The sequence below is a fragment of the Akkermansiaceae bacterium genome, from assembly GCA_017798145.1.
Lineage (GTDB): Bacteria > Verrucomicrobiota > Verrucomicrobiia > Verrucomicrobiales > Akkermansiaceae > Luteolibacter.
Map to the genome: position 1 here is coordinate 1,670,468 of CP059069.1, position 57,671 is coordinate 1,728,138.

At 61.2% G+C, this 57,671-nt stretch carries 46 protein-coding genes and 1 tRNA gene (2 of these 47 running past the window's edge); 15 read left to right on the forward strand and 32 right to left on the reverse strand.

Going from position 1 to position 57,671, the window contains the following annotated elements:
- On the forward strand, positions 1 to 3,576 hold the 3' portion of the coding sequence (locus tag HZ994_06985; GenBank protein ID QTN32083.1) for a DUF1080 domain-containing protein. 180 nt of this gene lie to the left of the window's left edge; the window shows 3,576 of its 3,756 coding nt (coding positions 181-3,756); the start codon falls outside the window, past its left edge; it ends in the stop codon at positions 3,574 to 3,576.
- Between the two features lie 141 nt (positions 3,577 to 3,717).
- Here HZ994_06985 and HZ994_06990 read toward each other — a convergent pair whose 3' ends face one another.
- The 8 genes from HZ994_06990 to HZ994_07025 all read right to left on the reverse strand — a co-directional run bounded on the left by HZ994_06990 (position 3,718) and on the right by HZ994_07025 (position 16,787).
- A complete protein-coding gene (locus HZ994_06990) occupies positions 3,718 to 5,184 on the reverse strand; it encodes a sulfatase (GenBank protein QTN32084.1) in 1,467 nt (488 codons plus the stop codon).
- Positions 5,185 to 5,191: 7 nt separating this feature from the next.
- Positions 5,192 to 6,202: a ThuA domain-containing protein gene (locus tag HZ994_06995; GenBank protein QTN32085.1), complete on the reverse strand. Its 1,011-nt coding sequence runs from the start codon at positions 6,200 to 6,202 to the stop codon at positions 5,192 to 5,194.
- Positions 6,199 to 9,246, reverse strand: a complete 3,048-nt coding sequence (locus tag HZ994_07000; protein ID QTN32086.1) for a c-type cytochrome — start codon at positions 9,244 to 9,246, stop codon at positions 6,199 to 6,201. Before HZ994_07000 ends, HZ994_06995 begins: the two co-directional genes overlap by 4 nt.
- A 125-nt stretch (positions 9,247 to 9,371) precedes the next feature.
- Positions 9,372 to 11,480 (reverse strand): c-type cytochrome, encoded by a 2,109-nt coding sequence (locus HZ994_07005; protein QTN32087.1) that lies wholly within the window; start codon positions 11,478 to 11,480, stop codon positions 9,372 to 9,374.
- Positions 11,481 to 11,660: 180 nt separating this feature from the next.
- Positions 11,661 to 12,407, reverse strand: a complete 747-nt coding sequence (locus tag HZ994_07010) for a DUF1080 domain-containing protein (GenBank protein ID QTN32088.1) — start codon at positions 12,405 to 12,407, stop codon at positions 11,661 to 11,663.
- A 243-nt stretch (positions 12,408 to 12,650) separates the two neighbouring features.
- Complete coding sequence (locus HZ994_07015; protein ID QTN32089.1) at positions 12,651 to 14,099, reverse strand: sulfatase; 1,449 nt, start codon at positions 14,097 to 14,099, stop codon at positions 12,651 to 12,653.
- A gap of 127 nt (positions 14,100 to 14,226) precedes the next feature.
- Positions 14,227 to 15,693: a sulfatase-like hydrolase/transferase gene (locus HZ994_07020; protein ID QTN32090.1), complete on the reverse strand. Its 1,467-nt coding sequence runs from the start codon at positions 15,691 to 15,693 to the stop codon at positions 14,227 to 14,229.
- Positions 15,694 to 15,875: 182 nt separating this feature from the next.
- The gene (locus HZ994_07025; GenBank protein QTN32091.1) at positions 15,876 to 16,787 is read right to left on the reverse strand and encodes a PmoA family protein; all 912 of its coding nucleotides are present in this window, start codon (positions 16,785 to 16,787) and stop codon (positions 15,876 to 15,878) included.
- A 344-nt stretch (positions 16,788 to 17,131) separates the two neighbouring features.
- Between HZ994_07025 and HZ994_07030 the strand changes: the two genes are divergently transcribed.
- Both HZ994_07030 and HZ994_07035 read left to right on the forward strand, forming a co-directional pair.
- Positions 17,132 to 17,299 carry a hypothetical protein gene (locus HZ994_07030; protein QTN32092.1) on the forward strand — a complete coding sequence of 56 codons (168 nt, stop codon included), beginning with the start codon at positions 17,132 to 17,134 and terminating at the stop codon, positions 17,297 to 17,299.
- Positions 17,300 to 17,323: 24 nt separating this feature from the next.
- Positions 17,324 to 17,494, forward strand: coding sequence for a hypothetical protein (locus HZ994_07035; GenBank protein ID QTN32093.1), 171 nt, complete (start codon positions 17,324 to 17,326; stop codon positions 17,492 to 17,494).
- Positions 17,495 to 17,503: 9 nt separating this feature from the next.
- Here the strand turns inward: HZ994_07035 and HZ994_07040 are convergent, their stop codons facing one another.
- A complete protein-coding gene (locus tag HZ994_07040) occupies positions 17,504 to 17,797 on the reverse strand; it encodes a hypothetical protein (protein QTN30771.1) in 294 nt (97 codons plus the stop codon).
- On the opposite strand from HZ994_07040, the gene HZ994_07045 reads away from it, so the two are divergent.
- Entirely contained in the window at positions 17,711 to 18,169 is a 459-nt protein-coding gene (locus tag HZ994_07045) for a hypothetical protein (protein QTN32094.1), read from the forward strand. The genes HZ994_07040 and HZ994_07045 overlap by 87 nt on opposite strands.
- Positions 18,170 to 18,694: 525 nt before the next feature.
- On the opposite strand, the gene HZ994_07050 is transcribed toward HZ994_07045, so the two are convergent.
- Positions 18,695 to 18,771 (reverse strand) — tRNA-Pro (locus HZ994_07050).
- Between the two features lie 349 nt (positions 18,772 to 19,120).
- On the opposite strand from HZ994_07050, the gene HZ994_07055 reads away from it, so the two are divergent.
- On the forward strand, positions 19,121 to 22,438 hold the full coding sequence (locus tag HZ994_07055) for a choice-of-anchor J domain-containing protein (GenBank protein ID QTN32095.1): 3,318 nt from the start codon (positions 19,121 to 19,123) through the stop codon (positions 22,436 to 22,438).
- 208 nt (positions 22,439 to 22,646) lie between these two features.
- Here the strand turns inward: HZ994_07055 and HZ994_07060 are convergent, their stop codons facing one another.
- On the reverse strand, positions 22,647 to 23,504 hold the full coding sequence (locus tag HZ994_07060) for a PEP-CTERM sorting domain-containing protein (protein ID QTN32096.1): 858 nt from the start codon (positions 23,502 to 23,504) through the stop codon (positions 22,647 to 22,649).
- 221 nt (positions 23,505 to 23,725) lie between these two features.
- A complete protein-coding gene (gene queD, locus HZ994_07065) occupies positions 23,726 to 24,091 on the reverse strand; it encodes a 6-carboxytetrahydropterin synthase QueD (protein ID QTN32097.1) in 366 nt (121 codons plus the stop codon).
- A 208-nt stretch (positions 24,092 to 24,299) separates the two neighbouring features.
- Between queD and HZ994_07070 the strand changes: the two genes are divergently transcribed.
- Entirely contained in the window at positions 24,300 to 25,250 is a 951-nt protein-coding gene (locus HZ994_07070) for a formylglycine-generating enzyme family protein (protein QTN34337.1), read from the forward strand.
- 19 nt (positions 25,251 to 25,269) lie between these two features.
- On the opposite strand, the gene HZ994_07075 is transcribed toward HZ994_07070, so the two are convergent.
- From HZ994_07075 to HZ994_07095, 5 genes are all read right to left on the reverse strand, one after another.
- A complete protein-coding gene (locus HZ994_07075; protein ID QTN32098.1) occupies positions 25,270 to 25,854 on the reverse strand; it encodes a riboflavin synthase in 585 nt (194 codons plus the stop codon).
- A gap of 145 nt (positions 25,855 to 25,999) precedes the next feature.
- Positions 26,000 to 27,949 carry an enoyl-CoA hydratase/isomerase family protein gene (locus HZ994_07080; protein QTN32099.1) on the reverse strand — a complete coding sequence of 650 codons (1,950 nt, stop codon included), beginning with the start codon at positions 27,947 to 27,949 and terminating at the stop codon, positions 26,000 to 26,002.
- 49 nt (positions 27,950 to 27,998) lie between these two features.
- Complete coding sequence (locus HZ994_07085) at positions 27,999 to 29,249, reverse strand: thiolase family protein (GenBank protein QTN32100.1); 1,251 nt, start codon at positions 29,247 to 29,249, stop codon at positions 27,999 to 28,001.
- Positions 29,250 to 29,451: 202 nt separating this feature from the next.
- Positions 29,452 to 30,903 carry an AMP-binding protein gene (locus HZ994_07090; GenBank protein ID QTN32101.1) on the reverse strand — a complete coding sequence of 484 codons (1,452 nt, stop codon included), beginning with the start codon at positions 30,901 to 30,903 and terminating at the stop codon, positions 29,452 to 29,454.
- On the reverse strand, positions 30,860 to 31,867 hold the full coding sequence (locus tag HZ994_07095) for a patatin-like phospholipase family protein (protein QTN32102.1): 1,008 nt from the start codon (positions 31,865 to 31,867) through the stop codon (positions 30,860 to 30,862). The genes HZ994_07090 and HZ994_07095 overlap by 44 nt, the downstream gene beginning before the upstream one ends.
- Positions 31,868 to 31,989: 122 nt before the next feature.
- Here HZ994_07095 and HZ994_07100 point away from each other — a divergent pair, with 122 nt between their 5' ends.
- The gene (locus HZ994_07100; protein QTN32103.1) at positions 31,990 to 32,868 is read left to right on the forward strand and encodes a helix-hairpin-helix domain-containing protein; all 879 of its coding nucleotides are present in this window, start codon (positions 31,990 to 31,992) and stop codon (positions 32,866 to 32,868) included.
- 7 nt (positions 32,869 to 32,875) lie between these two features.
- Here the strand turns inward: HZ994_07100 and HZ994_07105 are convergent, their stop codons facing one another.
- Both HZ994_07105 and HZ994_07110 read right to left on the reverse strand, forming a co-directional pair.
- The gene (locus HZ994_07105; GenBank protein QTN32104.1) at positions 32,876 to 33,367 is read right to left on the reverse strand and encodes a hypothetical protein; all 492 of its coding nucleotides are present in this window, start codon (positions 33,365 to 33,367) and stop codon (positions 32,876 to 32,878) included.
- Between the two features lie 12 nt (positions 33,368 to 33,379).
- Positions 33,380 to 34,303 carry a ThuA domain-containing protein gene (locus HZ994_07110; GenBank protein ID QTN32105.1) on the reverse strand — a complete coding sequence of 308 codons (924 nt, stop codon included), beginning with the start codon at positions 34,301 to 34,303 and terminating at the stop codon, positions 33,380 to 33,382.
- Between the two features lie 362 nt (positions 34,304 to 34,665).
- Between HZ994_07110 and HZ994_07115 the strand changes: the two genes are divergently transcribed.
- A complete protein-coding gene (locus tag HZ994_07115; protein ID QTN32106.1) occupies positions 34,666 to 35,052 on the forward strand; it encodes a hypothetical protein in 387 nt (128 codons plus the stop codon).
- Between the two features lie 208 nt (positions 35,053 to 35,260).
- Here the strand turns inward: HZ994_07115 and HZ994_07120 are convergent, their stop codons facing one another.
- A complete protein-coding gene (locus tag HZ994_07120) occupies positions 35,261 to 36,646 on the reverse strand; it encodes a sulfatase-like hydrolase/transferase (protein QTN32107.1) in 1,386 nt (461 codons plus the stop codon).
- A 242-nt stretch (positions 36,647 to 36,888) separates the two neighbouring features.
- Positions 36,889 to 38,211, reverse strand: a complete 1,323-nt coding sequence (locus HZ994_07125) for an ammonium transporter (protein ID QTN32108.1) — start codon at positions 38,209 to 38,211, stop codon at positions 36,889 to 36,891.
- Between the two features lie 207 nt (positions 38,212 to 38,418).
- On the opposite strand from HZ994_07125, the gene HZ994_07130 reads away from it, so the two are divergent.
- Both HZ994_07130 and HZ994_07135 read left to right on the forward strand, forming a co-directional pair.
- Positions 38,419 to 39,303: a D-alanyl-D-alanine carboxypeptidase gene (locus tag HZ994_07130; protein QTN32109.1), complete on the forward strand. Its 885-nt coding sequence runs from the start codon at positions 38,419 to 38,421 to the stop codon at positions 39,301 to 39,303.
- Positions 39,304 to 39,320: 17 nt separating this feature from the next.
- Complete coding sequence (locus tag HZ994_07135) at positions 39,321 to 40,451, forward strand: 8-amino-7-oxononanoate synthase (protein QTN32110.1); 1,131 nt, start codon at positions 39,321 to 39,323, stop codon at positions 40,449 to 40,451.
- Between the two features lie 28 nt (positions 40,452 to 40,479).
- Here the strand turns inward: HZ994_07135 and HZ994_07140 are convergent, their stop codons facing one another.
- Genes HZ994_07140 through HZ994_07155 form a run of 4 tightly spaced genes read right to left on the reverse strand, consistent with a single transcriptional unit; the run spans position 40,480 to position 44,223 of the window.
- Positions 40,480 to 41,103 carry a phosphopantothenoylcysteine decarboxylase gene (locus HZ994_07140; GenBank protein QTN32111.1) on the reverse strand — a complete coding sequence of 208 codons (624 nt, stop codon included), beginning with the start codon at positions 41,101 to 41,103 and terminating at the stop codon, positions 40,480 to 40,482.
- Positions 41,104 to 41,118: 15 nt separating this feature from the next.
- Positions 41,119 to 42,642, reverse strand: a complete 1,524-nt coding sequence (locus HZ994_07145) for an SEL1-like repeat protein (protein ID QTN32112.1) — start codon at positions 42,640 to 42,642, stop codon at positions 41,119 to 41,121.
- 44 nt (positions 42,643 to 42,686) lie between these two features.
- On the reverse strand, positions 42,687 to 43,424 hold the full coding sequence (locus HZ994_07150) for a M14 family metallocarboxypeptidase (protein QTN32113.1): 738 nt from the start codon (positions 43,422 to 43,424) through the stop codon (positions 42,687 to 42,689).
- 13 nt (positions 43,425 to 43,437) lie between these two features.
- Entirely contained in the window at positions 43,438 to 44,223 is a 786-nt protein-coding gene (locus tag HZ994_07155) for a dienelactone hydrolase family protein (GenBank protein ID QTN32114.1), read from the reverse strand.
- Positions 44,224 to 44,423: 200 nt separating this feature from the next.
- On the opposite strand from HZ994_07155, the gene HZ994_07160 reads away from it, so the two are divergent.
- Complete coding sequence (locus tag HZ994_07160; protein ID QTN32115.1) at positions 44,424 to 44,915, forward strand: PEP-CTERM sorting domain-containing protein; 492 nt, start codon at positions 44,424 to 44,426, stop codon at positions 44,913 to 44,915.
- 63 nt (positions 44,916 to 44,978) lie between these two features.
- Here HZ994_07160 and HZ994_07165 read toward each other — a convergent pair whose 3' ends face one another.
- The 4 genes from HZ994_07165 to hisD are packed head-to-tail and all read right to left on the reverse strand — an operon-like array spanning position 44,979 to position 48,354.
- Complete coding sequence (locus HZ994_07165; protein ID QTN32116.1) at positions 44,979 to 45,710, reverse strand: hypothetical protein; 732 nt, start codon at positions 45,708 to 45,710, stop codon at positions 44,979 to 44,981.
- Between the two features lie 12 nt (positions 45,711 to 45,722).
- Positions 45,723 to 46,466 carry a TPM domain-containing protein gene (locus tag HZ994_07170; protein ID QTN32117.1) on the reverse strand — a complete coding sequence of 248 codons (744 nt, stop codon included), beginning with the start codon at positions 46,464 to 46,466 and terminating at the stop codon, positions 45,723 to 45,725.
- Positions 46,463 to 47,068 carry a hypothetical protein gene (locus tag HZ994_07175; protein QTN32118.1) on the reverse strand — a complete coding sequence of 202 codons (606 nt, stop codon included), beginning with the start codon at positions 47,066 to 47,068 and terminating at the stop codon, positions 46,463 to 46,465. Before HZ994_07175 ends, HZ994_07170 begins: the two co-directional genes overlap by 4 nt.
- On the reverse strand, positions 47,065 to 48,354 hold the full coding sequence (gene hisD, locus HZ994_07180) for a histidinol dehydrogenase (protein QTN32119.1): 1,290 nt from the start codon (positions 48,352 to 48,354) through the stop codon (positions 47,065 to 47,067). The genes HZ994_07175 and hisD overlap by 4 nt, the downstream gene beginning before the upstream one ends.
- Positions 48,355 to 48,492: 138 nt before the next feature.
- Here hisD and HZ994_07185 point away from each other — a divergent pair, with 138 nt between their 5' ends.
- From HZ994_07185 to katG, 4 genes are all read left to right on the forward strand, one after another.
- The gene (locus HZ994_07185; GenBank protein QTN32120.1) at positions 48,493 to 51,378 is read left to right on the forward strand and encodes a DUF1553 domain-containing protein; all 2,886 of its coding nucleotides are present in this window, start codon (positions 48,493 to 48,495) and stop codon (positions 51,376 to 51,378) included.
- On the forward strand, positions 51,375 to 52,862 hold the full coding sequence (locus HZ994_07190; GenBank protein ID QTN32121.1) for a DUF1501 domain-containing protein: 1,488 nt from the start codon (positions 51,375 to 51,377) through the stop codon (positions 52,860 to 52,862). Before HZ994_07185 ends, HZ994_07190 begins: the two co-directional genes overlap by 4 nt.
- A 141-nt stretch (positions 52,863 to 53,003) precedes the next feature.
- The gene (locus tag HZ994_07195; protein ID QTN32122.1) at positions 53,004 to 53,426 is read left to right on the forward strand and encodes a transcriptional repressor; all 423 of its coding nucleotides are present in this window, start codon (positions 53,004 to 53,006) and stop codon (positions 53,424 to 53,426) included.
- 44 nt (positions 53,427 to 53,470) lie between these two features.
- The gene (katG, locus tag HZ994_07200; GenBank protein ID QTN32123.1) at positions 53,471 to 55,660 is read left to right on the forward strand and encodes a catalase/peroxidase HPI; all 2,190 of its coding nucleotides are present in this window, start codon (positions 53,471 to 53,473) and stop codon (positions 55,658 to 55,660) included.
- Positions 55,661 to 56,104: 444 nt separating this feature from the next.
- Here katG and HZ994_07205 read toward each other — a convergent pair whose 3' ends face one another.
- The 3 genes from HZ994_07205 to HZ994_07215 form a co-directional block, all read right to left on the reverse strand.
- Positions 56,105 to 56,446, reverse strand: coding sequence for a hypothetical protein (locus HZ994_07205; protein ID QTN32124.1), 342 nt, complete (start codon positions 56,444 to 56,446; stop codon positions 56,105 to 56,107).
- A 451-nt stretch (positions 56,447 to 56,897) separates the two neighbouring features.
- Complete coding sequence (locus HZ994_07210; GenBank protein ID QTN32125.1) at positions 56,898 to 57,227, reverse strand: hypothetical protein; 330 nt, start codon at positions 57,225 to 57,227, stop codon at positions 56,898 to 56,900.
- Positions 57,224 to 57,671: the end of an RHS repeat-associated core domain-containing protein gene (locus tag HZ994_07215; GenBank protein QTN32126.1), read on the reverse strand. Its footprint extends 1,349 nt past the window's final position; only the last 448 of its 1,797 coding nucleotides appear in the window; its start codon lies beyond the right edge, outside the window; its stop codon occupies positions 57,224 to 57,226. The genes HZ994_07210 and HZ994_07215 overlap by 4 nt, the downstream gene beginning before the upstream one ends.

The window sequence follows — 57,671 nt, forward strand, 5'->3', positions numbered from 1 at the left end:
GCCACATCCGGGCTTGGGACGACCTTCCTTTGCACCGATGAGGAATACGGCGACTTCGAGCTCGAGTTCGAGTGCAAGCTGATCGATCCGGACTTGAATTCCGGCGTCCAGATCCGCTCCCGGATCCGCTCCCTGCCCGGCAAGAACACGGGGCCGCTTGAAGGGCCGCAGGTGGATATTTCCGGGAAGAACGCGGAACGCGGCACCTTTTCGGGCAACATCTTCGGCCAAGGCTGGGGCGAATGGCTGACGCCCAAGGACAAGCGACGGAAACACACATTTTTCAAGGATGGCGAGTGGAACCGCTTTCGTGTCCTGGCGCAGGGCGATCAGGTCACCACCTGGATCAACGGGGAAGAAGTGATCAAGACGACGATTCCCGCGGAACGCCACAAGACCCATCCCAGCGGCTACATCGCCCTCCAACTCCACGGCATCCATGAGGGCACGGGGCCCTTCAAAATCGCATGGCGCAACCTGCGCGTCCGCAAGCTTTCCGGGGAAGATGCGGCGCCGTCGGAGAACAAGGCCGGGGCCAATGCAAGCCCCATGCCCTCAGCGGAGCGGTTGGTTCTCAACCACAAGGGGCCGAAGGTGGCGTTCCGCAGTCTGCCCGCATTCGAGGGGCATCAGCTTAGTTTCTTCGCCCAGGCACCTGAGATCAATTGCCCTGTCTCGGTCGTGGCCGAGCCGGGCGGTGCCGTCTTCGCACTCTGCGATGGCAATGCCGGCCTTGGGCGTCTGCCAAACCAGGGCACGGTGTGGCGTCTTGTCGATGAGAACGACGACGGCAAGGCCGACTTCGGCACCCGTTTCATCCCGGACATCGACACCCCGCGCGGCGGACACTTCATCGATGGGACCCTTTATCTCGCCCATCCTCCCTTCATTTCCTCTTTCCGCGATCTCGACGGGGATGGCGTCGCTGACGAGCACAAGGTCCTGGCCAGCGGATTCGCCCACGATCTGAAATGGAAACGGGGCGGCGACCACTCGACCAACGACCTGCGGGTCGGCCTCGACGGATGGATCTACGTCGCTGTGGGCGACTTCGGCGCGAGCGCCGTCGGTTCCGATGGCTCGGAAGCCCGCCTGATGACCGGGGGCGTGATCCGCATGCGCAAGGACGGCAGCGACCTCGAGGTTTACGCCCGCGGCACCCGCAACACCTACGACATCGCCATCAGCCCGAGGCTCGACATCCTGGCCCTCGACAACACCAACGACGGCGACGGATGGGACATGCGCCTGCATCATCTCACGCCGCTGGCGCACATGGGCTACCCGAACCTGTTCAAGAACTTCAGCGAGGAAACCATGCCTCCCCTCTTCGTCTATGGCGGCGGATCGGGCTGCGGTGCGCTTTATCTGGAAGAGCCCGGATTCCCCGACTGGTTCAACCGCCGTTTCCACACCATCAATTGGGGACGCGTCTATACCCACGAACTGACGCCCCATGAAGCGACTTTCGTCAACAAGGACCGGGTGACCCTCAGCATCAACAAGATGGTCGATCTCGATGTCGACGGCAGTTCGCGGCTCTACTTCGCCAACTTCGAGAACGGCGGCGCCCGCATCGAGCCCGGCGCCATCGTGGGCCACATTGTCCAGGCGAAACCCGATGGTTGGAATTACCGCCCCTTCCCCGATCTGGAGACGTCTTCCCCGGATGCGCTGGTTGGGTTCCTCGATGCGGGATCGAACGTGCTGCGGCAGCAGGCCCAGACGGTGCTGATCCGGAGCAAGGCTTCCGAGATCATGTCCTTGCTGAAGAAGGCGGCCGGAAACAACGCCCTGTCGCTCGAAGCGAGGATCGCCGCCCTGTTTGCGATCAATCTGCGGAACGAACCGGACAGCGCGAAGATCGTCAAAGGCTTCCTTTCCGATCCGGCACTTCGCGAGTATGCCCTGCGCGCCCTGCTGGACAGGAAGGATCGGGACGATCTCGATCTCGCCGAGGTCGTCACCAGTCTCCTCGACGGCGAGAATCCTCGGTTGCGGCTTCAGGCCGTGGTCGGTGTGCGGAAGCTCGGTCTGATTGACCTGACCGGAAAGCTTCTCGCCATCTCCTCCGAGGGGCCGAGGGAGCCGCTGAAAAACAACGTGGCCCATCGGCACGAGGCGATTCCACATACGGCGTATCGTGCCCTCGTCGAAATGGAGCCCGTGAGCGAACTTCACGCCGCCCTGGAGAATCCCGGATTGTGGAAACCGGCGCTCGCCGTGCTCCGCACGATTCACACGTCGGAGAATGTCTCGAAGCTCACCGCGCTGCTGGGACGTAACAAGGATCCCGGCCGGATCCTCGATCTCGTCTCAACGCTGATCCGCCTTTATCATCGCGAGAAGGAGTGGGATGGCGAAGCATGGTGGGGCACCCGTCCTTACAGCGCCGGCCCCTATTACCAAGGCGTCACCTGGGAGGAGTCGGAGAAGATTGCGTCCACCCTCCGCGGTGTGGTGGCGGGCATGGACAAGGAATCGCAAGGCGCGGTTCTCTACGAGGTCCGCCGGCACAATCTTGATCTCGCCCAACTCGATCTGCCTATCGCGATCGACCCCGTCGAGCAATTGCTCGAGCAACCCGACCACACTTTCGAACAACAAGCCGACCTCCTGTCCGTGGTGACGGATCCGGCGCGCCCGCGGTCCATGCGGATCGCGGCCTTTCGGGCGGCGCTCAACGTCACAGGCTTCATTTACGACGACTGGTGCCTGGCGAATCTGGAAGCACTCGCAGCCATCGAGGAGGACGAGGAACTCCAAGCCGCGCTGAGCCAGGAATTCGTCCAGAGTCCCTCGCACCGCGGCAAGCGGATGAACCGGATTCCGAAGACATGGTCGAAGGTCAGGAAAATGGGCAAGACACCAAGGGCGCTGTTCCTCGATATGGTCTGCGCCGTGGTTCAGAGCCCGCTGACCGATCCGCAGGATCGGCAGAAACTGGTAGCAGCGATGGCCCGTGAGGAACCTACGCTGGAATTTGTCCAAAGCATCGCCCGCAACCGTGCGATTGCTTTCGAAAGCGTGCTCCGGGGCAAATTCAAGGATCCATCGGTCGCCGCGCTTGCCAAGGAGACGCTCCGGTCGTTTCAGAACACTGAAGGCAAACTTGTGGGCGAACTCAGCGTCGAAGAGGTGACCAAGGCGATCCTCGCCATGGAGGGTGACGCCGGGGAAGGAAAGCGGCTCTTCACCACACAGAGCTGCATCGCCTGCCATTCGGTTCTCCCCGACGAACCCCAGAAAGGTCCCTACCTTGGATCCGTCGGCAATCTTTTTGACCGTGAGCAACTGATCACGCACATCCTCGATCCCGGAGCCGAGATCGCCCAGGGCTTCCAGACCTATCAGTTCACGCTCAAGGACGGCACGCTCGCCTCCGGCTTCGTCACTTCCCGCGACGACGCAACCATCAAACTCGGCAGCGTCACCGGCCTCAGCCAGACCCTGAAGGCGGCCGAGGTGGAGAAAGAGGAAGTCCTTCCGGCGAGCATGATGCCTCCCGGCTTGGCGGACACCCTCACCCTCCGGCAGTTCGCCTCCCTGATCGACTACCTGCAGACCTTGCACTGATCCCATTCATCAAACCGAGCTTGTCGCGACGAACCGGTTACATTAGCGCTTTCCTCCATCGCGGCAGGCTGTCATGACCGGCCGACAGCTTTCGGTTAGCATTCCGGCAATCGGTCTCGAACTTGGGAGACGCGAACCCGATCATTCGGAAGCGCCCCGTTTTTTCTCCTTCGTCTTCTTGCTCCCCCGCCGGTCCGCCATGGCGCTGGACAAGGGAGCCGCCGGATCGGAAGGAAGGGCAGCCCTCATTTCCCGGATCAACGGGGCATACTCGGGATTCTCGATCTGGTTCGTCCATTCATGGGGATCCTTGGTGGTGTCGTAGAACTCCTCCTCATCGGTCGCGTAGAGGGTGTAGCGGCCGCGCTCGGTTCGGATGCTCAGGTAGGACCGGTCCGTTTTGATCTTATCGCACAATCCGGTGATGGCGGTGCTTTTCCAAGGAGCCATCGGGTCCTTGAGCAGGGGGGCCAGCGAGCGTCCGTCAAGGTAGGCGGGGGGCTCGAGTCCGCAGAGTTCGGCCAGGGTGGGATAGATGTCCATCAGGGAAACGAACCGTTCGGACACGCCCCCGCCTTCGGTGACTCCAGGTGCACGGAACATCAACAAGGTATGGGTTCCCTCTTCCCATAGGGTTGTTTTTTGCCAGTGAAGTTTTTCCCCCAGGTGGAAGCCGTGGTCGGTGAGGAAAACGACAATGGTGTTGTCCTTGTAAGGGCTTTTTTCGAGGGCGTCGAGGACGCGCCCGATCTGCGCGTCAGCATAGGTTGTCGTGGCCAGGTAGGCCTGCACCGCCTCCTTGTGTTTGCCGGACTCGATCACCTTTTGGGAAAAGCTCCCGGGCCCGTCGCTCACCGCCCTGGCCAGAGGCGGCAGGTCATCCAGGTCATCCGCCTTGAGTTCGGGAAGGACGATCTGGTCGAGGGGATACATGTCGAAATACTTTTGCGGGACATACCAGGGCATGTGGGGATTGAAGGTGCCGTATGCCAGGAAAAAGGGCTTCTCGTGCCGCTTTTCCAGAACCGCGATGGCCTTGTTGGCGCCGCCGGTGTCATTCATCTGCTCTTCGGTGAGATGGATGGGACCCCAATCCTTCTCGCCCCCGCTGAGTCCGGCGAGAGGGGCTCCGGGAGGAGCCGGATCCCTTTTGTGGCCGACATGTTCATTCCAGTGCTCCTTCTGGTCCCAGCCGTGGGTGATCTTGCCGTAACCGAAGGTGTCGTATCCGCCCTTCTTGAACAACCCGGCCAGCGACAGCACCGCATCCCGGTTCATTGCCTCGCTCTTGCTGATGGTCTGCGCGTTGTTGTAGACGCCCGATTTCCAGGGAGCCACGCCGGAGAAAAAGGCGGTGCGCGAGGGCGAGCACACGGGTGCCGCCGTGTAGGCATTCCTGAAGTTCACGCCGCTGTCCGCGAGCTTCCGCAAGTTGGGCGCGATCACTTTTCCCGTGTAACGGTCCGGATTCTCCAGCAACCACGAATTCATGTCGTCGGAAACCAGGAACAGGACATTCGGCTTCGCCTTGGCGGATCCGGCTGGTGGTAGTTCTTCAGCCTGAGCCGTAACAAGCAGCGCGGCGCATAAAATATATGTTGCTTTCATATGGGTTTCAATCGGCTGATTTCGGCATGATGGGGGATTCCCAGCCCGTGAGATCGGAGGGCTTGACCTTCTTCGCATGGCCTCCGAAGGAAAACTTGTTAGGCTGGTAGGGGCCGACGAAGGAGAAATCGAGGCCGGGTTTGATCTCCTTTCCCATGCCGACCGCCCAGAGGACGCCGTTGAGGATCATGCGGCGGTAGTTGTCGTCGAGAAAGTCCTGGGATGCGCCCTGGGTGCTGTGGAAGACGCGGTGCTTCGCGCCGTCCTTGGCGGCGTATTCGCGCGTCCAGACGCAGGGCATGGGTGGTTTCGATGCGTCCGCTTCCGCGGCGGGATCCATGGAAACGAGCGGCTGCGAGGTGGCGAGGACGGTGAAGTCCGGCGCGGCTTTTCCCACGTAGGCTCCGGCATGGGTGAACGCGGTCTCGCCGACCCCGGTCAGGATCACGTGGCCGCGCTGTTCGGGCACGGTGACGACGCGGGTGCCCTGGACATGGTTTTTCCCATAGTGCCCCACCCAGGTGTTGCCGAGCACCTGGTGGCCGAAACCGCCTTCATAACCGGCGGCTTTGGATTTGAAACCATATTTGGCGTATTCCGATTCCGCCGGGATCTTGAACGCGTGGGACGAGGTGCGCAGGCCGACGACGGGGCCGCCGCGTTCGAGGTAGCTCTCGATGTGCGCCATTTCCTCGTCGGGGAGATTGAGGAAGCGGGCGAAGATGAAGAAGAGATCCGCTTCCTCAAGCGCCGCGAGTCCGGAGACAGTGGAAGAGCCGGCCTTGATGAATCCCTCCTTGTCCACGCCGAAGACCACGGTGCATTTGAAGCCCATGCGTTTGGCGAGGATGCGGGCAAGGGCGGGACAGGCTTCCTCGGCGCGGTATTCGTGGTCGCTGGCGAGAAAAACGATGTGCTTGCCGGCACCCAGGCCGGCCTCGCCCTCATAGACGATGGAGGAGGCTCGGGCGGCGGTGGCGGCGACTGCCGCGGTGAGGAGGATGCGGATGAGTTTCATTTGGATGGTTCGAGCGGGTGGTCTCTGAGGAGTTCCTCGGGTTTCCAGAAAATGTCGCGATCCTTGGTGGCCTCGCGGACTTTTTTCACCGTGTCGGCGGAGACGGGTGCGGCCTTGTTGCCCCAGGAATTGCGGACGTAGGTGAGGACGGCGGCGATTTCCTTGTCGTTGAGGATGGAGCCGAACGCGGTCATTGGCGGCACGCCTTTCTCGGGATCATAAACCTTGCCGTTGACCTCGATTCTGCCGTGAAGGCCATGGAGGACGATCTTGGCCATGCGCTCCTCGCTGCCGGTGACCCATGGGGTGCCGACGAGAGGTGGGAAGGCGGGATCAAGGCCTTTGCCGTTGGGTTGGTGGCAGGTGGCGCAGTGAGCCTCCCGATGGAAAACCTCCGCACCGAGTTTGTAGGATTTCGCGTCCTTTCCCTCGAGGTGGCCGGGAACCTTCACCTTCACCTTCTTTTCCCGGGCGTCGGCAATCACACTGGGCATGGCGGCCTTGGTGGGATCGGCCGGGCCCCAGAACTGCTTCACCATGGCGGCGGCATTGCGTGCGTGGGGTTCGGGGGATTCGAGCATCGCGGTGAGAAGGTTTTCGTCGCGGATGTTGTGGCGTTGGTGCCACCAGAGCGCTTCCAGCAGGGGATGTGCGTCCTCCGCCTTCTTCGGATCGAACTGCTTCATCCAGCCGAGCATGGCCGGCTGGACCTCGGCCAGAGCGCGGGTGTCGAGTTCGATGCGGGCGCGTTCGCGGACACCATCGACGGGGTGTTTGAGCACCTCGAGCAGCGCGGGGATGGGCTGGCCGTGGATGGCGACGGGTTCCTGCAGCGGGCGATCCTTGTGGATCATGCGGAAAATGCGGCCGTGCTTCTTGTCTCGCTTGGGATCGCGGATGTTGTGCTGCATGTGCCCGATGATGACGTTCTGCCAGTCGGAAATATAGAGCGCGCCGTCGGAGCCGAACTTCGCGTCCGTGGGGCGGAAGTTCTTGTCGTCGCTACGTACGAAATCGGGGGTCGGCTCGCCCCAGATCTCGCCCTGCTTGAAGGTGTTCTTCCCGGAGGTGTGGCCGTCGCGTTTCAGTTCGTAGCGCTTGATGCCGAGATATCCGATCACGTTGCAGATCAGGAAATCCTGCTGCAGGTCGTCGGGGAAATTCGCGCTGGAAACGATGGTGCTTGAGGGCACGGGGCGCACCTCCTTGTTGAGCAGCGGGAACATGTTGAAGCCGTTGCCATCCGGGCGCACCTGGTAGGCGCGGCCGCCGGTGCCATCGGTGGCGAAGAGATAACCCCAGCGGTCGAAGCTGGTTCCGTGCGGATTCGGCCTGTTCCCGGCGATGAACTGGATCGTGTGGCGTTTCGGATCGAAGCGGTACATGCCGGAAGCGGTCGAAGCGAGCGAAGGTCCCCACGGATGCTCGTAATTGTGCTGGAGGAAAATGCCGCTCTGCCAGTAGAGGCCGCCGTCCGGGCCGATGGTGAAATTGTTCGCCGCGTGGTGGGTGTCGGCGGAGCCGGTGGCTTGCAGCAGCACGATGCGGACATCGGCCACATCATCGCCGTCGGTGTCCTTGAGGAAAAGGATGTCCGGTTGGGATGCCACGATCACGCCGCCGCCCCAGAAAGCGAAGGCGAGGGGGTTGTGGACTTTCGCGAACTCGATCGCCTTGTCCGCCACGCCGTCGCGGTTTTCGTCCGGCAGGATCAGCAGGCTGTCGTTCATTTCCGTGAGCGGCTCCCATTTCGGATAAGTGGCCCAGCAGGCGGCCCAGAGGCGGCCCTTGGCATCGACCTGCATCTGCACGGGGTTGGCGAAGGCGGGGAATTTCGATTCGTCGGCAAAAACATTGACCGCGAAACCTTCGGGGACATTGAGTTTCTTGAGACTTTCGGCGGCGCTTAGGTAATCGGTGCCGCCCTCCTTCTGCGGGTTCGAGCTCTTGCTGCGGCCGCCGACGTTGGAGATCACCGGAATGGGCTTCGGCACGTTCGAGTCATCGACCTTGTGGTCCTTTCCTTGGGCGACGGCGTGGATTTTTTTGTCGCGGTTGGCAGTCATCACATCGAGCATGGACATCTCGTGCTGGAGCACCTCGGCGTTGCTCTGGTTGTTCACGAACTTTAGGTCGGAACGACCGCCCCAGATATCGTTTTCATCGGTGGCCCGGAAGCGGTTGTGCCAGTGCCAGTTCTTGTCGAGCACCGCCTGGCGCAGCGGCTCCATGGCGGGCGTGGCGGCCACGGTTTTGCCGGTGACCGCCGCGGCGATGACCTCGCCGATCCGGCGATTGCCTTCGGGAAGCGGGTGAATGCCGTTGATGGTGAGCGGGGATTCCGCCTTTGCGTAGAGCGCCTGCGATGGGGTGAAGAGATCGACGAAGGCGACGCCCTTTGCTTCGGCGACCTGTTTGATCGCCTCCGTGTACAGGGCGAGGTTCGCGTTGTTCGCGGACCCGTCGGGAAGGAGCGGATCGCCAAGATTCTCATGCGCGATGGGTGAGAAGAGGACGATGCGCGGTTCCGACTCGCCGTTGAACTTCGCGGCCCGGTATTCGTCGATCATCGCGGCGAGGTCGCCCTTGAATTTCGGCAATCCCTCCGCTTTGCCGAAGGATTCGTTGTAGCCGAAGAAGGCGAAAACCACGTCCGCCTTGCAGTGGGCGAGGATAGCTTCCACCGATGGCACGCCTTTGCTGCGGGGGCGCGATGTTACGGTGTCCCCGCAAACAGCGAGGTTGCGGAAAATGATGTTTTTCCCCGCCAATTGGCTCTGGAGAATCGTCTCCACCCATCCGTCGTGCTGCATCCTGTCGGCGAGGCCGTTGCCAATGAGGCAGACGGTGTCACCTTCCTGAAGGGGGAGCTGGGCGGATAGCGGAACGGCGGTGTACAGGCTCATTGCCACGAGGCAATGAAGGAATCGGGTGGATCGGACGCTGGGGGTCATGGTCATGTTCGGTGTTTCTGAAGTTGTTGTTCGGGCGGGTTCCCTTCTATGCGCTCGTCCCATGCATGTTCTCGAGATTCCGCTCGTCATGCTGTCACTGGAAAGCAGAGGCTGTCACTGGAAAGCAGAGCCTCTCATTCCGCGTTAGCCGAGAAGTTAACCAAGCGCCCGAGCCATCCACCAGTCCCCAAAGCGGGGACGAAGCTGCCTGCTTCCTACCTTCCCCGGAGTTCCTCCTGTGTCCACGGCTCCTCCCGGTCGGCATGCTTTCCGCGGTAGACCTTGACCTCGTCCGCGGTGATGGAATCCGCCTTGTTGCCCCAGGCATTGCGGACATAGGTCAGGACGTCGGCCATCTGCACGTCATCAAGGAAGTGATGGGGCGGCATGACTTGCTGGACGTCCCCGATGGCTTTGCCGTTCACCTGGATCGGACCGACCAGCCCGTGCATCGCCACCGCGATCAACACGTCCGCATCGCCGTTCACCCAGTCACTCTTGACGAGACTGGGGGCGACATCCTCGAGACCCCTGCCGTCGGGCTGGTGGCAGGCCGCACAGTACTCGCCGAAGGTTACACGACCGGATAGGTAGGACTTCTTCAGATCCTTGTCCTTGGAGACCCAGCGGGGAGCCTTGTCCTTGTAAACGGAGGCGGAACGATCGGGATAGCCCCTCGTTGACAGATCCCCGGCGTAAGAGGCGACGAGGTCGGTCCCGTCCCCGGCCAAAGCCTTGGCCTTCGACGCGAACCTTTCGGGGAAACCCTTGGGCTGGCCGGTGGCCTCGCCGGCAAGGCGGAGCGCCGTCAGTTTCACGAACCAGTCGTCGTCCCCGAGCGCTCGTTCGATCACCCCGGGATCGAGTTTGCCAAGACCCGCCAGCGTCCACATCGCGTGCACCTTGCCTTGCGGGTTGCCGCTCGCGGCCAGTTTCTCGATTTCGGGAACCAGATCTTCACGGCCCGTCTCAACGATCCTTTTCTGGCTGTTCAGCCGCCACCAGAGGTAGGGGTGGGAAAGCCCCTCGACGAGGCCTGTCGGCGCCGCCTCCCGTTGATACGATTCGGGAACGACACGCCAGATGCGGCCCTTGCCGATGTGCTGGTCAAGCTCGCGCTCCTCGGACTGGCGCTGGAGATAGCGGGTCAGGAATCTCTTGTCCTGGATGATGCCCCGGTTGAGGTCGACGATGTAGAGGCAGCCATCCGGCCCGAACAAGCCGTTGACCGGCCGGAACCGCTCGTCGGTGCTGGCGATGAACTCGCGCTCGGTCCAGGTGTCATCGGGATAGAGGACATGCTCGTAGCCGGTGGTCCGCGGCATCGGCGCATCCGGCCGGAAAGCGCCGACCGTGTTGGTTCCGGGGTCGAAGCTGAAGATCGCCCCTTCCCACTCGCGGCCGAAGGCTCCGTTGCTGTGCACGGCCAGGCCGCTGACCGAGGTGACGCCGTTGATCCGGCCGTCCTCCTGGATCATGTCGGGCTCGTAGGCGCGGTTGAGCGCCGTGTTGACACGGATCGCCCGGACGTTCCGGGTCGGGGCCTTGGAGGAGCCGTAGAGGCTGTCGTAGATTTCCGAGTCGGTGAAAAACCAGACGCTGTTCGAGTTGTAGTAAAGCCGCCCGTAGGCGTCCGAGTCCATGCCCCACTGCCCGCGCGACTTGGTGGGCTCCGAGACGATCTTTCCGCCGCTCCACCGAAGGCGCCGTTCCGACTTGGAGTTGTACATCCAGTTGTCGATCGCATGATGCAGGCCGTTCTCGGCGTGCTCGATGTTCTTGGGTGCCGACGCGGCGTATTCGATCAGCGGAGTTTGCCTGTCGGCGACGAGGTCACCGTCGGTGTCCTCGCAGAACACCAACTTGCCGTTTCCCAGGGCCACGAGGGCGCCCCCTTGGACGATCGACAGGCTGCGCGGGTTGACCACCTTGTCGAGGAAAGTCGTGGCCTTGTCCATCCGGCCGTCCCCATCGGTGTCCTCGAGCACCTGGACCCGGCTAATAGGGTCGTTGGAGTTCGAACCCTCGGAGTCCATCATGTAGGATTGGAACTCGCAGACCCAGAGGCGGCCCTGGAGATCGAACTCGGCGAAGACCGGATCCTTGATCATCGGATGGGCGGCCACCAGCTCGATGCGGAAGCCCGGCGCGACCTTGAAGGATTTCGCCGACTCCTCCGGTTCGAGGAACGGTGCCGGATCGGGCGCCCACTTCCGCCAGTTGGTGGAGTCCATTGGATCCCCGCCCGTCTTCTCGGCGCCAGGGGCGGAGGATTGGAGCAGGACGCCGACGAGGATGGCGACACAGGAGGAGAGGAGTTTCATGGTTCTATTGTTGTTGGTTGCCAGGAATTTGCATTGGGGGTGAATGCCGCTGAAAGAGCCGGAGGCGGAGAAATGAGGGTTCATAAAGGGGTTTGGGGGTCTTTGGTGTTTCCCGTGGTGCTGGCTGCCAGGCCTCGGAAATAGCACGGATCTACAATGGCATTCCGGAGACTACGGGTATTACAACTCCTTGATTTTGATGCCACGAAAGAGCACGGTGCCGCTTTTACCCGAATGGATTTGCAAGCCAATGAAACCCTCCGGGTATTCATTGGTCGTGTAATTCGCACCAGCCACCCCGTTGATCCAGGTCTTATAAGTGTCTCCTTGCACCATAACGGTGACGCGATTCCAGTCGTCGGCCTTGACCGCATTGCGGATCGCTTTATGCGCCTCCAGGACAAGCGGATACTTCCAACCACCGGCCTTTTCGCCATAAATTCCGCCTGACCAGCCGCGACTCTGCGAAGGCCCTTCCATTTCTACCTGTGTGCCGTAGACGACAGTCTCATCCCGCTTTTTCCTCGTTTGCGCGCGAACCATGATGCCCGTGTTGCTTTCCACCTCCCATTTCATCTCGAGGGTGAGGATGAAATTACGGTAGTTTTTCTCCGTTGAAAGAAAGGCGTTGGGCTGCCCCGGCACACACTTGCCTACAATCATCCCTTCCGCCACCTCAAACGAGTGTGCGCCTCCGAGAACCTTCCAACCGGAGAGATCCTTGCCATTGCAGAGAGGTTTGAAACCAGTGCCCAAGTCCGGTTCAGAATCCGTGTTGAGCGGAAGGTTCCTGAGCGCTTCCATAGCCTTTTCCCCGTTCCTTTTGAATTTGCCTTCGATCCATTCCACTTGGTCGGGGGAAATTTCACCGGCCCGGATCGAGATGGAGGCCATGGTGATGAAGAGAAGACTGCTGACTGTTTTCATGGGGAAGGTTGGGTTGTTTGTTGTTTCGGAGCTACCAAAAGGAGCATGTTTCATATCATTTCGCTTAGGATCAAAGAATCGTGAAGATCCAGCTGACGAAGGGCACGGGATTGACTTTTCAAAATACCTCGGATTTTTGCCGGAAGCGGCGAATGCTCGCCACATTCCTTTGCTGATTTTACGTCAAATGGGAGCCTGTTCATTCATGGATGGGGGTTGGTCATACGCTTCGAACTGGGTTGGTTACCTCGCCTTCTTCCCTTTTCCTTTTCCTTTGCCGGCTTTGGCGCCTGGATCGTATTTCGGATTCGGCTCGGACGGAACAACGGCCTTGATGGACTGATGCCAGGCGAGGAGGTCGTCGAGAAGTTCGTCGCGCTTGGCGGTGTTTTGTGTGGCGAGATCGGTGCGCTCGCCGATGTCATTGGTCAGATTATAGAGTTCAACGGCGCGATTGGTGGCGAGTTTTTCACGGCCACCGTCGAGCTGCCATTCTTCGAGGAAAAGGTGCAGCTTCCAGTCGCCCTTGCGGATGACGCTCACCGGCCGCGTGCGGAATCCCGTCTTCACGTCGAGTTCGCGACCGCGAATCACCGGATCGTCGAGGTAGCCGGGAAAATGCCAGAAGATCGCTTCGCGCTTCAATTCGCCCTCGCCTCTCAGCAGCGGCAGCAGGCTTTCGCCATCGAGCGCCTTGCCCTCGGGCACGGACGCTCCGGCCGCGTCCAGGAAGGTGGGGAACAGATCCACGTTGATGACCGGCACGTCGCACTTGCTGCCGGGTCTTGTCACAGTGGGCCAGCGCACGATGAAGGGCTCGCGGATTCCGCCCTCGTAATAGCCGCCCTTGTTGCCGCGCAGGGGCTCCTGCGAGGACTGTTGCGTGCCACCGTTGTCGCTGGTGAAAACAACGATCGTGTTTTCCTCAAGGCCGAGTTCCTTGAGCTTCTCCATCAATAGGCCGACGCCATCATCGAGATCGAAGGTGCACGCGGCATACAGCGGATCGCGGTGCTGGTTCCCCGGCGTCTTCGCTTTGAAGCGCGCCAGCGTTTCCTCCCGTGCCTGCAGTCCTGTATGGATGGCGTAGTGGGAGAGATAAACGAGGAAGGGCTTGTCCTTGTTCTTCTCCATGAACTCCCCCGCAGCCTTCGTCAGCGAGTAGATGCCTTTCGGGTTGGGGGTGGTCTTCCCTACCCTGTCGCCTTTCCACCCGGTATGGGATTCGCTCACGACATCGAAGCCCTGCTCGTCAGGCCCGGCACCGTCCTTGCCACCGAGATGCCATTTGCCGAAAATGCCGGTCACATAGCCTGCGGCCTTCATGGCGTCGGCGAAGGTGATGTTATCCGCCGCAAGGCCGCTCTTGTTAGGCGCGGGAACGAGGCGCTGCGACTGTTTTGGTCCGCGATCGGTGCTGCTGACGGCATACACATGATGGCGCGGCGTGTAGTTTCCGGACAGCATGCAGGCGCGCGAAGGGGCGCAGTTCCCTGCCGCGGCGTATCCATCCGTGAAGACCATCCCTTCGTTCGCCAACCGGTCAATATTGGGCGTCTCCATGAAATCGCTGCCTTGATAACCGACATCCTTCCAGCCGAGATCATCGGCGAAAATGAGGATGATGTTCGGGCGGGGTGCCGCCATCGCGCCGGCGCAGAACAGGGCGGAGACAAGAAACAGATGACGCATGAGCTGGGTGGGTCGGATGGTTAATGACAAGGGCGATGAGGAACCGCCAGGTGTTTGCTTTGTGAGGGAGCCTCCGGAAAGAGCGCGTAGCCGGACCGGAAGACGGTGAAGCGGAGGTTACTGCTGCCTATTTATCGGCCTTTTTCTTAGGGGCTTTCTTGATGTCATTGGCATACTCCGGACGATTCTTCCATTCATCGAAGTAGGGCTTGTAGCGATCGTCATCCACCCATTTGTGGCGTTGGGCATAGGCATCAAGGGGCAGCACCCTGCCTTCCGGATAATCCCCGACTTCAACACTAGCATCAACGGTGGCATTCCATTCCAGATAACGCGCCTTCATCCGCTCGAAAACTTCCGGATGCGCTTTGGCAATGTTGGTCGCTTCTGCCGGATCTTCCTTCAGGTTAAACAGCTCAAATTCCTCACGGTTCAGCTTGCCGGTATGCAGCTTCATGTCGTTGTCAACCAATGCGCACTCACTTCCATGCCGGAAAAAGATCGGGGTCTCACGTTTTCCCTGCTTTCCATTGAACAGCGGATAAAGGCTGACGCCATCGATCGGCTTGAGAAAAACCGTATCAGGCAGGTTCAGGATCTCCCCTATGGTCGGAAAGATGTCCATCGTGCACGCCGGGTAATCGGTAACCCGTGGCTTGATCACCGCCGGCCATTCGACAATGCCCGGCACGCGGATCCCGCCTTCCCAGAGGCTGCCCTTGAATCCTTTCAGTCCGCCGACGGTATCAGGCTTGATATTTCCCAATCCGCCATTGTCGCTATTGAACCACACGATGGTGTTTTCCGCCACTCCCAGCTCACGCAGCCCTGCGCGCAGCACCCCCACCGCGCGGTCAAAGGCAACCAACTCACCGTAATGGTTCTTGCTCCTCTCATTCAGGTTTGCGAAGGCCGCCTTGTCCTCCTCGCTTGCGACAGATGGCGAATGAGGTGAGCCATCCCAAATCACCGCGAAGAAGGGCTTGTCGTCCTTCGCCGCATCTTTCATGAACTCCAGGGCTGCGTCCACAATGATGCCCGAACTATCCCCCTTGAGTTCAACAAACTGACCCTTGCGGCTCATGATCGGATTCAGGTCAAAATAGTTTGTCACAGACAGCCATTCATCAAAACCGAACGCCCCCGGATTGTGCTTGTCATCCCCGAACAACGGAACTCCGGGACCGATCGTTCCATTCAGGTGCCATTTGCCGAAATGTCCCGTGGCATAGCCATTGCCCTGAAGCGCCTGCGCCACCGTCATCTCCTGCAAGCGCAGAGCGCAACCATGCGCCTGTGCGCCCGTGCGATTCGCGTTTCGGCCGGTCAGCACACTCGCCCTTGTCGGCGAGCAGCTTGGCGAGCCCGCATAGAAGCGGTCGAAGCGCAGACCACCCGCGGCCATCGCGTCGAGATTGGGTGTCTTCAGCACCGGATGGTTGTAGTATCCCGTCTGTCCCCACCCCTGGTCGTCGGTCATGATCAGCACGATGTTCGGCTTGCCCGGTGTCTTGGTGTCCGCACTGAGGCCTGCCAGTCCCAGGTAAAGGCTGAAGGCAACAATTAGGATCGGAAAACGGGAGAGGTTCGGCATCTGCATATCAGCAAGTCATTTGGGAGTTGTTAGGAATCAAAGGTTTTCACTTCGCCCTTGGCTAATTTCATGCTTGGAACTTGGTCGCCTCGCTTCGAGGCTTACGAGAATTGCCAGGACTTTGCTTTTGCGGTGAGAGCCGTTGGGAGAGGGGCTTGCGGCATCCGCCCGGGGCGGGGCGGTTACTTGGCGAAGCTTTCGTAGGCGGTGCCCAGCTGGGATCGCTCCGGCGACGGCCCCTCGGTCACCCGGAACCGGTAGCGGAGGGTGATCGACTCGCCGTCGGCCAGCTTGATGGCCGGGAACTCGCCGAAGCGACCGTAGTCGCGGTAGGCGGACCAGCGTGAACCGTCGGGGTTATCCGGATGGCTCATGTGCTGGACGGTCCATGTCTTGCCATCGGCCTCGAAGGTCTGGGCGACCCAGGGGAGGCCGGGGTTCTTCTTGGGCGTGATGCCTTCCTCATGAAAGGTGTAGCGGGCGCTCTTGTTCCCGGCCACTTCCTGGCTCGGCCGGAAATGGATGCCGGCATGCTCCGGGTCACCCCCGAGTTCGACGGCGCCGTGGGCGGCGGTCAGCTTGCTGGTGAAGTCGATCAGGGCATACGCACCCTCGTCGGAGAAGTGCACGGTCAGGGTGCGGGACTCCTCTAGGACGGGATGGCCCTCGTTTCCGATCCAGTCGATGCGGCTCGTCATGCTCGCCGATTCAGCGGCACTCTTCTTCTCGGTGAACGAGACATGCTTCTGTGTGGTGTCGCGCACGTGCCAGAGGTCGTGGTTCCGGCCGTCGTGCCTGATCTTGTTCCAGCCGATGAAAATCCCGCGGTGGTGGGGATACTTTCCGCCGGGGCCTTTCGTGATCGGCTTTCCGCCGGGACCGAGGACATGGTGGAAGACCTTGGCGGTGTCGAACGTGACCTTGCCATCATCCCCGATCTCGTGGGCGTATTCGTAACGCAACACCGGTGCGCCGTCGGCAGCGAGTATGGTGAGGTGCTTCCCCGCTTCATCGACGAACGACGGCTCTGCGTGCGCGGCGACGAGCGGCAGGACGAAGACGAAGGAGCCAAGCAGAAGGGCACGTTTTTCCATCGAATTCCGATACTCCCGATATTCGCCCTTTCTGGCAAAAAATCTCACCCAAGCCCCGCGATCCGAGGACATAGGGCTTACTGGTTCGGTGGCATCGGTGTTCATCATGGGTCTTCCTTTCTACGCAGGTTTGTTAATGTGCTTGCCACCATGCCGGAACCCAAGGGCTACAGGCGGGGCGCCCGTTTGCGTCAGGGGAAAAGCCAAGCAGGCGCCCATTCCATGCGCCAGTCCCCAAAGCGGGGACAGCCGGAATCAGCCCCTTGGCCTTTTCTCCACGGGATTCGGGGAAGAAGCGGCTGATTTTTCGGTAACGTTTGGTGATTCGTAGCCTTTCCAAACAGGTGAGCAGTAGAGAGCCGGACCCCGGAACGACCCGGGGCTACGGGCAGCAGTTGCAGGAGATCGTCCAGCAACTGACCGCTTCCCAAACGAGAATCCACGCCTTCATTGCCTCGCTCATGCCGGGCAGCCGTGCCCGCTACCGGCCCGGGTCGAACTTCCTCGCCTAGGCGTTTTCCATCGCCCGCTTCCAGGTGCTCAGCCAGCACAAGCGCGACAGGCGCGACAAGAGGCTGGCGCTCTCCTCCCATCTCCTGAATCTGCTAACCGAGGAGGTGCCGACAGGCGAGAGTCACGATGACTGCATGAATGCACATGAAGGCTGCAAATCCAATCCCACAGAAAGCCATCGAACCGACGCCTGATCAGGTCATCTAACCAACGACATCGTGCTGCATCTCATCGGCAAATTCTCCCCAACCACCTATCCCCGAGGCTGTTGGAATAGCGCGACTGCTTCCAATACTACCTGCCTCAACACGGCGGATGAGGGGGTCGGAGAGGCCAGGCAATATCTGGAAACCTGGAGCCAGGACGGCGATCTCTGTTATTTTGAGTGCGGTGAAGAGGAATAGGCGGCTGTGTTGCTGCACCGCTTCGCAGCAGCGGGCGCTGCGATCCAATACCAGATCATGCATCAAATGAATGCCGAAGAGGTGCTCGCCCATGACGTGGCGCCACGGGGCGACGATCCGGAATGGATCGAGGAACTGCCCGCCGATATCACCGAGAACCTGATCATGACCCTCTACTACGGACACTTCATGTGCAATGTCTTTCACCAGGACTACATCTTCAAGAAAGGCACGGAAACCGAAGTCGTCAAAACAGTCATGGAGCAGCGACTGGAGGCGAAGGGTGCCAAGCTGCCGGCCGAACACAACATCAGCCACATCTTCAAGGCGGAGCCGGCTCTCAGGGAATTTTATTTGGAACTTGATCCCACACATATTTTCAATCCTGGCATCGGAAAGCGGCGCAAGCACGGTTACTCAACTCGATCGACTCCACTGGCCAAAGACCCCAAAAACTTTGGTTGACCCAAGTGATCGAGTGTGGTCGGGACGGCCGGATTGACTGCATTACGCCCAGTCCAAGCGGAATGCGGCTACCAGCAACCCTACGGGCTTTCAAACTTGCTTCCCATCTGGAAGCCAACAAAAAAGCCACCCGCCTGTGGGTGGCTTTAAATTGGTCGGGACGGCCAGATTGAGGTTTCTCCAAAACCTCCAAGCGAAGTGCATGGCCCTCCGGCAATGAGAGAGTATATTGCTCGCTAACAACTCGCCTTGCTTTCGAACTTCCGCCATAGCGGAATGGTTCTCACAGACCTTCCCGCCAAATAAAAAACCACCCCCAAGGGGCGGTTCCTTTAAAATGGTCGGGACGGCCAGATTGGCTCCACCCCGTTCCGCCCAAGCGGCGTGCGAAATGCTCCTCCGGATTTCGGTTGGGGCAACTCAGCCGCTGCAAGCGGCTCCTGCTTTCGAACTTTCCGCCGCGCGGAAGGATCTCACCGACCGTTCCGGAAAACCAAAAACCTCCCGCAAGGGGAGGTTTTTGGGTGGTCGGGACGGCCAGATTCGAACTGACGACATCCTGCTCCCAAAGCAGGCGCTCTACCAGGCTGAGCTACGTCCCGAGTGGTTGGGGGCGGGAAATTGATGCAACGAGCACCGGGACGCAAGGATATTTCACAGGCTCGCCGAGGAATTGTTCCCACAAGGCGGGAGACAGGGCGCCTCCGACACCCAAGCCCATGGAGCCCGGGGCGCATCATGCCTTGCCACCCATGGCAGGCAAAGCTGCAAATCGCCCCTCTTCCAGCAGGACTGCATTGAGGCTTCCCTGGCCTCTTGCACCCCCCATGCATCCCACGGATCCGTTTGGGCAGAAAAAAGATCGACGCACCGGATCCAGCAAGCTTGTATGGGAAATCTGGGTTAGCTCCTTCTTTCCCGGGGCGAAAAAACACACATTACGGAAAAATCATGGGTAATCGGAATAACAGCATATTGGCCCTGGCTTCGGCGCTGGGGTTGGGGCTTGGCGCGGGGAGCGCGACGGCGCAAACAACCATCGATGTCGGCGGAGCCGGCGTGATCGGCACCACCCCGCTGGCTGTGGACGGCGGCAGGGCAACCGTGCCCAACAACGGGGCGAACTGGCAGGCCGCAGGCGGGGCCGGCATCGTTTATTCCAGCCTCACGAGCCCGCAGTTCGTCGTGCCCGCCACCCATGTGGACGGCCAGATGCTGACCCTCAAATTCACGCACCGCTACAATTTCGAGGATGACTGGGACGGCGGCGTGGTTTTCGCAAACATCAACGGAGCCGGCGAAACGTATGTGGATGAGAACGCATTCTCCCAGAACGGCTATACGAAAAACAACCTGATCGGCTCGGTATGGACGGATGGCAGGTGGGCTTTCAACAGCGCGACCACCGGTTGGCTCGCCGGTAATTTGGTCGAAACCATCGCAACCATAGGGCCGGTCAACCGGGGGGACACCGTCTCAATCACTTTCAGGGGCGGCTGGGACGATGCCTACAACCAGCCGGAGGATCCTGCCAGCCCCTACGGCAGCCCCGGCCCGGCCTGGGAGATCGGCAGTTTCCATCTAAGCGATAGCTCCAGCACGGCATTCTCGGAAATCAATTTCACCACCGACGGCCCCTCGGATTTCAGCGTCGCCAGCGACGCCCGCCTCTCCGGCCCGTGGAGTTATCCGAGGATCACATCACGCTTCGAGATCACGGACGCCCCGTCTTCCGACAGTTACGTTCCGGACACCCAGCCGAGCGTGATCGACCTCAACGGCATCGATGTCGAGATCTCCCTGCTAGCGGGGACGCTTGTCGGAGGGGAGGTTTTCACGCTCTTCGACCTTACCGGAGGTTCGACCCTGGCGGGTTCGATCAACAGCATCAGCCTTCCCCCCATTGGGCAATGGGACACCAGCGCCCTCGCGACGGCAGGGACGATTACCTTCGTTTCCCCTCCCCCTGAGCTTACATGGAACATCGCAGGCGGTGGAGACTGGGATTTCGTCACACCGAATTGGATCGGGAGTTCGACCCTTTTCACCGACGGAGCCAACGTCACATTCAACAACCCGGCTGGCGGGGTCATCAAGGTCGTCAACCAGGGCACTGCACCGAACCGGATCACGGTGGATTCCGCCGGCACCTACAAGCTTGTTTCCGGGGTCGTCCCCACCGGTGTTGCGAATTCGATTTCCTCCGGGGCTTTGGTGAAAAACGGACCCGGAACACTTCAGATCGGAGATGACACGCTCAACCAGCAATTTGGCGGCACCCCGAACATCCATTCCAATAATTTCTCGAGTGTTACGATCAACTCGGGAACCCTGAAATACAATTCCATCCAAGCACTTGGAACCGGGACGCTGACCCTCGCCGGAGGCGTGACGGTGATCCAGGCGCGCGTCGAGGGGCGGATCTTCACGAACAACGAGGACATCAAGAACGATGTTGTGCTCAGCGGTGGGCTTGTGAACCTGCCGATGGCCTTCGGCAGCGAAAACAAGGGGATCTGGATCTCGAAGACCTGCACGGGCCCCGGGGGATTCAACGTCACGGGCGACAGCCGGTATCTGGGGCTTTCCAATGCCGGGAACAGCTTCGGAGGCGGGATCACCCTGACGACCACCGCCACCAACAACCCGGCGGTTGTGGACTTCAGCACCTACACCTCCCTGGGGACGGGAACCCTGACGATCACCGAAAACCTGATCACCAACACCTCCCCGCGCGGCGGCCTGACGAGCCGTGCCGACCTTCCCGGAAACGAAAGCTTTCCCAACGGTGTGACCAATCCGGTCATCACCGCCACGGGCAAGTTTTTCAACATCCATTGTGCGAATGCCGCACATAGCCTGCAACTCGGCGGAGTGATCTCGGGAGGGGGCACGGTGCGCAAGTGGAAGAACGCCAGCACTGTGATTCTCTCCGGGGCAAACACCTACACCGGCGGCACCCGGATCGATGCCGGGACCATCGCCCTTGGAGCGGACAACACGCTCCCCGACACGGCGCCTGTGATCCTCGGTGCGGGCACGCTCGATGCCGCCACATTCAGCGACAAGACGGGAACCCTGGATCCGACGGCGGCGGGCTTCATCAACCTGGGTGCCGGAGGGGCACTCGCCTTCGCGGACAGCAGCGAGGTCGATTGGACAGGTGGCACGATCGAGGTTTCGGGAACATTCGTATCCGGTTCCTCGCTGCGTTTCGGCACGGACTCCGGCGGCCTGTCCGCCAACCAGATCGCGCAGATCACCGTGCCGGGCATCAGCCCGCTGGCCCTCGATGATAACGGATACCTGATCCAATACGTGGAACCGAACTTCGCGAACTGGATCTCGGGTTTTCCGGGGGTCGGGTCCCTCACAGGCTTCCATGATGACGCGGACGGCGACGGCAACGCCAACGGCTTGGAAAACTTCTTCGGCACCGATCCGGGCGCTTTCACGCCGGGCATCATTCTCGGCACACCGGGCGGCGGCAGTTTCAGCTTCACCCACCCGCAGAATCCGTCGCCGGTCAGCGACATCACCGCCCCGGCCTACTCCTGGTCGAAAAATCTCGCAACTTTCCATGCGGATGGCGCGACAGACGGCGAGGGGACGACCGTGGATTTCTCTCCGCTGGCAGGCGGAGGCACGGCAACGGTGACGGCAACGGTGAGCGGGACGCCGACGGATAAGCTCTTCATACGTGTGGGAGTCGGACAGATCGTGTTCAACCCCATCCTGCTGGATGAGAATTTCGACGCCGACACCGCCCTGCCGGCCGGATGGGTCAGCAACGGCCCCGTCGCCGGGACGAATTGGGAAGTGGGCAATCCTACCGGAGGGTATGCCACAGGCCCCGTGGGCGGCGCGAACAGCCCTGACCATTGTGTGGGGACCAACATTTCCTCGAACGGCGGCGAGTACACCTCCTCCACCGACATCACGCTGAAATCACCCATCCTCACGATCCCGGGCGGCAGCCCGGCGACCCTCACCTTCGCCCAATTCGTGGATACCGACCTCACCGGGGACTTTGCTTCCGTTCGCATCCTGGATGCCGACAACGCGGATGCCCCCATCGCCGGGGTAGGGATCCTCAACATCGAAGGCGACGGGACAGGTGCGGCATGGGCGCAAAGGACCCTGGAAATGCCATTGCCCGCCGTGGGTGGGAAGAACATACGCGTCGAGTTCCGCTTCACCAGCGATGCGATCACGAACTACGGCGGCTACTACATCGACGATGTGAAGGTCGTCATACCAGAGCCTTGACCCCATCCCGGGGTATCGGACGGAAGCCTTCTCCGGCAGGGGCTTCCGTCAGAACTCGCCCTTGAAGGAACAGCGAACCGTGGGGGCATTGAAGGTCATCGTCTCGTCATACATTTTGCGTGTCCATTCACCCTTTGGTGAATAACCAGCCGAAGAAGATTGGCATTTGCCTCTGTCCTCGAGCAATTGAACCAATCGGGGTATTGGCTCAAGGAGCGCACCTGCGGCGGCGGAGCATGAGGAAAGTCGACAAACCGATGAGCGCGGCCGAGGAAGGTTCGGGAATCACGGAAAACATATCCGCCGCCTCGGTTCCGATCCGGATTTCGTCGAAAGCAACCTGATCGATTTGACCGTCGCCATTGGGGGTGTTCGCATTCTGCCTGGAGAGGGTAATTGTCGTCAGGTCGGCTGCGATGCCGGTTCCAGAGAACGTGTAGGTTGCGTCCGCATTGGCATTGGTGAGATCGCCCGCGCTTGCAGGGTTCACGAACAGGCGGGCCGTATCCGGATTCCCTGGACTCAAATCCAGCTTGATCACGAAATGCGCCGCTTCATCTGTGATCGCTTTGCCGGAACTCAGGTCACCGAAAGACCCTGAATCATTTCGAATCAGGCGCCATTGGGTGGAGCTCGAAGGCCAGATACCTGCACCAATCCGGTCGTTGTTAGCGCTTGTGTTGAGGGAAAGCCACATCTGTGTCGGATCACTGCCGCCCTTTTCGGCCAGCCAACCTACATAAACCGTTCCGCTCGAAATCCCTGACGCAAGATTCCTGCTCATGCCGGTGAATTGAGATGTGGTCACTGCTGTCTGCGCTTTGCCGCCCGATGCAGGCAGGGAACCGTAGGTTAGACCTCCACCGGCATCGACAAGTCCCCCGGTCCAGTTGTTCGCCCAGCCAAAGCCCTGCCCTTGGCCGCCCAGATTACCTGCCGTGTAGCCGACGAATTGATCGTAAGCGAGCAACGCGGCTTGGGCGGAATGCGTCGATACGGCGATTGCGCATACAACCGGCAAACATGAGGCCTTAAAACTGACCCCGAAGGAGAGTCTTGAAATCATCCGCCGATTATTGGACGCCAACCCATTGCATCAAGTTTTTTTTGACCACGCCATCATGGCTCCAAGGTCATCGGAGCTGAAGAACTCGGTGAAGCGTAGGCTTCCCCGACGAGGGAACATTTGAAAACAAAGGATAGGGCAGGCTTGGGGATGGTCGCCTGGCCGCAACGGGGCGGCCAGGCGAGGCAGTTTGTCGGGCGGTTGCCGACGCTTGTGTATCCCTAGAACTCGCCCTTGAACGAGCAGCGCGCGGTGGGGGTTTCGAAAATCACGATCTCGGCGAGACCGGGGAGTTGCGGCTCGAGTTTTTTCCAGAACCAGCCGGCCATGATCTCGATGGTTGGGCTTTCCAGTCCCTCGATGTCGTTCAGGTAGGAATGGTCGAGTTGCTCCAGAAGGGGATTCATCGCGTTTGAAATGAGCTTGTGGTCGTAGATCCAGCCGATTTTCTCATCGACCGTGCCCTCGATGTGGATCTCCACCTTGAAGCTATGCCCATGCATGTGGCGGCACTTGTGGCCTTCCGGCAGTGAGGGCAGTGTATGGGCGGCCTCGAAGCGGAAGTCTTTCGTGATTCTGGCTTTCATCGTCTGGCAGGAGACTAGGCAGCTTTCGCGAAATAGGGAATCCAGAACCTCGGAAGGGATTTTTTGATGGATTGCACTCCCCGCGGACGTAAGTTCTGGTGTGTTTCCGAGGAAAAACCTGATCGCCATGAGCCTGCTTGCAGCTGCCCTCACCGCCTGCAAGAAGCCCGTTGAAACTGCTGCGGATACCTACGAGAAGAAGGAGGGGATGGTGAAAATCCCGGGCGGCACGACGATGATGGGTTCCGACGGCGTGTTCGAGACTCCATACGGCAGGAAGGAATTCCCTGAGGAAAACCCGAAGGTGAAGATCGAGGTCTCCGGTTTCTGGATCGATGAAACCGAGGTGACCAACGCGCAGTTCCGCAAATTCGTTGAGGAAACCGGATACGTCACCTTTGCCGAGCAAGAGCTGGATATCTCCACCCTGCCGCCGGAAGCCCTCGCCAAGCTCCCGCCGCCTCCGCTCAAAAACGGAGCCATCATTTTCAATTCGCCGGAAACATTCGAGGGGCCTGTCATGGAGCCGGGAGCCTACCTGCAATGGTGGAAGTGGGATCCCGAGGCAAGTTGGAAGCATCCGCGCGGCAAGGGCTCCGACCTCAAGGGACGCGACGATTTCCCTGTCAGCTGTGTCACCTACGACGATGCCGCCGCGTACGCGAAATGGGCTGGGAAACGCCTCCCCACCGAGGCCGAGTGGGAATTTGCAGCCCGCGGCGGGCTGGAAGGGAAAATGTACACCTGGGGCGACGAGCTGAAGCCCGGCGACAAATGGATGGCCAACACCTTCCAGGGCACTTTCCCCACCGAGGACACCCGCGAGGACGGCTTCGCAGGCCCCTCACCGGTGAGATCCTACCCGCCAAACGGCTACGGCCTCTACGACATGGCAGGCAATGTCTGGGAAATCTGCTCCGATTTCTACGATCCGGAATACCGCAGCGAATGCGAGAAATGCGATCCCAAGGGACCGGACACATGGATCAACATGAACACCGGGCAGAAGTCCGGCGGTGCGCCAAACCACGTAACCAAGGGCGGCTCCTACCTCTGCCACGTCTCCTACTGCATGCGCTACCGCCCCGGTGCCCGTCACTCGATTGAGAATGACTCCCCACCTGCCACCACCGGCTTCCGCTGTGTGAAGGATCTGTGAAACCCGCCGCAGGCCGGAACTAGCGTTCCAGCAGGCGCGCCACATGCTTGGCGAGCATGTCCGCCTCAAGGTTCACCGTGTCACCTGGCTTCGCATCAAGCAGATTCGTGTGGGAAAACGTATGCGGCGTGATCCAGAAAACGGCCGAGGCATCTTTCAGGTCCGCGATGGTCAGCGAGATCCCGTCTATCGCAATCGAGCCCTTCGCCACGCAGAGCCGGAGGATGTCGGCCGGCAGCGAGACCTCCACCACATGATCCTGCCCGTTTGCCTCGAGGGAAACGATCTGTCCCACCGCATCGACATGGCCTTGCACGAAGTGCCCGCCCAGCCTGTCGCCGACGCGCAGCGCCCTCTCAAGGTTCACGAGGGAACCCTCGGAAAGTTTCCCCAGTGATGTCACCCGCAAGGTTTGCGCCAGCACATCGAAATGCACGGCCTCAGGGGAAATCCCGGCCACCGTGAGGCAACAACCGTTGACCGCCACGGAATCGCCCAACACCAGTTCACCGGCGAAAGGGATGGAAATACCCAACCGAGCCTGCTCGCCGAGGTGCGCGAGCGTGGCGACTTTTCCCAATGATTCGACGAGTCCGGTGAACATGATGTGCCGGATACATCACATAGCCGCCCCCGGATGTCACCCCGCGAATCCAAGGGCCGGGATTTTTCGCACAGGGGGGGCGCGCACTGCAACGGCCTTCCTGCAACCCTGAGCGACGGGTTGCGGCGATGCGCAAGGTATGATGCTAGGCAAGCGATGCTGCCAGCGGGCCGCCCCGGAATGGCGGGTAGCCGGTGCCAAGGATCATGGCGAGGTCGATGTCGTCGGCGGTTTCGGCGACACCTTCGTCGAGGCAGAGTTTCGCCTCGGCGGCCATGAGCTTGGCGAGGATTTCCCGGGTGTCTTTCGGGGTTTCCTCGGAACCGGTCTGAAAGCCGATGGCCTCGGCATTTACGGCGGGGGATCCAGCGTCATAGACATAGAAACCGCTGCCGCCCTTGCGCCCGGTGTGGTCGGCTTCGAGGAGCTTTCCGACGATTTTCGGAATCTTCATCCGGCCCGGATATGCGGCGGCGAGGGTGCCTGCCACGTGCATGGCCACATCGAGTCCGACCTCGTCGAGAAGGCGCAGCGGACCCATGGGCATTCCGAAGTCGAGCATGGCCTGATCGATTTCCTCGGGGTCGCCGCCCTGCTCGAACATGGCGGCGGCCTCGACGAGGTAGGGCATGAGGATGCGGTTGACGAGGAAGCCGGGCGAGTCCTTGACCACCACGGGGAGCTTGCCGATTTTCCGGACGAAAGAGACGGCGGTGGCTAGGGTTTCGTCGGAGGTGGATTCCGTGCGGACGACCTCGACGAGCTGCATGCGGTGGACGGGGTTGAAGAAATGCAAGCCGACGAGGCGTTCGGGATGGGTGATTGAGGAGGCGAGTTCGTGGATGGGTAGGGCGGAGGTGTTGGTGGCGAGCACGGTATCGGGACGGCAGCGGGCGGCGAGGTCGGAGAAGATTTTTTGTTTGATGGAGAGCTTCTCGACGGCGGCCTCGATGATGAGATCGCAGCGCGATAGGGGAACGCTGCCACTGGCGGGATGGATGCGGTCGAGGCCTCGGGCGGCTTCCGTTTTGGAAAAGACGTGGTGCTTCTGCGCATCGGCATAGAGGCCGGAGATGGATTTCATGCCATGGGCGAGAGCCTCGGGCGAGATGTCCTGGAGTGTGGTTTCGATCTTCCTGGTGGAAAGCCAGTAGGCGATGCCGGAACCCATGAGGCCGGCTCCGATGACGGCTGCCCGTTTGATTTCGCGAGGCTCTGCGGAGCTGTGCTTGTGTTTCTTCGCCCGCTCCTGGAGGAAAAACAGGCGGATGAGCTGGGCTGTTTGCGGGAGGGTGGCGAGGCGCTGTATGGCTTCGAGTTCGGCCTGCTGCGACTGGGCGCGGGTTTTTCCTATCGAAGCGACGGCCACTTCCAGTGCGGCCTCGGGGCCGGGGTAGTGGCCATGGGTTTTCTTGAGAAGCTCTTTCTGCGCCTGGACGCGGATGAGGGCTGCGACGGCTTGGTTGTGGGTGATGGGGTTGTTCGTGTGGTGGCGCTTGCCTTTTTCGAGGAAGCTGAGGGCGTGGGCTTTCAGGTGCTCCTTGGGGACGGTCTGATCGACGAGGCCTTTGCGTTTCGCGAGTTCGGGGGAGTGGATTTTTCCGGAAAGGATGACCGGGAGTGCGTCCTGCAGACCCAGCAGATCTGGCAGGCGTGTGGTGCCGCCCCATGCGGGGAGTATGCCGAGCTGGGTTTCCGGGAGACCGATTACAGTTTCCTGGGAATCGCTGGCGACGCGCCAGTCGCAGGCGAGGGCGAGCTCATAGCCGCCGCCGACGCAGGCACCGTGGATCGCGCAGACGGTGGGATAAGGCAGGTCGGCGATGCGGTTGAAGAGGGTTTGGCCGGTGGCGATGAGGCGGGTGAGTTTTTCGCCGCGCGCGGTGGAGAGTTCGTTCAGATCGGCTCCGGCGATGAAAATGTGAGGTTTTGCGGAGCGGATGAGGAGTCCGGTGACTTCGGGTTGGGCGGTGAGCTCGTCGAGGCGCTCGGAAAGTTCCGCGAGGGTGGCGGAGTCGAAGATGTTGGCCGAGGAACCCTCGCGGTCGAAAACAAGGATCGCTGTGGAGTTCGAGAAGGTGAGGGAGATGTTCATGGGAGTGAGAAGTGCCGGGTGATCAGTGAGAAGCGGAAGACCAGGGACGCTAGGGGCGCTCGAGGTAGAGGGCGGCTCCTTGGCCGCCGCCGATGCAGAGGGTGGCGAGGGCGCGTTTTCCTCCGGTTTCCCGGAGCTGGTCGAGGGCGGTGAGGATGAGGCGGGCACCGGTGGCACCGACAGGGTGGCCGAGGGCGATGGCTCCGCCCCTTGGGTTGAGTTTTTCAAGGGGGATCTCGTAGGCGGGGAGGTCGAGATGGTGGGTGGATGGATGTTTCAAGGATGACAGGACGGCGAGGACTTGGGCTGCGAAGGCTTCGTTGAGTTCGATGAGGTCGGCATCGTCCGGGGTGAGGCCGGAGAGTTGTTTGGCTTTTGCAATGGCGTGGACGGGGCCGAGTCCCATGCGGGCGGGATCGCAGCCGGAGTATGCATAGGCGGCGAGGCGGCCGAGGGGTTCGAGGCCGTGGCGCTTGGCGGCGGCCTCGGTGCCGACGAGGAGGGCGACGGCTCCGTCGGTGATCTGTGAGGAGTTTCCGGCGGTGACGGTGCCGGTGGTGCGGTCGAAGATGGGACGGAGGGTGGAGAGTTTTTCAGGGGTGGAATCGGTGCGGATGCCGTTGTCCTCCGTGATCGCTGTTCCGTTGCAGAAGACGGGGGAGATTTCGGAGTTGAGCTGTTCGCGGTGGGCCAGGGCTTTGGCGTGGGATTCCGCGGCGAACTTGTCCTGGGCTTCGCGGGTGATGCCGAATTCGCGGGAGAGGATTTCTGCGGTGTCTCCCATGATCAGGCCGCTGAACGGATCCGTTAGGCCCAGCTCAAGGCCGATGCGCGGTTTGAAATCCGAGAGGTTGAAACTGGCGGCGGCGGAGAGTTTCTGGCCGGAGGATTTGGCGCGGTTGAGATCTGAGAAATGCTGGGCTGCTTCATGGGGGAAGAGCAGCGGGACATGGGTCATGCTCTCGGTGCCGCCGACGAGGAAAAGATCCCCCTGCCCTGCCGCGATGCGCTGGTGGGCGGCGGTGACCGCCTCCATGCCGGAGGCGCAGTTGCGGTGCACGGTCATGGCGGGGACGTGCTGCGGGATCCCGGAGCGCAGGGCGATGACGCGCGCGATGTTCGCGGCCTCGGCGGGCTGTGCCACGCAGCCGAAGATGACTTCCGAGATCTCGGCGGGGTCGATCCCGGTTTCCGCCAGGAGCGCGGTGGCCGCGGCGCGGCCGAGATCGTCGGCGGTGAGGGCGGCGAGGTCTGTGCCCATCTTGCAGAAGGGTGTGCGGGTGGCGGCTATGATGAACATGGGGAACTTTAAATTTTAAACGATAAACTTGAAGGAAGAGAAACCGCGGATGAGCGCGGATCGGCACAGATCGGATTCTTCGGAAGCGGAAGATTTGGGCAGTGCTGTAATTGAACCGCCAAGTTCGCCAAGGAAGACTGTGGTCTGAGAATCTGGAGGTTTCATTGGGCTGGCTTGGCGGTGAAAAAGGCCTTTCTTTGGTTCAGGCCTTCGGCCTGTTGTCTTTGACTTTCTGTTCCTTGAGTTCCTTTCCTACGCCCTGGAGTTTGCGCATTTCATCCCAGCTGTGGAATTGGATTTCGTTGGGGGCGAATTCGGTGGAGGAAAGGAAGCGGTGGTAAATGGATTCGCGGAGCTGTTCCTCGCCGCCTTTCATGACGACGGCGTGGACGAGGACGATGTCGGACTCAAGGGGGTCGTCGTTGCGCTTGCGGAGCTCGATCTGCCATGCGCCGAGGCCTTCGGTGTCGTCGAGGATGTTTTCGAGCTTGTTGAAATCGACGAGGGTTCCCTTGAGCTTGTCGATGGCGAGGTTCCTGAAATCCGAGACGCGTGAGATTTTCCCCAAAAGGCGCGGGCATGTGCGTCCGCAATGGGGGCATGGCTCGCGGGTGATGCCTTTCTCGATGAGGTCGCCCGTGCGGTAGCGCAGGACGATGGTGCCGCGCGAGTCGAGGTGGGTGAGGACGATCTCCCCAGGCTGGCAGTCCGGGACGCGCTCGCCGCTTTCCGGATCGATGATCTCGATGAAACACATGTCCGGGTAGATATGGAAGCCGGAGGGGTGCTCGCCGTTGGTGGGGAGGCATTCGGTGAAGGCCAGCTTCGCCTCGGTGAAGCCGTAGGTGGACATGATGGCGACGTTTTCCGCACCCATCTCGGAGCAGAGCTCTTTGAGTTTCCGGCGCATGCCGGCGGGGACTTTCTCGCCGCCGAGGACGAGGCGCTTGAGGTTTTTCCAGCGGGATCCGGCGGCCATCCCCTCCTGCAGTAGGTGGTAGAGGAAGGTGGGCATGGCGATGATCGCATCGGGGTCGATCTTGTCGATGATGCGGATGTTGCCATCGGTGCCGACGGTTTTGCCGCCGCCGGTGGAGAGCATGAAGGTGTTGTGTCCGGTGCCCGCGTAATGCGCCTGCCAGAAGGCGAGGTGTGGGGCGAAGGGGAAGGCGTTGACGTGTTTGTTGGACGGATCCGATTGGCAGAGCTGCATGAGGCGGCGCCCCCCTTCCGTCAGGCGGGCGATGTCATGCTGCGTGTATAGAAATGGGACGGGAGCGGAGGAGCGGCCTGTGGTGCTGGTGAGGAGAATGGGGCGGAGTTCCTTTTCGAGGGCGGCTTTCGCGTTGGATGGGCCGGCGGTGAGGGCTCTGAAAATGGTGCGCCATTCCTTTTTCAGGGCGGCCTCATCGGGGATGATCGCGAAGTCGCGCGGGTTTTCAAAGTCGGCCTTGGAGGTGAAAGGCAGTTGCGTGAGATCGTCGGTGGTGCGGATGTCGCGGGGATCGATTCCGTTTTCCGAGAACATGTTCCGGTAGAACCTGGCGAACGGTACGGCGCGGGTTTGCAGGAAGCGCCTGAGCAGCGCGTCCTGGTGGAGGCGCAGGGCTTCAGGCGACGCGTTCGCCCACCATTTGCTTGTCGGGTTTTTCATCGGAGCGGGTCTCTGTGAGGGCGCGGATATCATCCAGGTGGTCGAGTGCGACCTTGCGGCCGGCCTCGATGAAGCGCTCGAAGTTCGCGTAGTCGTTCCATGGCGCGGAGAAATGCTCGGGGCGCAGGGCGATGTCGGCTCGCTTCAGGGAATCGTGGGCGATGCGCACCTGGGCGCAGCGGATCGACTGGCGGAAGGTGTCCACGATGTTTCCCTTCGCGAGGAAGTTGATGTTGCGGTTGATGGCGGACAGGCATCGGTTTGCAAGCGATTGAGGCGGGATCTCATCCTCATCGCCTCGGTACATGCCGGCATCGACCTGCTCGAAGGTAGGGATCACGGAAACGGCGATGACCTTGTCCACGTCCGTGAATTTCCGCAGGGCGCCGACCGGGATGGGATCGACCACGCCGCCATCGACACAGCGGCGTCCGTTGAGGATGACGGGGGCGATGATGCCGGGCATGGCGCAGGAGGCGTGCACCGCATCGGCGATTTTCCCTGTGCGGAGGACGAGGCGCTCCTTGGTGTCCAGATCGGCGGAGATGACGAGGAGTTTCCTTTCCAGATCCTCGAAGCGCAGATTGCCGAGCGAGCGCTCCAGATGAGCCTTCGCCTTGAGGCCTCGGAAAAGTCCCTGCATAGGCGGGAAGATCGGATCGGCGAGTTTCCAGAGCTGGCGGCGGTCGTGCATTTCCTCGGCGAGCTTCACCAGATCGTCGCCGGAAAAGCCGGCCGCCCAGAGTGCGCCGACGTAGGAGCCCATCGAGGAGCCGGAGATTGCATGGATCTCGATCCCGTTTTCCTCAAGCACCTGGAGCACACCGACATGGGCGAGCCCGCGCGCACCGCCGGACGAGAGGGCGAGGCCGAGCTTCGGCTTCTCGGCGGCAGGCTGCAGCGGGCGTTCTCGCCGGTAAGGGCGGGGATCGCCTTTGAGCTTGCGGAGGATTTTTCCAAACATGGATGCGGGCGGTGTGGAACGCGGATCCTTTCCCACGATTCATGTTTACATTACTCCGGCACGCCTCCGATAGCAAACCATTCCCGATTGCCCGCCAGCGGGCAATCGCCTACAGATGCGGAGTGCACCCGCTCCGACATGCCGCCGCCATCCTCGCCAGCTCAGCGATCTCTTGGGGCGCACCCGCTCCGCTGGAGAAGCTGGAAAATTGCACGCTGGTAAAGACCGGATGGGCGGACGGCGACAGTTTTCTTGTTAGAACCGCGGATGGGAAAGAGCTGACCGTGCGACTCTACGGCGCGGATTGCATCGAATACCACGTCACGGATGAAAGCGATGCCCGCAGGCTGCGCGAGCAGCGGAGGTATTTCGGCATCTCCGGTTTCGGGGGGGCTGCGGAGAAATCCATCGCGCTTGCCAAAAGCCTCGGCGGGCTGGCAGCGGAGGAAGTGGTTCGGGCTCTCGGGAAACCGTTCACCGTGCACACCTCTTTCGCGGATGCGCGCGGGGACGGGAGATACCAGCGCATCTACGGCTTCGTCACCACCGCCGATGGCGAGGATCTCGCCAGCCATCTCGTCAAGATGGGCCTTGCCCGCGCCTTCGGCGTTTACAAGCAGACACCCCTTGGGAAGTCCGGCAACGAATACCGCGCCGAGCTCGCAGACCTGGAGCTGCGCGCCGCAAGGCTGGGAAAAGGAGCATGGAAGAAGACCGATTGGGATCAGCTCCCGGAGGAAAGGCGGGCACAGCGTGAGGAGGAGGCGGAGCTGGAAATCGCGACCGGGGCGAAGCGGGAATTCACGGGAAGCCCTGTCAACATCAACAGCGCCGCCCGCGACGAACTGATGCGCATCCCCGGCATCGGCGAGGTCACCGCGAACCGCATCATCGAAGGCCGCCCCTACGATGAACCGGCTGACCTGCAAAAGGTCGAGGGCATCGGCGCGAGGACGGCGGAACGGCTTCTGGGCTACCTGGATTTCGGAAAACCCCGGTAGCCGGGAATCACCTCAGCCCGACCGGCTTTTCGAGGATCTCCTTGAGGACGAATGCGCTGCGCAGCTCGCTGCGCTTGTGCAGGCGATTTCTGATACTCCCTGCAGGCGCGGTGGAAACGGCCCGTTCTCCGGCCTGCTTCGGCGCTTTTGTTGTGCGCGCGCTCTTGGCCTTCTTGAACTCCCGCGCCCGTTCCATGAGAGCCTGCTGGCGGCTGAGCTCGGCGCTTGGATCGAAAGCCTCGAGAAGCGGCGGCGGGCTTTGCCTGCGCAGATCGGGAACGGCGGGGCGCACGGCGTCCGGCACTGCAGCTCCCGAAGGCGGGAGCGGCGGCGGGACGGCAGGCCTCGGGATCCGGCGCTCCGCCTCCATCTCGAATTCCTCGAGTTCATCGGGATGGTAGCCGCCCTCATCCTTCGCCTCGGAGCGCGATTTCAACCACTGCGCGATAGCCCCGACTATCAGGATGATGACGTAGAAATATTCCGAGATGAAATCCATGAAAACGCGACTTTATTTCCCTTCCGCAAGCTCTGCCTTGAAATCCCCCATCGCCCACTGGATGCCGGCCAGGTAGTGGGCCAGCACCTTCGGGTGCCAGTACATCTCGTGGTTGTGGCCGATGGAGCAGTAGAAAACCTTGCCCTTCTCCCAGTTCCGCGCCCATGCCACACCGTAGTCGCTGTCCTTGCGCTTCATCCCGCCGACCTTGTCGGATTTCTCCGGATCGAGGCGGAGCAACATCTCCACCTTCGAGGAGTCGTAGGGCTCCTTGAACTGATAGATCTCCTCGTTGAACTCAAGCCGCTCCCCGCCGAACATCGCCGCCAGCGGATGTTTCTCCATCCCCGGCTCGACGTAGATGCTCACCTTCTTGTTGGCATTCCACGGATGCCCGTCGAAGTAGCCGTTGATCATCTCGCCGTACTCCGGCCAGTCGTAGAAGGTGTCCGTCGCCGCATGGATTCCTACGAAACCGCCGCCGCGCTTCACGTAGGACATAAGGTTGTCCCGCAGGGTCATCTCGCGTTGCTTCGCGGCTTTCTTTTCCTCGTCGGACATCTTTTTCATCTCCTCCTTAGAGGGCGCAAAGGGGTTTTGCGTGGTGCTCAGGAAACAGATCGCATCGAACCCGGCGATATTGTCCTTTTCGAAATTCGCAAGGTCGTCGCTCACCACGGTTTCAAACGCCCCGGTCATTTTCCCCATCTCCGTGAGAGCCAGCTTACCGGTAACGATGGAGGCGTGGCGGAAGCCTGCGGTGCGTGAGAACACGAGGAGCTTGCGGGGCTTGACGGGCTTCGCGAATGCATCCGCCGGCAGGGCGGCTGCGATCTTTTCCTGGGCACCGGCAGGCGGCTGCTCAGTGGCCGGATTGTAGGCGACGAGGCCGAGGGTGATCGCGCCAAGGACGCTTGCGGGTATCAGTGCTTTCATTGGGGGTCGCGGTTCGGGTGCATCATCCACATTCCGGCGCACACTGCCCACCAAAATCTTTCCGTGCTTCCCAAGCTGGGGAATCCCCGCCTAACAACCCATGAATTCAGGATATTGGATGTTTTCCTGCTCCCCCGCCCCACCTTGAGCGCCCCAATCCCTTATTTCATCATGGTTCCGTTGAATTTTCCCGGAAACTTGCGTTGCGGGCCGGCGCAACGGCTGTTTCAGGTGCCTTCGGAAGAAAAGCAAATTCGTGGAGGTCAGACCCGCCAATGAATCCTGCATTGACCTGGGACGGAAAAATTTCATCTTGCTCCGAGACAGGAGTTTTGCCCTAGCTGTATGGCGAAATAACAACCATGGAAACAAAGCATCTCTTGCAAGCATTTCCATTTGTCGCATGTCTTCTTGTCGGATGCGGCAGGGGCTGGCAGATGGATTACGGCAAGCCGGAGGCGCAGTTTCTTCAGGATAGCGTGACCACCCAGGGCAAGGCATGGGTGGGCAAGAAGATTACGGTAAAGGGCGTGGTTACAAAGGTCGAAGTCTCGGATCCGAATGAGGCATGGGTCGAATTGGAAAATGGGATCAAATGCAATTTCCATGAGATGAGGCAGATGGCTGAGAGCGCCAAGGTGGGGGAGACCGTCTATGTGGATGGATTCCTGAAGCGTTGCGACGAAGGTGATGTCCTGATCGATCCCGCGATGTTGCGCGACCCAACCGCTCCGTTCACACCACAGTAACCAAGACGCCGAACCTGCGGCCCGGATGAAATCGGAGACTTGCCCCGGCGTGCCATTCCCATGACGGGCGTGCGGCCACTTGCAACATTCCCGGAACTTGCAACCAGCATGAGACTCGGTCGCCCGCCAACGCTCTTGGCACAAGCACCGCCCATTGCTGGAACAGCCCGGCTGCCACCGTGATCCCCGAGCCTTCTGCCGGGGGCATTCACTTCTTCGGGGAAACCTCCTTATGCCACGCCTCATGGAGCGCCCGCAGGCGAGCTACGGTCTCCGGTTCGGCCTTGAGGTGATCCACCGCCTCCGGGTTTTCGCCCGTGAGGTTGTGGAGGGAGAGGACGGGTTCATCGAGACCCCCCGGGGTCATGGAGATCAGCTTCCAATCCCCGTCGCGCACCGCCCAGTCGCCGCGCCATGCGAAGTGAAGGACACCGCCGTAGGGCGATGGGGCAGCAGCGGATTCGATCAGCGGCAGGAGGCTGTGGCCATCAAGAGCGGCGGCACCGGATTCGCGCTTGATCCCGCAAAGCTCCATGACCGTGGGAAACCAGTCCATGACGGTCATCATCTGGTCGCGCACCTTTCCTTGCGGCAATCTTCCAGGATAGCTGATGATGGCGGGCACTCGGATGCCACCCTCCAGGAAGGTCGCCTTGTGGCCTATCCATTTTCCCGTATTGCCTGCGCCGCTCGCGGCGTAAAGGTGCCCCTTGGGTAGCCCGCTGGTGTGCTTATCACCCCTGATCCGCATGAACGTTTCCTCCGAGTGACCGTTGTCGCTCATGAAGACGATGACCGTATCCTTGCGAAGCCCCAGTTCGTCCAGCTTATCCACAACCCGACCGATGTAGTGGTCGGTGGTGGAGATCATCGCCGCATAGGAACGCAGTGCAGGATCTTCAAGCGAGGCATAAAGCTCATCGAATTTCGCGAGCGCCTGCTCCGGGTAATGGGGAAGGTTCAGTGCGAGGTACAGGAAAAACGGCTTGTCCCGGTTTTCATCGATGAAATCCAGGGACTTACTTACAATGAGTTCCGGGAAATACTCGCCCGGCGCGAACACCTCCGTGGTTCCCTCGTAGAGATCGTGGAAGCCATTGCCATGCAGGAAATGGTGATTGTAGTTGTCGATGAAGCCGCCGCGTATCCCGAAAAAATCATCGAAGCCCTGCTGCTCCGGCCCGTGGTCGCGGTGGGCGCCCAGATGCCATTTCCCGAAGAGGCCGGTGCGGTATCCCGCAGCCTTGAGGGCTTCCGCCAGCGTCACTTCCGCCAGCGCCATGTTGATGCCCTTGGCTCCCCCCATTTGCCCTTGCGTCCAGTCTGTCACCCCGCCGCGCTGAGGATGCCTTCCGGTCAGCAAGGCCGCGCGAGACGGACAGCACACCGTATGCGCGTAAGCTTGGGTGAACCTCACGCCGCTCGCCGCGAGCTTGTCGATATTCGGGGTGATGAGTGCGGTGGAGCCGTAGCAGTTCGCATCGAGCGTGCCTTGGTCATCGGTGAACAGGATGATAACGTTCGGCCTTGTATGCCCGGCGCCGATTTGTAGGGAAGATAGCGCAAGGAAGATGGCAAGAGCACGAAGGCTCATTCGCCGTAAATCCGGGAGGCCAGATAGGATTGAGACTCTCGACATCATGATGCTTGACTTGAGGTATCGCATAAAAGACGACCCGGAAAGCCGAACATTTGAGGATGAAGCAGTTGCTGACGGCACCGTAGGCGAATTACGGAATTTCCCGCCAGCTGCGGTGCGTTCCAGCGTTTCAGCCATGGCTGGAAACGGTCACCGCCGGGACTTAGGCTGAAAAACCAGCCTGAGCAAAGATTCCGCTAGCCCTGAAGATCCGTGTAGGCGCTCTCGCCGTGATCCGTCTGGTCGAGGCCGCTCTGCTCGCTTTTCTCATCCACCCGCAGGCCGACGGTGCACTTCGCAACGGAGAATGCCACGAAAGCCGCAACCCCGCTCCAGGCGATGGTGATCAGCACGGATACCGTCTGCCCCCACACCTGCGAACCCATGGAGATCGTGTCGTTGTAGGCACCCGATCCGCCCATACCCTCGAAGCAGAACACGCCTGTGAGGATGGCTCCGACTATGCCGCCGACACCATGGACGCCGAAGACATCGAGCGAGTCGTCGAAGCCGAGCTTGTGCTTGAGCTTGATCGCGACGTAGTAGCAGAGCACCGCGGAAACGGCTCCGATACAGAGCGCGCCGGGGATGCCCGCCGTGCCGGACGCCGGGGTGATCGCGACAAGACCGGCGACGGCGCCGGTGGCACCGCCGACCGCGGTGACAACGCCGGTGAGGATGCGCTCGATGGCCATCCATACCACCACGGCCGTGGCACAGGCGACCTGGGTCACGAGCATCGCCATGCCCGCGGTGCCGTCCGCGGCGAGCTCGGAGCCCGCGTTGAACCCGAACCATCCGACCCAGAGCAGCGAGGCGCCGATGACGACAAGCGGCACGTTGTGCGGGGTGAGCGGGGATTTCCCGAAGCCCTTGCGCGGGCCAACCATGAGGCATCCCACCAGGCCGGCGACGGCTGCGTTGATATGAACGACAGTGCCGCCCGCGAAATCAAGGACATGAAAGCGGTGGAAGAAACCCTCGTCGGTGTTCCATGCCATGTGCCAGATCGGAAGGTAGGAGATGGTGAACCAGATGATGCTGAAAATCATCACGGCGGAAAATTTGATCCGCTCCGCAAAGGCACCGATGATGAGTGCGGGGGTGATGATCGCGAAGGTCATCTGGAACATCACGAAGATCGTCTCCGGGTAGCCGCCTGCATCGCTGTCCGGCGTCACTCCCTTGAGGAAAAGCTTTTCCGCGCCGCCGATGAAGGGATTGCTGTTGGTGGTGGCGAAGGAGTAGCCGTAGATGACCCAGAGCAGGCTCATCACCCCGGCCATTGCCAGGCACTGGACTAGGATGGAAAGGGTGTTCTTGGAGCGCACCAGCCCGCCGTAGAAAAGCGCGAGGCCCGGCAGGGTCATCAGCAGCACCAGCACGCTGCAGATGAACATGAACGCGGTGTTGCCGCTGTCGAAAGCCGGTGCCTCGTCCTGGGCGAAAAGCGGCAGCGCGGAGGCGGCGAGCAGGGTGGCGGCGATGGCGGATTTTTTCAGGAGACTGGTTGGGTTCATGGTGAGGGCGGTTTCTGATGAAAATGCTTCATGCGATGCGCGGGAACTATGAAGTCCCCGGGAGCATCCGGTAAAGGGGGATTTTCAGGCTGCAATCCGCTTCCCGGCGATTCACGGATCCGTGCGCACGGCACACGCCGGAATTCCCGAACCCGCACGGCTTTCTTCTTGTTTGACCGCCGGGAGCACCGAACGCATCCTCCGCCCATGATCCATCTGCGACAGCTCGCAATCTGCCTCTTCACCATCTTCACCATGACCTCGTGCGGCGGGAACCCGCCGCAGCGCAGGCCACAGCAGCCGCCGCAGGGAAGCGTCCCGGTTCGGGTCGGCTCCATACCCAGGACTCCGCCACCTGCCGTGGTGGCCGAGAGCGTGCTCGTCGTGGATCTGGACAGCGGGCGCAACCTCTACGCGAAAAACGCCGATAGCGTCCGCGCAGTGGCCTCGACCCAGAAGATCATCACCGCCCTCTGCGTGCTGGACGCAGGCGACATCGACAAGACCGTTGTGATCCAGCCGGATGACACCGCCTGCGAGCCGACCAAGCTCTACCTCAGGCCCGGCGAGCGCTACACCCGCCGCGAGCTGCTGAAAGTCCTCATGGTGAAGAGCGCGAACGATGTGGGGCGCGCCCTGGCCCGCGATGTCGGCGGCAGCCAGGAAGGCTTCGCCAACCTGATGAACCGCAAATGCGCCCAGCTCGGGATGCGCAACTCCCATTTCAAGAACCCGCACGGTCTCACGGAACCCGGCCAGTATTCCACCGCGCGCGACATGGGCATAGCCACCCGCGTGGCCTACCGCAGCCCGCTGCTCCGTTCCTACTTCGCCACGAAATCGTTCACCTTCACCTACAACAACGGCCGCACCCGCACCATCGAGAACACCAACAAGCTCCTCAAGACCCTGCCTTACGTGAACGGGATGAAAACCGGCACCACCAACGCATCCGGCCGCTGCCTCATCTCCACCGGCACGCTCAACGGCCGCTCCGTCGCCTGCGTGGTCTTGAAATCCAACACCCCCAACATCTGGTCGGACTCCGAGAAACTCATGCGCTGGGCACTGGAGCGGCCCGGGGCGGAGTAGGCGCCACATCCCCGCCGATGGATCCGCGCAGACAGCTTGGGCATTTGACGGAAAGGAACCTCCTCCGCAGCCTCAGCCCGGGGGAGAGCAAGGGACTGAGGATCACCCGCGACGGGCGGGAACTCTGGAACTTCGCCTCCAACGACTACCTCGGCCTTTCCCACCACCCGGACATCGCCGCCGCCTTCGCGGAAGGCATCGCCAGGTACGGCACCGGTGCCGGCGCATCCCGGCTTGTCACCGGAAGCTCGCATGCCCACACCGCGCTGGAGGAAGGCATCGCTGCGGCGAAACATTCAGAAGCCGCCCTCACCTTCTCCTCCGGCTACGCCACAGCCCTTTCCGCCATCCCCGTCATCTGCGGGAAGGGCGATTTCATCGTCCTCGACAAGCTGGCCCACGCATGCCTCATCGATGCCGCCCGCATGTCCGCCGCCACCCTCCGCGCATTCCCGCACAACGACACGGACAAGCTCGCCAGGCTCCTTGCCGCGCTCCGCGCCAAGCACCCCTCCGCCCGCCTCCTCGTCGCCACCGAATCCGTCTTCTCCATGGACGGCGATCTCTGCCCCCTGCGGGAACTACTAGACATCTGCGAGTTCCATGGGGCGGAACTCCTGCTCGACGAAGCCCACGCCCTCGGCGTCCTCGGCCCGACCGGCATGGGCCTTGCCGAGAAGCTCGGGGTGCAGCACCGGGTCCATTTCCAGATGGGCACGCTCAGCAAAGCCCTCGGGCTGTCCGGCGGATACCTCGCCGCGTCCCGCGATTGGATGGATCTCATCATCAACCGCGCGCGCCCTTTCATATACACCACCGCCCCCGCCCCCGCCCTTGCCCATGCGGCCATCGCAGCCCTCGGCCTCGTCCGCTCCGCCGGGGGAAAAAGGCTCCGGGAAAAGCTTTTCAGGAACGTCTCCCTGCTGCGCCCGAATCACCCGAGCGCAATACTCCCCCTCATCATCGGGGAAAGCGCGGCCGCGCTCTCGGCCTCCGCCGGGCTTGCGGAAGAAGGCTTCCTCGCCCCCGCCATCCGCTACCCCACGGTGCCGAGGAACACCGCCCGGCTGCGCATCACCCTCTCCGCCGGGCACCCGGAGGAAGCGGTGAGAGGTCTCGCAGCCGTCCTAGGAAAAGGGTTCCGATAACCACGCCGAGAGCCTTTGCCGCCCGCACTCAAGCGCCCAGCATCGAGACAAGATGGATCGCCAGGTCGTGCTTGGGTGCCTTGGGGAAGTGCTCGGTGCGGTCCGGGAAGACGAGGAGGGCTTCGTTGTCGTGAGAGTCGAAGCCGATGTCGGCGCGTGAAACATCGTTGGCGACGATGAGATCGCAGCCTTTCTCCTCCAGCTTGAGGCGGGCATTGGCCTCGAGGTTTTCGGTTTCAGCGGCAAACCCTGACAGGAACCCGGTAAATCCGATGGGCTTGCGGGCAGAGCCGAGTATGTCTTTGGTCTTGACCAGCTCAAGGGTGAGCGAGTCACCGGATTTCTTGATCTTCTCCCCGGCGGGATGGGCGGGCGTGTAATCCGCGACGGCAGCGGCGAAGAAGGCCGCATCCATCTTTGGGAGATAATTCCCAACGGCCTGGAACATCTCCGCCGCCGATTCGACGGGAATGAAATCGACCCCATCGGGAACATCCAGCGAGGTCGGCCCGGAGATGAGGAGCACCTGGTGGCCGGCGTGGACGGCGGCCTGGGCGATGGCATAACCCATTTTCCCGGACGAGCGGTTAGTCAGGTAGCGGACGGGATCGATCGCCTCACGGGTGGGGCCTGCGGTGATGAGGATTTTCATGCCGGGGCCGGGCGGCTATTCGCCCGCCTTGCCTGGGTTGAGCCTCTCCAGCTCCTTCTTCGCGCCGGCAAGCTGTTCCTTGGTCAGGTTTTTCTCCACTTCCTCGATGAAGGCGGCGGCGTTTTCCTCGCCTCGCTCACCGGCAATCGTCGCCAGCGCCCATGCGATCTCAAGGTTTTGCTTCGTGCCCGCGCCGGCTGCGTTCAGTCGGGCGATGGCAAGGGTGGCTCCCGGATGCCCCTGCTGCGCGGCGAGGGTGTAGAGCTGGAGGGCGTTCTCGAAATTCTGGGGGACGCCGGCCCCGCGCTCATGGAGGGTCGCCAGGTTGTTCTGGGCGGGTGCAAAATTCGACTGCGCAGCCCTGCCGAACCATGAGACGGCGGCGGAGAGATCGGCGACACCGAGTTTTCCGGAAAGGTAGAAGATGCCGAGCTCATTCTGCGCGAAGGCAAGCCCGCCGTTGGCAGCGGTGAGGAGGTGCGAGTAGCCTTTCGCGAGATCCGGCTTCTCCTTGTTGAGTATCATCCCCGCCAGCTCGAGGTGCGCCTGTGCGCTGCCTTTTTCGGCGGCGACCTCTAGGAGCTCGGTGGCCTTCTCCTCGTTCTTTTCCGCACCCTTGCCATTGGCATACATCCCGGCGGCGCGGATCATGCTGTCCACCTGGCCTGCTGCGGCGCCCTTCTCGTATTCCGCGAGGGCGGCCTTCTCATCCTTTTTCACACCTTCCTGGTAGATGCCCAGCGCCAGGTAGCCGGATGCATCCTTTTCGGCGATGGCCTTTGCGATCCACTCCTTGCCCTTTTTCTCGTCGCGGAGCTTCTCATCACCGGTTAGGAGGCGGGAGCCGAGGTTGACCATCGCCGAGGTGTCGCCTTTGGCCGCGGCGGCACCGTAGTATTGGAGGGTCAGCTCCGGTTCCATTTTCTCCGGAAAGCCCATCTGGCCCTCGTAGAAGGCGGCCAGGAAATTCATCGACGCGACATCGCCGGCGGCAGACGCCTTCTTCCACCATGAAACACCGGTCTCGGCATCCGGCTTCTCGGTGAAGCGGCCGCGCAGGAAAAGCTCCCCGAGGATGCGCCCGGAGACCGCGACATCCTTTTCCGCCTGCTTTTCAAGCAATGCCTGCGCCTCCCTGGAATCGGCCGCCGCCCCTGTGGAAGCCAGGTTTATGGCGAGCCGGTAAATGGAGTCCGCATGACCTTTCGCAGCACCCTGCCTGTAGTAGCCCAGCGCCCGCTCGCGCGATTGCGGAAGTCCCTTGCCGGTTTCGCTTGCGAAGCCCAGCAGGTAGATCGCGTCGGCATCGCCCGCTTCCGCGCGCGGCGTGGCCAAGCGCACCGCCTCGTCGAATTCGCCTGCGGCGAAAGCCTCGTCGGCCTTTCCGGCGGGGGCGGTCGTGTCGGTTTTCCCGAGATCCTTGAGCGCTGGATCGGAGGCTTGCAGGACGGAGGAGTCGTCCTTTGCGTCAAGGGAAACGGCACCCATGGCCGGGAGCTGGCAGAGAATCGCGACGGCGAATAGGTTTAGTGGCTTCACGGCCAACTTCTTACGCCTTGCACCGTGGAACGCAAGCACGCTCTTCATGCCGGACGCCCGAGCAGCCCGGACAATCCGGCGATGTGTGCGGCAACCCTCTTGCCCAAGGGGGCGCAGCTCGGCGTCTCGAAGGTGAAGGAGAGCGGGCAGCCGCTCTTCGCAAGGTAGATGGCCTCAGGCCAGGACTCGGGGAGATCCGCCTCGGCCCGGTGATGGATCCAGCCGGGACCGCGTACTTCGTGACCGTCGATCTCCGGACCGGGCTCCGGTTGGAAATGCGGGGAAACGGCGGCGAGCACGCATGCGGCGCGGCGGGGATCGTCCGCGCCGGTATTGATCTCGTAGAGATAGAAGCCCTGAGATTCCCAGTCCTCGTGGAGGGAGACGAAGAGATCCGGCACCGGGCGGGTGGCGAGCCAAGCGGTGTGGGCGGCCACTTCCGGGCTGGATTTCAGGAGGTAGTCCCGGTTCGGGTCCAGACCCGCCCGGTTCTCGCGGGTGCCGAGGGCAAGGCCGCCGGGGTTGAGCGCCGGGCAGATCATCCAGCGGTTGGTGCCATGGAAACATCCGGCACGCATCATTTCCAGCAGCGCAAGCGGCCCGGCAGGCTCATCGCCATGGATGCCGGAGGAGAGATATGTGATGGGCACATCGCCGTCTTTCTCCCACGCGATGAGCGGCCCGTCGGCGGTCTCCATGAGGGTGCTGTGACGGAAGCCGCAGGCGCGGGCGGCGGCGGAAAATTCCGGAAGGAAGGCTGGCCAATCGAAAAATTCTGGCATGGGCGGGATTGGATCAGGATTCCACGAAAATCTCCGCGAAGAATTTCTGCATGTCCTCCCATGAGCGGGCGTCCGCCCTCGCATCGTAGGCGGCCCCCTTGCTGGCATCATCACCCGCCATTTTCTGGGTGAAGGCATGGACGGCACCGCCATACATGGTCAGCTGCCAGTCTGCGCCGGCATCGGACATTTCAATGCGGAAAGCCTCCACCTCGGCAGGCGGGACATAGGGATCGATGGCACCGTGGAGGCACAAAACCCTTGCCGGGATTTTACCCGCCTTTGCGCCCATGCCTTCCGCAGCGGCAAGCCCGCCGTGGAAGGAGATGACACCGGAAATCTTGGTTCCGGCCCTGGCAAGCTCCAGGACTCCCGTCCCGCCGAAACAGTAACCGATGGCTGCGATCCTGGTGGTGTCCGTCCTTTCGTCTTTCTCCAGAACCTCAAGCCCGGCGAGAATGCGGGCGCGGAATAGCTCCCTGTCCGACTTGTATTTCCCCGCCTCCTCACCCGCCTCCGGAGGCTGGGGCCGTATGCCGGCCCCGTAGATATCTGCGGCGAAAACATTGTAGCCCAGCTCCGCCAGCATGCGGGCGCGCATTTTCTCGTAATCGGTGAGTCCCGTCCATTGGTGGATGATGAGGATGCCCGGGCGCTTGCCATCGAAACCATCGTCGTAGGCATGGAACCCCTCCAGTTCCACCCCGCCCTGCTCATATGGTACGGATTTCTCGACGATGCCGCCATGCGCCCCAAAAACCCCCGCCAGTGCGGCCAGCAAGCCAAATAACGTTTTCATTGCAGCCACTCAATGCGCGGGAAGGCAGGAAGTCAAACCGCGAGCTTGGGGGCACCTGCGGGGAATATAAGCAAATCTTAATATTATCAAGTTACATATATTTTGAAAATTAGTTATATATTTATCTTGTCAGCCGCCCTGTTCGTGGAGATTTTACGCATGTCTGTTGAATCATGGACATTCCCCCACCCCCCCAAACCATGAAAATGAAACTTCCGCTAATCGCGGCTATATGTTGTGGCCTCAGCTCCGTTGCTTCGGCCTTCTCCCTGGACTTCTCAGGACGCAGCATCGGCGATGCCCTGCCAATCACGATCAATGTCCCAGGCTATGGGGATGTCGATTTCAGCCCGGTATCAGGTGTCCTTGAGATCGCCTCCTACACCCCGCCTTCCACGGGCTCGAATGCCATCTCCTTCGACAACAACGAGATGATCGAAATCACTTTCAAGGGCCTTACGCCGACCGATGTTACGTTCCAATACATCGGAGTGAACGCAGGGGAAAGCTTCGCCTTCGATACGGTTTCCGGCGACCCGAAAAAATTCTGGCTCCAGTTTGCCAGCACCCCCGGCAAAGGCGATGGCAAGGCCGGCCTCCAATCGGTCGAGTTCAACGCGGTTCCCGAGCCAAGCACCTCGCTGCTCGGAGCGATCGGCTGCTCCCTTCTTGTCCTCCGCCGCAGGCGTTAGGCGCACAGGTTGGATTTCCCTAAGCAAACATGCCCAGCAATGGGCATGTTTTTTTGTTCCGCTTCAAGGGATGGAAACGCTCGTCTCGGTGAGAACTGCGGTTTCCCTATAAATCAGCCTGTCACCGACATATCTCGTTTTCTCCTCTTTGACGATGCCGATGCCGGGTGCGAACCATGTCGTCTTGCGGATGTCGAATTGCCCGTCGTTGCCAACCATGAGCAGGCGGATTGCCCGATGTTTGCCTGTCGGCACCTCGACCGCTTCGCGGGCGACGACACGGATCTCCCTGTTGATCGCACCTTCCTGGATGCTGAACGGCGCGACTTCCTGACCCGGACGCATCCCTGCGATGACGAAGGGTATGGCCGTACTCAGCCAGAGCGGCTTCGCGCCGGGGACGTCGGGTTTGCCGGTGCCCAGCATCATCACCCTGTCCTCAAGGATATCCACATATTCGCGCACGGTCTCCTGGCCCGGGATAACCACATCAAACGCCTGTGAATCGGGCAGCTTCTCCGAAACCGCGATTTTGCCGAGGAAAGTCCGGGTCATCTCGTTGTCCAGCTCGACGGCGGCGCTGCCTTCCGAGGTGATCCCTGCCGGAATCTCGACGCGCAAATCATATTTCCAGAAATCGCCTTTCTTGACCGGCAGGATGGGCATGTCCGCAGCCTTGATGTCAAGGGCGATGGGGCTGCTGGGGGCGGCTTCGGGCGAGGCTTTGCCATCCTTCTCGCAGGCGGGCAGACAGAGGGCGAATGACAGGGCGATGAATGTCGGATGTGGGTTCATGCGGGTCTGAGGCTAGAAGACGGGCCTTGAGCAGTTGCTGCCACCACCGGAGTAAGGCGCACCGAGCCTGGCCGACTTGCGCAGCTGTGGGAAGCGCAATCCCTCCCGCCCCCTCATCCTCAGGGTGAGGAACACGGCAGCGAAAGCCAAGGGGATCAGTGCGGCGGCACCCAGGGCGGCCGAGAGCTTGAGCAGGCGTTCCCGTCTATCCCTTTCCAACTGCAACTCCAGGCGCTTGTTGATCCGTTCTTCGGTGTGCAACAATGCGCCGCCCAGCCAGTAGCGGATCGCATCGGCCGCCTCGACCGAGGCCGCGCGCACCTTGCCGAAATCCGTAGGCTCGGCTGCGGCGCGCTTTTCGGCTGCGGCGATCATGTGTTTCACGGATTCCGGTTTCAGTGCCGCGGCCATGACCTCACCGGGAAAAATCCATGGCGAACCCTGCTTGCCGGGCACATGCAGCACAACGGAATTCACGGTTGTCGTCGCCCACTTTTCCGCGAATTCCCTCGCAACATGCATGGGGGGCGCATCTCCGATCTCGGGAAGGATGACGACGAGGATATCGATGCCCTCGTTTTTCAGGATTTCGCGCAGCGGTGCGGAGATATCATCCTTTTCCTGAGGGGTGAGGACGCCCTTGGGATCGAAAATCGAGTTTCCCGTTCGCTCCCCGTATTTGAAATTCGACTGTGTCTGATCCGCACCCGCAGGGATGCAGAGAAGGAGGCCTAGGAAGGCGGCGAGGATCTTCATGGTGAGGTGAGCTGTTTCTGGGAGCGCTTCCATGCCGCCTCGAGGAGCACCCTTGCCTTGCGGAGGAAGGAGACGACCGCCTTGCCGGCGTGGCCGCGCCGCAGGGGTTCAGCGGTTTCGGCCAGCGCCGTGTCCCACATCTCGTCGGATAGCCATACCTCGGCGCGGTATCCGGCGGTGACGGAAGCCCGGCCGGAATTGGAATCGATGAGCAGGAGGATAGTCCACTCGCGGTCTTCCCCAGTCTCCCCGGGGAGCAGGGGAGAGGCGTTCATCAACCAGAAGCCAAAGAGCGGAAGACTCACGCCGGAATCGAGGGCGACCGCGCAGATACGCCAATTCAACTGAGGGAACTTTTTCCGGAAAGCTTTGACCTCAGCCCCTATCATTGCCTGATCCTTTCCATCCCAGACATCCGCGACATCCAGGAGTTCGAAAAGCGGCGGCGGACTGTCGCCGAACATCTCCATGGTCTTCGCGCCGGTGAAGCCGCAGGCCCCGCACCATTTGGCCTCGCGATCCACCTTTGCGTGGCATGCAGGGCACGAGACGCCGCTGATGGCGAATCGTTTCGGCGAATACTCGCGGTCTTCCGGACTCATCGTTGCAATCTTATGGAGGTGGATTTCCCGTGGGCGTCCAGGCCTTCGAGGCGGGCGAACTCCTCAATGACCGTGAGGGATTTCCTGACCGCTGCCTTGCCCATTCTCACGATGCTCGTGCGGCGCTGGAACTGATCGGCGCGCAGCCCGGAGAAGGAACGGCCCGCGCCGCCTGTGGGCAGCGTGTGGCTGGGGCCGGCCAGGAAATCGCCCACGGCGACCGGGGAATCCGCGCCGAGGTAGATCGCCCCTGCGGTGCGGATCCGCGCGAGGACGGCGGCCTCGTCCTCCACCACCAGCGAGAGGTGCTCCGGGGCGAAATCGTTGGAGATCGCGATGCCCTCCTCGATGGATTTCACGTGCAGCAGGAAGGTTCCGTTCTTCAGCACTTCCCGGATCATCTTGGCCCGGCTGAGTGTGGCGGACTGCTTTTCGATCTCGCGCACCACCTGGTTGAGCAAGCCCTTGGACGGGGTGGCGAAGCCGACGATGCTGTCGCCCCCGTGCTCCGCCTGGGCGAGCATGTCGGCCGCGATGTAGGCGGCCTTCGCCGAGGAATCCGCAAGGATCAGGATCTCGCTCGGGCCGGGCAGGAGATCGATGGACACCGCGCCGACAAGCTGGCGTTTCGCCTCGACCACGAAACGGTTTCCCGGGCCGAAGATGCGGTCAACCGGGCGTATGGTTCTCGTGCCCAAGGCCATTGCGGCGATGGCTTGTGCGCCGCCGACCTTGATCGCCTCGGTGACGCCCGCCTGATGCAGGGCGTAGAGCAACGCGGGGTTCACCTTCCCATCGGCCCCGCAGGGGGTGGCGGCGAAAATTTCCGGGACACCCGCGGCCTGCGCGAAACCGGCGGTCATCAGCGCGGTGGAAACGAGCGGGGCTTTGCCTCCGGGGACATAGACGCCGACGCGGTCAAAGGGTGTGAAGCGCTCGCCGACGGTTGCGCCTTCCGCGTTTTTTCCTGACCAGTCCTTGCGCATGCTTCTCTTCGCGAAAGCATGGATGTTGGCGAGGCTGCGCCGGACGGCTTCGCGAGTCTCTGCGGTGACCCCGGCCGCCGCCTCCGAGAATTCCTTTTCGCTCACGAAAAGGCCTTTCGCGGAGAGCTTTGCGCCATCGAAGCGGTCGGTCAGCTCAACGAGGGCGCGATCACCCTGCGACGCGACTTTCCCGATGATGTCGGAAACGAGGTCTCGCACCGAATCCTCGGGGATGGCCCTGCGCCGGAGCCGCTTGACAAACGCGGCATAGGCAGCGTCCTTGTGGGAGAGAATTTTCATACTTGTGGCTGCGGGGAAGATGCACGATCCAACCGTGACCGCCAACCTCCAATCACGAGTCCCGCAGCGTTTCCTTGCGTGCCTCCGCATCCTGAAAGGCCATGCCTTGCGGGTGCGTATGTCCCAACGTTTTTCCAAATGCCAAGATTCCTCAATATCCTGTTCCCGGTCGCACTCATCATGCCCTATCCTGCGGTTGCGGAGGCGGAGATCCTGTTCAACCGCGATGTCCGGCCGATTTTCCTGAAGCACTGCACCGCCTGCCATGGCGGCGTGAAAGAGGCGGGAGGGATCTCGATGATCTTCCGAGAGCGCCTGCTCATCGAGGGGGAGTCGGGGAAAATCGCTGTCGTCCCCGGAAAGCCCGAGGAATCCGAAATGATCAGGCGGGTGAGACACACCGATCCGGATGAAATCATGCCGAAGCCCAAGCACGGCCCGCCGCTCGTGGAGGCCGAGATCGCGGTGTTGGAAAAATGGATTTCCCAAGGCGCAAAGTGGGAGGAGCACTGGGCCTTCATGCCGCCGGCGGAAACGGAGGTCAGGGATCTCAAGAACGAGGCGTGGGTTTCCCAGCCGCTCGACAGGTTCGTCCTCAAAGGAATCGAGAATGCCGGGTTATCGCCTTCGCCGGAAGCAGGCGCGCCCGAATGGCTGCGCCGTGTGAGCTTCGATCTCACCGGCCTCCCACCGGCGGTGGATGATGTGAAGGCGCTTGAGGCGGCATGGGAAACCGATGGCGACAAGGCACGGGAGGAGGCGGTGGACAAATTGCTGGCATCGCCCGCCTATGGCGAACGCTGGGCGGCCGTCTGGCTCGATCTCGCCCGCTATGCCGATACGTTCGGTTTCGAAAAAGACCCCCACCGCGATATCTGGCCGTGGCGGGATTGGGTGATCCGCTCCCTCAACGCGGACATGCCGTACGACCAATTCACCATCGAACAGCTCGCGGGCGACCTACTGCCGGATCCCACACCCGACCAGATCCTCGCCACCGCCTTCCAGCGAAACTCCCAGACCAACACCGAGGGCGGCACCGATGACGAGGAATTCCGAGTCGCCGCAGTGATCGACCGCATGTCCACCACCTGGACGACTTGGCAGGCGACGACGTTCGGTTGCGTGCAGTGCCACTCGCATCCCTACGATCCCATCGCGCACGACGAGTTCTACGAGTTCATGGATTTCTACAACCAGAGCGAGGACTCGGACCTGAACTATGAGTTCCCGAAACTCAAGCTCGCCGGGGCGGATTTCCTGAAACTGGAGAAAGAAACCCGTATGCTCCGCGAGGAGCTCGATGCGGAGGGGCGCGGCATTTCCGATGTCGCGTGGGCGAACCTGCGGGACATCCAGCTCACCCCACAGTTCGGCACCCTGGAAGCGGATGAATCCGGCCTCATCACCAGCGAGGGCACGCTGCGCCGAGGCGTCACCCACAAGGTTTCCGGAATGACCGGAGACTTCGATGCCATGAAAATCTCCATCTTCCCGGAAAGCGACGACCCGAAGGATTGGCCGCAGATCGGCGTGATGGTCACGGATTTCCTGATGGAAAAGGTTTCCGCCGACGGCAAACGCACCGCCATACCCATGGCCGAGGTCATCGCCGATTACCTCGTCGGCCCCTCCGATCCGATGAGCGCCTTCGCCCAGCAACCGGGCGGCGAAAAGTTCAAGCGCTTCATCGGCCCGGGCGGCGCGGGTGGCGGCGGCGCTGGCTTCGGGGAATACCCCCGCCTCACCGGGCCGAGATGGTTCGTCCTGCTGCCGGAAACGCGGGTGGGGATGGGTGAGGGCGAGCGCATCGAGGTCTCTCTGAAACAGGGTGCGAACGCGAACGAAAGCCAAGGCACCTACCTGAGGAAATTCCGCATCGAGGTCGCGGAGGACGACCGCTACGCAACCCTGCGCAGCAATGCGGAGCGGGCGGAGAAATGGCAGCGCGTGATGTCGAACCGTGACCGCCTGGCCGCAATGAAAGGCACGGAAGTGCCCGTGATGCGCGACCGATCGACCCATGGCAAACGCGACACCCGCGTCTTCGCGCGCGGCAACCGCATGACCAAGGAGCACCCCGTAAAGGCCGATGTCCCGGATCTTCTCAAACAGGGCTACGAAGGCGGAAAAGACGGCAACCGCCTCGACCTCGCCCGCTGGCTGGTCAGCGGTGAAAACCCGCTCACCTCCCGCGTGATGGTCAACCGCCTGTGGGGCGAAGTTTTCGGGATCGGCATCGTGGAGAGCGCGGAGGATTTCGGGACATCCGGCACCGCCCCCAGCAACCTCGCCCTGCTCGATCACCTCGCGCTGCGTTTCCAAGGCGAGCATGGCTGGTCGATGAAAAAGGCGTTGCGCGAGATCGTCCTGTCATCCGCCTACCGCCAGACATCGAAGGCGACCCCGGAACTCATCGAGAAGGATCCGAAAAACCAGCTCGTCGCCCGCGGCCCGCGCAACCGGCTCACCGCGGAGATGGTGCGCGACCAGGCGCTCGCCGTTTCCGGTCTGCTCGCTCCGAAAATGTTCGGCCCGTCGGTTTTCCCGCCCCAGCCGGCCGGGGTGTGGAGCTCGGTGTACAGCGGCGCGAAATGGAACGAATCGAAGGGCGAGGACAGGTACCGCCGCAGTGTCTATACCTATCAGAAGCGCACCAGCGGCTTCCCCGGCTTCCTCACCTTCGATGCGCCGAGCCGCGATGTCTGCACCGCCCGCCGCATCGTTTCCAACACCCCTTTGCAGGCGCTCGTCACCATGAACGACCCCGCCCACATCGAGGCGGCGGCGGCTCTCGCCGATAGGATGCGCCAACGCGGCGGCAGCACCTCAGACCAGCTCGGCTGGGCTTATTTCGCGGCGACACAAATCCATGCGGATGCGGAAACGGTTGCGGAACTCACCTCCCTCTACGAAGATCTGAAAAGGGAAGACCACACGACATCCGCCAAGCTCGGAGCCGATCCCGCGCTCACACTCACCGCCAACACCATCCTCAACCTCGACGCCGCCCTTTCGAAATGAACGACCTCGAACAACGCCTCCGCATGGAGGAGCTGACCCAGCTCACCCGCCGCCATTTCCTCTCGAGATGCACAACGGGCCTCGGCGCGATGTGGATGGCGGGCATGGGAGGAAACGCCTTCGGAGCCTCAGCGAAACTGGTAAAGGATCCCGCCCGGCCTCTCGCGCCCGCCGTGCCCCAGCTCCCGGGAAAGGCGAAGCGCGTGATCTACCTCCACATGGCCGGAGCACCCTCGCAGCACGAGCTTTTCGACTACAAGCCGGAGCTCCAAAAGCTCGATGGAAAGGAATGCCCCAAGGAATTCCTCGAAGGCAAGCAGTTCGCCTTCATCCAGGGCATCCCGAAAATGCTAGGCCCGCAGTTTCCCTTCAAGCAGCACGGCGAGAGCGGCGCATGGATTTCCGACCGGCTCCCGCACCTCGCCACGATGGCGGACGAGCTTTGCATCATCAAGTCGATGCATACCGACCAGTTCAACCACGGCCCCGCCCAGCTGCTTGTCCACACCGGCACTCAGAATCCCGGTGCACCGTCCATCGGCTCATGGGCGACATATGGCCTAGGCTCGGAAAACCAGAACCTGCCGGGTTTCATCGTCCTGACATCAGGCGGAAAGAATCCGGATGCGGGGAAATCCGTCTGGGGCTCCGGCTACCTCCCTTCCGTCTATCAGGGCGTGCAGTGCCGCTCCGAAGGGGAACCGGTGCTTTATTTGCAAAACCCGCAAGGCGTCACCCGCGAGATGCGCCGCCGCTCGCTCGACACGATGGATCGCCTCAACCAGCGCATCGCGGAGGAGACCGGTGATCCGGAGACCGTCACCCGCATCGCACAATACGAGATGGCCTACCGGATGCAGATGCACGCGACGGATGCCTTCGACCTGAAACAGGAAAACGAGGATACCCACGCGATGTATGGCACGGAGCCAGGCAAGGAATCCTTCGCCAACAACTGCCTGCTCGCCCGCCGCCTCGCCGAGCGCGGCGTGCGCTACATACAGCTCTTCGATTGGGGCTGGGACTCCCACGGCACCGGCAAGGACACCGCCCTCAACTTCGGATTCTCAGATCTCTGCACCAAGATCGACAAGCCCATCACCGCCCTCCTCAAGGATCTCAAGCGCCGCGGCATGCTGGAAGACACCCTCGTCGTCTGGGGCGGCGAGTTCGGGCGCACGCCCATGCGCGAAAACCGCGGCGGCGGGGAAATGTCTTTTATCGGCCGCGACCACAACCCCGGAGCCTTCACCATCTGGATGGCCGGAGGCGGCGTGAAAGCCGGCACATCATATGGCGAAACCGACCCCATCGGCTACGAGGCGATCAAGGACAAGGTTTCCGTCCACGAACTCCACGCCACCATGCTCCACCTCCTCGGTTACGATCACGAGAAATTCACCTTCCCCTTCCAGGGCGTCGGCCAGCGTTTGACCAACATCACCAAGCCGGGGACGAAAATCGTCAAGGGCCTGCTGGCCTAGCGGAGATCCAGCTTTCCCATCGTCCTTGCCGAAAGCCCCGCCGGGCCGGAAACCCCAAACTCGTGCACCTTCCCAGGGTGCGGATCGCATTGAATACATCTAGCCCTTGACAAAGTCCAGATTATCGATGGTCTTGGATATGTGACCCCTCCCATCGAACTCCTGCGCAAGCACGGCCTGCCGGTGACCGCACAGCGCCTCGCGGTGCTGCGCGCCGTATCCGGGCGGCCTCACGCCACGGCGGATGAGATTGCCACCGATGTCCGTGCGGAAATCGGCACCATCTCGCGGCAGGCAGTCTATAACACCGTAGGCCTGCTCGCGGAAAAAGGCCTGATCCGCCGCATCCAACCCGCCGGATCCCCTGCACGTTACGAGGACAGGACGGGCGACAACCACCACCACCTCATCTGCCGCAGCTGCGGCAAGACCATCGATGTGGATTGTGCCGTCGGCCACACTCCCTGCCTCACCGCCAGCGCGGATTGCGGCTTCCACATCGACGAGGCGGAGCTTGTCTTCTGGGGCACTTGCCCGGAATGCCGCAAAACATGCCACCCCTGAAATTTCCCAAACCAGAAACCACAATACCCAAACCAAACGATACCATGTCAGAACCAAAATGCCCCTTCGGCCACACCTCCGCCACCACCGGCGGTGCAACCAGCAACCTGGACTGGTGGCCGAACCGCCTCAAGGTCGAGCTCCTCACCCAGCATTCCGAAAAGTCCGACCCCATGGGCGGCTCCTTCGACTACGCCGAGGAATTCAAGAGCCTCGATCTCGCCGCCGTGAAAAAGGATCTCGCCGACCTCATGACCGATTCCCAGGACTGGTGGCCGGCGGACTTCGGCCACTACGGCGGGCTCTTCGTCCGCATGGCATGGCACAGCGCAGGCACCTACCGCACCGGTGACGGTCGCGGCGGCGGCGGCCGCGGCCAACAGCGTTTCGCCCCCCTCAACAGCTGGCCGGACAATGGCAACCTCGACAAGGCGCGCCGCCTGCTCTGGCCCATCAAACAAAAGTACGGCCGCAAGATTTCCTGGGCCGATCTCATGATCCTCGCCGGAAACGTCGCCCTCGAGACGATGGGCTTCAAGACCTTCGGCTTCGGAGGAGGCCGCGCCGATGTCTGGGAACCCGACCAGGACGTCTACTGGGGGCGCGAGACCGAATGGCTCGCCACCAGCGACAAGCCCAACGCCCGCTACTCCGGCGAGCGCGACCTCGAAAACCCCCTCGCCGCCGTCCAGATGGGTCTCATCTACGTCAATCCGGAAGGCCCCGACGGCAATCCGGATCCCCTGCTAGCCGCCCACGACATCCGCGAGACCTTCGCCCGCATGGCCATGAACGACGAGGAAACCGTCGCCCTCATCGCAGGCGGCCACACCTTCGGGAAAACCCACGGAGCCGGCCCGGCGGATCACGTCGGCCCGGAGCCGGAGGCGGCGGGGATCGAGGAACAGGGCTTCGGCTGGATGAGTTCCTACAAGTCCGGGAAAGGCGCGGACGCGATCACCAGCGGCCTTGAGGTCACATGGACCCAGACCCCCACGCAGTGGTCGAACTACTACTTCGAGAACCTGTTCGGATACGAATGGGAACTGACGAAAAGCCCGGCCGGTGCCCACCAATGGGTCGCCAAGGATGCGGACGATGTCATCCCGCACGCCTTCGACGCCTCCAAAAAACAGAAGCCCACGATGCTGACCACGGATCTCTCGATGCGCTTCGATCCGGCCTACGAAAAGATCTCCCGCCGTTTCATGGAAAATCCGGACCAGTTTGCGGACGCCTTCGCCCGTGCCTGGTTCAAGCTCACCCACCGCGACATGGGACCGAAGGTGCGCTACCTCGGCCCTGAGGTTCCGGCCGAGGATCTGATCTGGCAGGATCCCATCCCCGCCGTGGATCATCCGCTCATCGGTGAAAGCGACATCGCCGCGTTGAAAGTGAAAATCCTCGGCTCCGGCCTGACCGTTTCCCAGCTCGTTTCCACCGCATGGGCATCCGCCTCCACCTTCCGCGGCTCCGACATGCGTGGCGGCGCGAACGGCGCCCGTATCCGCCTCGCCCCGCAGAAAGACTGGGCTGTCAACCAACCGTCGCAGCTCGCCCACGTCCTCGAAGTGCTGGAGGCCATCCAGTCCGAGTTCAACGCCTCCGGGAAAAAAGTATCCCTCGCGGATCTCATCGTCCTCGCCGGTTGCGCCGGGGTCGAAAAAGCCGCCAAGGATGCCGGCCACCAGGTCACCGTCCCATTCACCCCGGGCCGCATGGACGCCTCCGCCGAACAGACAGACGTCGAAGGCTTCGAGCCGCTGGAGCCCTTCGCCGATGGTTTCCGCAACTACCTCAAGGGGAAATCCAGCATCCCCGCCGAGGCATTGCTCATCGACAAAGCCCAGCTCCTCACCCTCACGCCCACCGAGCTGACCGTCCTCATCGGCGGCATGCGCGTGCTCGGCACCAACGCGGACGGCGAAGCCTACGGAGTCCTCACCGAAAAACCCGGCACACTCAGCAATGACTTCTTTGTCAACCTGCTCGACATGGCAACCGAGTGGAAACAGGCATCGCCCTGCGGCAACGCCTTCATGGGAGTCGATCGCAAGACCCGCCAGCCGAAGTGGACCGCCACCCGCGCGGATCTCGTCTTCGGCTCGAACTCCATTCTCCGCGCCCAGGCGGAAGTCTATGCCTGCGCCGATGGCGGAGAGAAATTCGTCAGGGATTTCATCGCCGCCTGGACCAAGGTCATGGAGCTGGACCGCTTCGATCTGAAAGGCTGATCCAAGCAACCAATCCCAACAGGGGCCTGCGGTTCATGCCGCAGGCCCCCTTTTTTGCTCAAGTGACTACATGACCCCAGGCGTAAGTCAGACAGATTGAATCTAACCAGTCTGAGGAAAATAAATAAAGGATGTTACGATGAGGAACCTGATCCGAATGGCACGGGATTAAGCGTCTTTTCGTTGAGCCAGCTTGAATCACGCCAGCTTCCGGAAGCGCTGGGAATGTCGTTGAATTTGTTGTGGTGAGGCAGGTCACAAGGCCTTGCCTTGGCGACGGATCCCTTTCCCTGCAAGGGTTCCGTGATCGAAATCGGGCTTAATCCCGTGCCATTCGAACCTGACCCCAAAAGACTGATGATTTCAGGTAAATTGACCAACCGCTGGCCTGCACCAAGGCTGCTGGCAATCTGTCTGTCATTGTCCGAATCCCCCCACGTCCCTTCAACCCAGCCCAACCCGCAGATCCCTGACACTCCAGAGCACCCCAGCCGCCGCCTTGCCATTGCCCCGCATCCGACGCGCCCCACCCCTCCTCCTTTCCGTGAACCTCCACCTCGCCTCCGCGAACGAATCGTTCACGAACGCCTTGCTCCCGATCACCGCACCGTCCGTGAAATAGCTCACCCGTTTCCTCAACATCCCCGCCATCCCCAGATCCGGCAAGTGGGGGCGATCTCCGGTCGCCCCCTCCAGATACTCCGACTCATTCTTCGCCGTGTAACCCGGCGCAGCCACCGCCGCCCTTCCCCTTTTTCGTCCCAGAATTATTTTGTATGTCCCCATGAATTAATGAATTAGGGGAGCGCACGGCGGGCGGGCTTCCACGGCGAAGGGAGCGGCTGGAGGCCTGGACGAAGTGGCGAGGCTGGGCGCGAGCCAGCGACCAGGTAAGCCGCTGAGGGAAGGCCGGAACGCCTAGCGACCGCCCCGCGAAACAAGCCCGCGCGAGCGGACGGCGCGGTGCCCGCACAGGCGAGTTTGCGAGCAGGCGGGCGGCGGGCCGGGAGCGGGGTTTGCATCCCAAGACTCCGTTTGCTGACTCAAAACGCTCCATACCACGCCTCCGAAATCCCCCGGAATGACCCCTTCCCCATCCTGCAACCCCCGTAGTTGCAAGATTCTGTTCTATTTTCCTGGGAACTTACGATAATTTTCCTGGAAACCTGCGATAGGAATGTGTGATGGGGAATGTGTGATGCCACGGACAACGCTATTGGTTGGCGCGTGGGTCCATTTAATTATGATTTCTACTACGATTCAAGAATTTAAACCAAGGATGCCGATATTCACTTCGGAAATTTAGCACTCCTGATAGAGAGGCATCCTGATAAGAATCAATTTCAACCACCCATTTACCGATTATTCTTTTTTTCACCCAAGTATCTCCATCATTATTAAGACGTATAAAATCAGAATCCTTTAACCTTGATCTCAATAAAACAATTGGATCATTTTTGGATGCATGATTTAAAACTTCTGGCGGCAGGATGCTTGTAAATTGAAATCCAATTAATACACAGATAACCAATAAGGCAACGAATAATATATATAGTTTGATTTTCATTCAAATCCATCAGGTGGTGAAGGCACCCAATTACCTCCCTCAGTTGGAGTCGGTGATTCCGGTTTAAAATAGCTAGTTCGACTATTCACGCCGTAGAATTCCCAGCCGAAATGGTCTTTCCAGACATCACGAAATGACTTACCCCCTCCTTCTGTTGCAGTCGCAGAGTTGCATGCACAACTAATTGCAATCGCATGATTAGAAAATACCTCTTTACTTATCATCCCAATATCTTCGTTAAACAGAGAATACCCATTCTGATTTCCTGGATAAACAAAATCAAACGAACCGGGACGACCATGTCCGAAATAAGTAAGTCTACTTATTTTCTCGTTACCTGTTCGATATCCATTGCCAAATACGCTTGTGTGAAGCTTACCAATAAACTCCATTTTTGACCCATAAAATCTCAACGCGACTTCATGTTTTTTCGCAATCTCTTGA

Excerpts from the sequence above, each read along its gene's own strand:
- HZ994_07170 (QTN32117.1), bottom strand. The coding sequence starts at position 46,466 with ATGAAGATCCTCGCCGCCTTCCTAGGCCTCCTTCTCTGCATCCCTGCG.
- HZ994_07135 (QTN32110.1), top strand. The coding sequence starts at position 39,321 with ATGGATCCGCGCAGACAGCTTGGGCATTTGACGGAAAGGAACCTCCTC.
- katG (QTN32123.1), top strand. The coding sequence starts at position 53,471 with ATGTCAGAACCAAAATGCCCCTTCGGCCACACCTCCGCCACCACCGGC.
- HZ994_06990 (QTN32084.1), bottom strand. The coding sequence starts at position 5,184 with ATGAAAGCAACATATATTTTATGCGCCGCGCTGCTTGTTACGGCTCAG.
- HZ994_07040 (QTN30771.1), bottom strand. The coding sequence starts at position 17,797 with ATGGGCGAGCACCTCTTCGGCATTCATTTGATGCATGATCTGGTATTG.
- HZ994_07095 (QTN32102.1), bottom strand. The coding sequence starts at position 31,867 with ATGTTTGGAAAAATCCTCCGCAAGCTCAAAGGCGATCCCCGCCCTTAC.
- HZ994_07085 (QTN32100.1), bottom strand. The coding sequence starts at position 29,249 with ATGTTCATCATAGCCGCCACCCGCACACCCTTCTGCAAGATGGGCACA.
- HZ994_07070 (QTN34337.1), top strand. The coding sequence starts at position 24,300 with ATGGTGAAAATCCCGGGCGGCACGACGATGATGGGTTCCGACGGCGTG.
- HZ994_07120 (QTN32107.1), bottom strand. The coding sequence starts at position 36,646 with ATGAGCCTTCGTGCTCTTGCCATCTTCCTTGCGCTATCTTCCCTACAA.
- HZ994_06995 (QTN32085.1), bottom strand. The coding sequence starts at position 6,202 with ATGAAACTCATCCGCATCCTCCTCACCGCGGCAGTCGCCGCCACCGCC.
- HZ994_07150 (QTN32113.1), bottom strand. The coding sequence starts at position 43,424 with ATGCCAGAATTTTTCGATTGGCCAGCCTTCCTTCCGGAATTTTCCGCC.
- HZ994_07080 (QTN32099.1), bottom strand. The coding sequence starts at position 27,949 with ATGAACATCTCCCTCACCTTCTCGAACTCCACAGCGATCCTTGTTTTC.
- HZ994_07010 (QTN32088.1), bottom strand. The coding sequence starts at position 12,407 with ATGAAAACAGTCAGCAGTCTTCTCTTCATCACCATGGCCTCCATCTCG.
- hisD (QTN32119.1), bottom strand. The coding sequence starts at position 48,354 with ATGAAAATTCTCTCCCACAAGGACGCTGCCTATGCCGCGTTTGTCAAG.
- HZ994_07185 (QTN32120.1), top strand. The coding sequence starts at position 48,493 with ATGCCAAGATTCCTCAATATCCTGTTCCCGGTCGCACTCATCATGCCC.
- HZ994_07165 (QTN32116.1), bottom strand. The coding sequence starts at position 45,710 with ATGAACCCACATCCGACATTCATCGCCCTGTCATTCGCCCTCTGTCTG.
- HZ994_07015 (QTN32089.1), bottom strand. The coding sequence starts at position 14,099 with ATGCGTCATCTGTTTCTTGTCTCCGCCCTGTTCTGCGCCGGCGCGATG.
- HZ994_07005 (QTN32087.1), bottom strand. The coding sequence starts at position 11,480 with ATGAAACTCCTCTCCTCCTGTGTCGCCATCCTCGTCGGCGTCCTGCTC.
- HZ994_07190 (QTN32121.1), top strand. The coding sequence starts at position 51,375 with ATGAACGACCTCGAACAACGCCTCCGCATGGAGGAGCTGACCCAGCTC.
- HZ994_07125 (QTN32108.1), bottom strand. The coding sequence starts at position 38,211 with ATGAACCCAACCAGTCTCCTGAAAAAATCCGCCATCGCCGCCACCCTG.
- HZ994_07000 (QTN32086.1), bottom strand. The coding sequence starts at position 9,246 with ATGACGAGCGGAATCTCGAGAACATGCATGGGACGAGCGCATAGAAGG.
- HZ994_07160 (QTN32115.1), top strand. The coding sequence starts at position 44,424 with ATGAAAATGAAACTTCCGCTAATCGCGGCTATATGTTGTGGCCTCAGC.
- HZ994_07155 (QTN32114.1), bottom strand. The coding sequence starts at position 44,223 with ATGAAAACGTTATTTGGCTTGCTGGCCGCACTGGCGGGGGTTTTTGGG.
- HZ994_07115 (QTN32106.1), top strand. The coding sequence starts at position 34,666 with ATGGAAACAAAGCATCTCTTGCAAGCATTTCCATTTGTCGCATGTCTT.
- HZ994_07020 (QTN32090.1), bottom strand. The coding sequence starts at position 15,693 with ATGCCGAACCTCTCCCGTTTTCCGATCCTAATTGTTGCCTTCAGCCTT.
- HZ994_07060 (QTN32096.1), bottom strand. The coding sequence starts at position 23,504 with ATGATTTCAAGACTCTCCTTCGGGGTCAGTTTTAAGGCCTCATGTTTG.
- HZ994_07075 (QTN32098.1), bottom strand. The coding sequence starts at position 25,854 with ATGTTCACCGGACTCGTCGAATCATTGGGAAAAGTCGCCACGCTCGCG.
- HZ994_07090 (QTN32101.1), bottom strand. The coding sequence starts at position 30,903 with ATGAAAAACCCGACAAGCAAATGGTGGGCGAACGCGTCGCCTGAAGCC.
- HZ994_07175 (QTN32118.1), bottom strand. The coding sequence starts at position 47,068 with ATGAGTCCGGAAGACCGCGAGTATTCGCCGAAACGATTCGCCATCAGC.
- HZ994_07025 (QTN32091.1), bottom strand. The coding sequence starts at position 16,787 with ATGGAAAAACGTGCCCTTCTGCTTGGCTCCTTCGTCTTCGTCCTGCCG.
- HZ994_07055 (QTN32095.1), top strand. The coding sequence starts at position 19,121 with ATGGGTAATCGGAATAACAGCATATTGGCCCTGGCTTCGGCGCTGGGG.
- HZ994_07110 (QTN32105.1), bottom strand. The coding sequence starts at position 34,303 with ATGAAAGCACTGATACCCGCAAGCGTCCTTGGCGCGATCACCCTCGGC.
- queD (QTN32097.1), bottom strand. The coding sequence starts at position 24,091 with ATGAAAGCCAGAATCACGAAAGACTTCCGCTTCGAGGCCGCCCATACA.
- HZ994_07140 (QTN32111.1), bottom strand. The coding sequence starts at position 41,103 with ATGAAAATCCTCATCACCGCAGGCCCCACCCGTGAGGCGATCGATCCC.
- HZ994_07105 (QTN32104.1), bottom strand. The coding sequence starts at position 33,367 with ATGGATTTCATCTCGGAATATTTCTACGTCATCATCCTGATAGTCGGG.
- HZ994_07130 (QTN32109.1), top strand. The coding sequence starts at position 38,419 with ATGATCCATCTGCGACAGCTCGCAATCTGCCTCTTCACCATCTTCACC.
- HZ994_07205 (QTN32124.1), bottom strand. The coding sequence starts at position 56,446 with ATGGGGACATACAAAATAATTCTGGGACGAAAAAGGGGAAGGGCGGCG.
- HZ994_07210 (QTN32125.1), bottom strand. The coding sequence starts at position 57,227 with ATGAAAATCAAACTATATATATTATTCGTTGCCTTATTGGTTATCTGT.